Here is a 57120-nt window from a genome sequence, read left to right as displayed (position 1 = left end):
TATTCCACAACACCATCTCCCTCTGCATTGATCAATACCCTGGAATCGGTAGCCACTTGTCTTTCCAAACCGGTACCCACGATTGGGGATTCTGGACGCAACAATGGTACGGCCTGGCGCATCATGTTGGACCCCATCAAGGCACGGTTTGCATCATCATGCTCCAAGAATGGGATCAAGGAAGCGGAAATGGATGCAATCTGGTTCGGGGCAACGTCGGTGTAGTTGATCTCCACTGGATCTACCACTGGGAAATCCCCTTCATCACGGGCGATGACCTTCTCCCTGTCAATGGTCCCATCGTCTTTCAATGGAATATTGGCCTGGGCGATCTTCATACCTTCTTCTTCCTCTGCACTCAGGTAGATGTGTTCTTTCACATCGACCTTGCCATCAACAACTTTACGGTATGGGGTTTCCAAGAAGCCCATGCTGTTCACCTTGGCAAATACGGAAAGTGAGGAGATCAAACCAATGTTCGGTCCTTCAGGTGTCTCGATCGGACACAATCTTCCGTAGTGGGTATAGTGAACGTCACGCACCTCGAATCCTGCTCTTTCACGGGAAAGACCACCTGGTCCCAATGCGGACAATCTTCTCTTGTGCGTAATCTCTGCCAACGGGTTGGTCTGGTCCATGAACTGGGACAACTGGTTGGTACCGAAGAAAGAGTTGATCACGGATGACAGGGTCTTCGCGTTGATCAAATCGATCGGGGTGAACACTTCGTTGTCACGGACGTTCATACGCTCGCGGATGGTACGGGCCATACGGGCCAAACCTACACCAAACTGTTGGGACAATTGCTCTCCAACGGTACGTACACGACGGTTGGACAAGTGGTCGATATCATCGATCTCTGCCTTGGAGTTGATCAACTCGATCAAATACTTGATGATCGTGATGATATCTTCTTTGGTAAGGACTTCTTTGTCCATACCGATGTCCAAGCCCAATTTCTTGTTCATTCTGTAACGCCCTACTTCTCCCAAGGAGTAACGCTGGTCGGAGAAGAACAATTTCTCGATAATACCACGAGCGGTCTCCTCATCGGGCGGCTCGGCATTACGCAATTGTCTATAGATGTGCTCTACCGCTTCTTTTTCAGAGTTGGTAGGGTCTTTTTGCAATGTGTTGTGGATGATGGCATAATCCGACTGTGCATTATTCTCCTTGTGAAGCAGAATGGTCTTCACATCGGCGTCAATGATTTCATCGATATGCTCTTTTTCCAAAATGGTATCACGATCTAGGATGATCTCGTTACGCTCGATGGACACTACCTCTCCTGTATCTTCGTCCACGAAATCCTCATGCCATGTGTTCAGCACCCTAGCGGCCAATTTACGGCCCAATACCTTCTTCAATCCTGCTTTGGAAACTTTTACTTCCTCTGAAAGGTCGAAGATTTCAAGGATGTCCTTGTCCCTTTCAAAGCCAATGGCGCGGAAAAGGGTGGTCACCGGTAATTTTTTCTTACGGTCAATATAGGCGTACATTACACCATTGATGTCCGTAGCAAATTCGATCCAAGATCCTTTGAAAGGGATTACCCTGGCCGAATATAGTTTTGTGCCGTTCGCGTGGAACGACTGTCCAAAGAAGACCCCTGGGGATCGGTGCAACTGGGAAACCACCACACGTTCTGCCCCGTTGATCACAAACGTTCCGCTGGGAGTCATGTATGGGATGGTGCCCAAGTACACATCCTGAACTATGGTCTCGAAGTCCTCGTGCTCGGGATCGGTACAGTACAGTTTAAGGCGTGCCTTCAGGGGAACGCTATAGGTGAGTCCACGCTCGATGCATTCTTGGATGGAATATCTGGGTGGATCTATAAAGTAATCCAAAAATTCCAGCACGAACTGGTTTCTGGTATCGGTGATTGGAAAATTCTCCATGAAGGTGTTGTAGAGACCTTCGTTCCCTCTTTCGTCAGATTTGGTTTCAAGTTGGAAAAAGTCTTGAAATGATTTGATCTGAATGTCCAAGAAATCCGGGTATTCCGGTATGTTCTTAGCGGATGCGAAATTAACTCTTTCAATAGTGTTTGTGAACATCTATGGACAAATTTTGAACGTGAATACTATCTGGGTCGGTGTACGGCTTTATACACTCCTTATTAAAATAGGCTAAGGTCTAACCAAAAAATGGAAAGACCTTAACCAAACTTATATGGGAAAAGCTATTATTTAAGCTCAACTTCTGCTCCTGCTTCTTCCAATGATTTTTTGATGCCTTCGGCTTCGTCTTTAGAAATACCTTCCTTAACAGCTTTTGGTGCGCTGTCAACGATGTCCTTAGCTTCTTTCAATCCAAGACCAGTCAATTCTTTGACCAATTTAACCACTGCCAATTTAGAGGCACCGGCTGCCTTAAGGATCACGTCGAATTCGGTTTTTTCCTCAGCGGCCTCAGCATCACCACCAGCGGCACCGCCAGCAGCAACAGCTACTGCAGCAGCAGCAGGCTCGATACCGTATTCGTTCTTAAGGATGTCGGCCAATTCATTTACCTCTTTTACTGTAAGGTTTACCAACTGTTCTGCAAAATCTTTTAAATCTGCCATTTTTCTATCGTTTAATAAAATTTTAAAATATACTTAGTTTATTGTGCGCGAATTATTTCTCAGATAATGTCTTGAGGATTCCAGCCAGTTTGCCACCACCGGACTTAAGTCCAGAGATAACGTTCTTGGCAGGAGACTGCAACAATCCGATGATATCCCCGATGACCTCTTCTTTGGACTTGATGTTCACAAGTGCCTCGAGGTTCTCGTCACCAACGTAGATCGCTTCAGCTATAAAAGCTCCTTTCAACAAAGGTTTATCTGATTTTTTTCTAAAGTCCTTGATAAGTTTCGCAGGTGCGTTCCCTGTTTCGGACAACATCAAAGATGTATTGCCTTTCAACACGGTGGGAAGTTCACCAAATTCCTTATCGGAGGCTTCCATTGCTTTTGCAAGCAAGGTGTTCTTGACCACCGCGAGTTTAATGTTCGCCTTGAAACATGCCCTTCTTAGGTTGGAAGTGGCAACAGCGTCCAATCCGGAGATATCCGCCAAATAAATATTAGCGGCCTCGGCCAACTGTGCAGTCAAATCTTCTATTACGATTGCTTTTTCTTCTCTTGTCATAGTTAAAATATTGAACTACCAGTTAAATTAAACTGCTTTGGGATCCAATTGAACACTGGGACTCATGGTGCTGGACAAGTAGATGCTCTTCATGTACACTCCTTTTGCTGCGGAAGGCTTCAGTTTCACCAAAGTATCTATCAATTCCTTGGCGTTTCCTGCAATCTTGTCCGCAGAGAACGAAGCTTTACCGATAGCGGCATGCACAATTCCAGTTTTGTCCACTTTAAAGTCAATTTTACCGGCCTTCACATCGGATACGGCTTTACCGACCTCCATGGTCACGGTTCCGGTCTTTGGATTGGGCATCAATCCCCTAGGTCCCAATACGCGACCCAATGGACCCAATTTGCCCATAACGCTTGGCATGGTGATGATCACATCCACATCTGTCCAACCGCCTTTGATCTTATCCAAATAATCGTCCAACCCCACAAAGTCGGCTCCAGCTTCTTTAGCTTCTGCCTCTTTGTCCGGGGTCACCAATGCCAAAACTTTTACGTCCTTACCAGTTCCATGGGGAAGGGTAACCACGCCACGCACCATTTGGTTTGCTTTTCGTGGATCTACACCCAAACGAACTGCAATATCAATGGAAGCGTCAAATTTTACATTGGTTATTTCTTTTACCAAAGCTGATGCCTCTTGCAATGAATAGAGTTTGTTCTTCTCTATCTTGGCATGGGCTTCTTTTTGCTTTTTCGTCAATCTTGCCATTTATAAATTGCTTTGAGATTTTAAAAAGGTTTGGTGCCCGATACTTTTAGGCCCATTGATCTGGCAGTACCTGCTACCATGCTCATTGCAGATTCGATGGTGAATGCGTTCAAATCCACCATTTTGTCCTCTGCAATGGTCTTCACTTGGTCCCATGATACGGTACCGTTCTTGACCCTGTTAGGTTCGCCCGATCCTTTTTTAATCTTAGCTGCTTCCATCAATTGAACTGCCGCAGGTGGTGTTTTTACGACAAACTCGAAAGATTTGTCCATGTAGACGGTGATAACAACAGGCAATACCTTGCCCTGTTTGTCCTGCGTACGAGCATTGAACTGCTTGCAGAACTCCATAATGTTAACACCAGCAGCACCTAAGGCGGGTCCAACCGGTGGCGATGGGTTCGCAGCACCTCCCCTAACTTGTAATTTAACTACCTTACTTACTTCTTTTGCCATTGTTTCTAATTAAATTTAAAGTTGTGTCAATTGGAAGCAACACAGCTTTATCTATGTAACAGCTCTTGTTATACTTTTTCTACTTGCATATAGCTGAGCTCCAATGGTGTCTTTCTTCCGAAAATCTTCACCATCACTTCCAGCTTACGCTTTTCTTCATTGATTTTTTCAACGGTTCCATTGAATCCATTGAAAGGTCCATCAATAACCTTGACCGTTTCACCCAACACAAATGGAATGGATACATTGTCCGTGTTTACGGCCAGTTCATCCACTTTTCCTAGCATACGGTTCACCTCTGATTTTCTCAAAGGCACGGGATCACCTCCTTTGGTTTCTCCCAAAAAGCCGATCACATTGGTAATGGAACGGATAATGTGCACCATTTCACCACCCAAATTGGCCTTGATCATGATATAGCCCGGAAAGTAAACCCTCTCCTTGTTGATCTTCTTTCCGTTTCTGATCTGTACGACTTTTTCGGTAGGCACAAGAACTTCATCAAGGTAATCGCCAAAACCATTACGCTCTACCTCTGTTTCAATATAGCCCTTGATCTTGTTTTCCTGACCACTGACCGCTCTTACCACATACCATTTTTTCTCCAGAACCTCAGACATACCGATCGTTATCCTATTAATTTTTCAAAATACAATCTGATCAACTTACTGAACAGGGAATCCACTCCCCACGTTGCCAATGCGAACAAAATTGAAAAAACTGCCACGATGACCATTAGGTTGGAGGCTTTGCCTTTTTCCAACCAAGTAACGTTGTTCTTTAGCTCCTCGAAAGATTCTTTTATGTAAGTGATCATAATCTTCTTTGAATTATCTTGCATGTTTTGGCCTTGCTCAGCACAGACCAGAGAGAGACTTTCAATCCTCATCATGCTTTTTTCTTTGCACGGGAGGAGAGACTCGAACTCCCGACACCTGGTTTTGGAGACCAGTGCTCTACCAACTGAGCTACACCCGTTTATATTTACACTGAAAGGTATCCCGATGGCTCAGGACACCCTTTAGTGCAATATTTTTATATATGATTAATCTAGAATCTCGGTAACCTGACCAGCTCCTACTGTTCTACCACCCTCACGGATAGCGAAACGTAGACCTACGTTCAACGCGATTGGCTGGATCAAATCAACAGTGATTGTCAAGTTGTCACCTGGCATAACCATTTCAACTCCATCAGGAAGGTTGATGTTTCCTGTTACGTCAGTTGTACGAACGTAGAACTGAGGACGGTAGTTGTTATGGAATGGAGTGTGGCGACCACCTTCTTCTTTCTTAAGGATATAGACCTCAGCTTTGAATTTGGCGTGTGGCTTAACGGAACCTGGCTTACAGATTACCATACCTCTTTTGATATCGGATTTTTCGATACCTCTCAAAAGAAGACCAACGTTGTCACCAGCTTCACCTCTGTCCAAAATCTTACGGAACATCTCAACACCAGTGATAGTGGAAGTCAATTTCTCAGCTCCCATACCAATGATCTCTACTGGGTCACCTGTGTTGGCAACACCTGTTTCGATACGACCTGTTGCAACAGTACCACGACCTGTGATAGTGAACACGTCTTCGATAGGCATCAAGAAAGGCTTATCAACATCCCTTTCAGGAAGTTCAATCCAGCTGTCAACAGCATCCATCAACTGCATTACAGTATCCACCCATTTTTGCTCACCGTTCAAGGCACCAAGTGCAGAACCAGCGATAACGGGACCGTTGTCACCATCGTACTCGTAGAAAGAAAGCAATTCCCTTACTTCCATCTCAACAAGCTCCAAAAGCTCCTCATCGTCCACCATGTCAACTTTGTTCAAGAAAACAACGATACGTGGAATACCTACCTGACGACCCAAAAGGATGTGCTCACGGGTTTGTGGCATAGGACCATCGGTTGCAGCAACAACCAAGATGGCACCGTCCATCTGAGCAGCACCGGTAACCATGTTCTTTACGTAATCCGCGTGACCAGGACAGTCAACGTGGGCGTAGTGACGGTTAGCAGTTTGATACTCAACATGTGAAGTATTGATAGTAATACCTCTTTCTTTCTCCTCTGGCGCATTGTCGATGGAGTCAAAGCTTCTCATCTCAGAAAGACCTGCGTTCGCCAATACGGTTGTAATAGCGGCAGTCAATGTAGTTTTACCGTGATCCACGTGTCCAATGGTACCAATATTTAAGTGGGGTTTGGAACGATCGAAAGTTTCCTTTGCCATTTTAAAATAATTTAATTCTTAGTTTATATTAGTGTACAAATCGTTTTGAGCCAATGAGGGGATTTGAACCCCTGACCTCTTCCTTACCAAGGAAACGCTCTACCCCTGAGCTACACCGGCCTATGGGTTAATCAGGTTTAGAGTTTAAAGTCACAAGCAAGCTCGCAAAAACTTCAACCTTCTTCTTGAAACCAAAGTTTCAAATCTAGAGCGGGAGACCGGGTTCGAACCGGCGACATTCAGCTTGGAAGGCTGACGCTCTACCAACTGAGCTACTCCCGCATTTTTTTTGGGGCCTTCCCCAAAATTTTCAATATTTCAAAAAAGCGTCCCTTTCACCAATTGTTCCGGGAACAATTTCTGTGGGGAGAGCAGGATTCGAACCTGCGAAGGTGAAAACCAACAGATTTACAGTCTGTCCTCGTTGGCCGCTTGAGTATCTCCCCGCCTTATTTTCAGTAACTTACGAGCCGATAGAGGGATTCGAACCCACGACCCCGAGATTACAAATCACGTGCTCTAGCCAACTGAGCTATATCGGCATTTTGTACCTCTTTCGGTCACAAAAAAAGTCCGCTATTTCTAACGGACTGCAAATGTAGAGATATTTTTTTTTAATCAAAATAAAATTTTAAAAATTTTGATCAAGCCTTCGCCCTTAATTTCTCCTTTCGTTTCACCAATTGTCTTTCCAATGAACTGCAGGCCGAATCCACCGCTTCTTCAAAGGTCTTGCACTGTTTTTTCACCATAAATTTATCCCTGGGCACGGAAACCATGATTTCCACTATCTTATTCTCTTTCGTACTGGTGTTGTCCACTTTTAAGAAAACATCCGAATCAATGACCCTGTCATAGAACAATTCCATCTTATCCATTCTTTTTTGGATAAAGTCGATGAGCTTACCATCAGCTACAAAATTTACCGATTGTGCATTTACCTTCATAGGACTTAGTTTTTAGTGCTGCAAGTAGCAGCGGTGTTAAACAAATACAAGAAAAATCTATTTCTTGTTTCTGGGATGGGCCTTTTGATGAACTTTCTTAAGTTCGGCAATGCTATTGTGTGTGTACACCTGAGTGGATGCCAAACTTGAATGGCCCAATAATTCCTTGACCGAATTCAAATCAGCCCCCCTGTTGAGCAAGTGTGTTGCAAAGGTATGCCGCAGTATGTGCGGGCTCTTTTTTACCTTGGGGGACACTAAACTAAAATACTTATTTATAATGCGATAAACAAGTGTTTCATAAATTTTAAGACCGTTTTCTGTTAAAAAAAGATAAAGTGCCCCAGCCCCGTTTTCCACCTCGGAACGTCGCTCCAAATAGCCTTTGATGAGCTCTACAGAAGAAGGCAAAAGCGGAAGGATACGCTCCTTGTTCCTTTTGCCCAAAACTTTTAGGGTACCCCTGTTCAGGTCCACATCGCCCACCTTAAGATTCACCATTTCCGCCCTTCGCATTCCAGAGGTGTACAGTAGTTCTATGATGAGTTTGTCCCGTGTCCCCTCAAAGTCATCCGGAAAGGGTATTTCGGAAAGAATAGTGTCCATTTCGCGCTCGGAGAACGGCACCTCCACCTTCTTCTCGGTCTTGAGCGCCCTGTGCTTCGCCAAAGGTGAAACGGTAATCTGCCCTACCTTCATCAAAAATTTGTAGTAGGCTTGCAGGGAAGATATTTTTCTGTTGATGCTCCTATTGGACATTCCACCATTGGACAGGGAAACGATCCAGTTTCGGACCAGCGGGTATCCCACATTGGTTATGGAAGATATGTCGTGGTGTTCCTCACAAAAAGTGGAAAATTCCCCGATATCACGCTCATAGGCCTTTATGGTATGGGGCGAGTAGTTCTTCTCCAGTTTGAGATACGATATGAAAGCAGGTACGGACATATCCCAAAAATAGCGAAATCCGGCAGGCCTGGGATATAAAACAAAAAAATCCCGTTCCAATTATGGAACGGGATCGTATATATTGTTCAGCTGAACCCTATACTTCTTCTTGGTCCCTTAGACCTTGAATATACTGCGCTTTCTGAATTTGAGCTCTACGCTCTACAGAAGGCTTGGTGAACTGCTGCCTGCTTCGCAACTGGCGCATGGTTCCTGTCTTGTCAAACTTTCGCTTGAAACGCTTCAGGGCTCTATCGATGTTTTCTCCTTCTTTAACTGGTATTATCAACATGGGCTACAACCTCCTTTCTTTTAGAATTTTGGAGTGCAAATATACATTTATTAATTTTTCCCGTGCAAAAATTACTTGAGAATATTTCTTGAAATCACCAGTTTTTGGATCTCGGTGGTCCCTTCCCCTATGGTACAGAGTTTTGAATCGCGGTAAAACTTTTCAACGGGAAAGTCTTTGGTGTATCCGTATCCCCCATGGATCTGAACAGCCTCATTGGCCACTTTCACACAAACTTCCGAAGCATACATTTTGGACATGGCGCTCAATTTGGTCATGGGCCTTCCCTCGTTCTTAAGGAAAGCGGCCTTGTGCAACAGTAGCTCCGATGCCTCTATTTCTGTGGCCATATCCGCCAATTTGAAGGAAATACCTTGGAACTCACATATCGGCTTTCCAAACTGCACCCGTTCCTTGGAATATTTCAAGGCGGCTTCGTATGCCCCTTTGGCAATACCCAGCGAAAGGGCCCCTATCGAAATCCGGCCGCCGTCCAACACTTTCATGGACTGTACAAAGCCATCGCCCACTTCGCCCAAACGGTTGGCATCGGGAATCCTACAATCGGAAAAGATGAGTTCTGCTGTTTCACTGGCCCTCATGCCCAGTTTGTTTTCTTTTTTTCCGCTCGTAAAGCCCGGCGTACCTTTTTCCACGGCAAAGGCAGTCATTCCATGACTGTCCCCCTTCTCCCCTGTTCTGGCAATCACCACGGCGATATCCCCGCTCTTGCCATGGGTAATGAAGTTTTTGGCACCGTTCAGCACCCAATCATCCCCATCCTTCACCGCGGTGGTGTTCATCCCTCCTGCATCCGATCCCGTATTGTGTTCGGTAAGCCCCCAGGCACCGATCCATTCGGCAGTGGCCAATTTAGGGATCCAACGATGCTTTTGCTCCTCATTGCCAAACGATAGGATATGGTTGGTGCAAAGCGAATTGTGCGCCGCCACGGAAAGCCCAATGGAGGGGTCCACTTTTGAGATTTCCTCCAAAATGGCAATATATTCATGGTAGCCCAGTCCAGAACCTCCCAGTTCTTCAGGGACCAGGACACCCATAAAACCAAACTCCCCGGCCTTTTTGAAAACTTCAACAGGAAAGGTCTGTGCCTCGTCCCACTCCATCACATGGGGAAGAATGTATTGTTGGGCAAAATCCCGTGCAGATTCAGCTACCATTTTTTGGGTCTCTGAATAATCAAAGTTCATCATGGATATAGTTTCCGTAACCATTCGTGCAATTTTATAGGGTCAAATATAGCTTAATTCTATCAATCCTTTCCTTTGGAAACGTCTTAACGTTCGCTAATTCGTTCAATGTTGAAAAGGCTCCATTGGCCTCCCTATGCGATACAATTTCCCTTGCCAGGTCTCGATTGATGTACAGCAAAGTTGAAAGTTGCTGTGCTGATGCTGTATTGATATTGATTTTTGCAATATTTGGTGGATGGAGCACCCGAAAGCTGACCAATGCTCTTTTTACGACTTCCGAATCCAGCCCATACACATCGTAGAGTTGTTCGTTCACCAAAACCCCCCCAAGCTTGTCCCTAAAATTGATGATCCTGTCCGATAGTTTTTCCCCGATGCCGTTCACCCGCATCAATTCTTCCTTGGTGGCGAGGTTCAGGTCTTTCGGAACAACGCCCTCCTTAGTTTGCACAAATGGCCCTGATGGCTTTACAGCTTCCTTTTGTCGCCATACCGGAAATTTAAAATATGGGGAGATGGTTTCCAAAAGGGAATCGGAGATCTGGGTCACTTCCTGAAAGTCCGATACGGAATTCACATACTTTCCCTGTTTCCGGAAAGCGACCAATCTGTCCAGTTCGTCTGTGGAGAGTCCAAGCACATACCCTCTATAATCCGTAATGTAGTTAGGATTGAACTGGGCCAGTTTCAAAGTGTCACCTGAAGTGACTTTTTTCAAACTGTCCAATTTGGCCAAGGCCACGGTATCCTCGGTAAATTTTGGCCTGCCTCCAAAAGGTTTTGCCTGTACAACATAATAAACTCCCTGCAGTAGCACGACAAGGAGCAACAAAAAGAAAATCCCACTCCGTTCCTGTTTGTTGAACCTGAAGTGGGATGGTCTTATCATTATTCTAAACCAATGCTTAGCTCTTCGCTTTTTTGAAAAGCTGGTTGGATTTCAATTTTTGCAAATAACCGTCGAGATCTTTTCTCACCTCACCGGACATGATGTACAATCCTATGATATTCGGAAAGGACATGGCCAAGATCATCATATCGGAAAAATCCAATACGGCCCCCAAACTTACAGAAGCTCCCACGACCACAAATACCAAGAACAGCATTTTGTATAGCATTTCAGAGCGCTTGCTCTTCCCAAAAAGATAGGTCCATGCCCTCATTCCGTAGTAGGACCAGGAAATCATGGTAGAGAAGGCAAAAAGGAAAACTGCCAAGGCCAATATATATGGGAACCAAGAAATCTGGCTTCCAAAGGCATCGGATGTCAACTGGGCCCCTGCCATTCCCTCAACTTCATGCATACCGGTAAAGATCAATACCAATGCCGTTAGCGTACACACGACAACAGTATCTATAAAAGGCTCCAACAAGGCCACAAAACCTTCTGAAGGCGGGTTGTTGGTCTTGGCCGTACTGTGGGCGATGGCAGCGGAACCGACCCCTGCCTCATTGGAAAAGGCCGCCCTTTGGAAACCGATGACCAATACCCCCAAAATACCACCTTTTAGCGCAGAAGGACTGAACGCCCCATCAAAAATGGCGGAAAAGGCCGGGCCAATGTTCTGTATGTTCATGATGATAACGGCAAGGGCCGCCACAATGTATATCGATGCCATGATAGGCACTATCTTGCCCGTTACCTTGGCAATGCTGCTGATCCCACCGATGATGACCACTCCGACCAAAATTGCGGTGACCACCCCAAACCAGAATCCGTTGCCCGCCAACATGGGGAACTGTCCTGCCAATTGCTCAAAGGATTGGTTGGCCTGGAACATGTTCCCTCCCCCAAAGGAGGCACCGATGGCCAGCACGGCAAAAACACCTGCCAACACCTTTCCAAAGCCTTTCATGTTTCTTTTTTCGAGACCGTAACGCAAATAGTTCATCGGGCCACCGAACACACGACCATCGGGCAATATGTCACGGTACTTGACCCCAAGCGTACACTCCACAAACTTGGAGGACATACCCAGCAATCCACAAACGATCATCCAAAAAGTGGCCCCTGCACCCCCTAGTGAGACTGCAACGGCAACCCCTGCGATGTTTCCAAGACCCACGGTGCCAGAAACGGCAGTGGCCAAAGCTTGGAAGTGGGTCACTTGCCCAGGTGCATCCGGGTCATCATATTTTCCTTTGGCCAAATCAATGGAGTGCCTAAACCCACGAATGTTGATAAAGCCCATACGAATGGTGAAGAACAAAGCTCCCAACACCAACCAGATCACAATAAATGGGATACCTTTTATAATAGGATCTCCATTGGGATGAACCATGGCGATAGGCTCATCATACTCCACTTCCGCAAAGTAGTGCGCGCCTTGCTCGATGACATGCTCTTGGTTCTCGGAATTGTATATCACTTTTCCCTCCTTCACTTTGTGACGGAGTTTTCCTTTCGCTGTTGCCTTGATGGTAATATCGCCGTTCTTGTCACTGGTGATGATGGCAATATCGTCCCCGACCGCAACATTTTGCCCATCGGTCTTCAGCCATTGCTTCATCACAAACTTGTCCTGGGTCTCATTGCTCCAATCGGGGACCCCGATCAACTTGACATCTGCATAAGCCACGGGATCATAGACTCCGATGGCCGCAAAAGGGTCCCAAAAAAGAACAGACCCCAAAGCGCTTACTGCCGGGGTCATGGTTCCATTAAAAATTTCTGTGATTGACTCTGTCTTGATCTCAAATTCCTTTGTCACGGAATTTCCGGCCGCATCGGTCACCACAACACTATATGGTATTCCTTCCACAAGGCCCTGCGCCCTTTTTGAGGTCAGCGGTGTACTTTGGTTGCTCCATTTATAGGTGTAGGGCTCAACCCCTCCGCTCACTTCAAGTTCAATGGCCCCATCATTAATGTTCGGGGATACGTTGTAGGTTTTGCCATCAACGGTCAACTCCTGTGAAAAGCCCATGGATAGGGCAAAAAATGACATTAGAGTAAGAAAATACTTCATATGTTGGTATTAGTTAGTTTTTGGTATGGTAAAGGCAGCAATATCCAAAAAAAAATCAACGCTATCAAATTTTATGTTTTTTTAACTACGCTATGTGGAAAATTTTGTATTGGCACCAAAAATGAGATGTCATTTCCATTCAACATAGCCACATATGATGCAATCACCTTGATTCATTCAAGAAGTTACATTGGTTTTCAATAGCGTTACAGATCAAAAACAGAAGTGCGCTTTGTATAGATCAAATCCTTGATGCGGAGCCAAAAGGCGATGAAAAGATAGAGTGCAAAACCAAAGCCCAGGGTCACAAAGGTCAGATAGATGAAACTGGTACGCACTACCCTGGCGCGGATTCCCAATCGCTCGGCTATGCGCCTGCAGACCTCGAAGCCCCTTTTCTGGAAATAATAGAGGGTGTTATAGAACAAAGACATACTCAAAATTAGACATTTCTGTTCAATAATTGGGTGCCCAAACTGCACTGCAGGCATTTATTCTTTGCACAATAGTTCGTGTATAGTTCCAATTGGGCCTGGCTTTCCAGAGCATTTTTGGCTTTTGTCCCCAATCGCTCAAAATTTGCAATGATGGAATTGCTCTCTTTTTCCACTTCCGATACCAAGGAGAGCAACTCTTCGTTCCAGTCTTTACCCAATTGTTTGCCATAGCAGAACTTGAGCGGCACAAGGGTATTGATGACCAAAAGGTCGATGAACTTTTTCGAAAGCTTCTTTGCGCTTTTCCGCGAGGTCTTGCCAAAGGTAAAGTGGTCATGCCAATAGGGACTGGCCCCCACATCAAAAATATGGTAGATATCCTTTAGGGAGCGATTGGCCATCAACTCCGAGAATAGGCCCTGCCTGCCATGGTACAGATTGGTCAATTGTGAAATTCTAAGGGTCGGAAAATTGTGCGGCCGGAGACCAAAAAACTCGGGTTTCCCAGTACGTATGGGCAGATCGTACTTTCTGGAGAGATAATCGTATTCCTTTTTGAGCTGCAGGTAATATACATCCGTACAATCCTTTTCATCCAGAAGCCCAAAATGCCCGAACAACAAGCTTTCCAACTGAAAAGGTTCGTTGCTGGTCTTCCTTACAATGGAAAAATCCAATTGCTGTGCCCGTTCCAAAAAGTAGGATCCGTTCACCTTGGATCCAAAATTCTTGGCCAACAATACAAAAAGGACCGCTTCCCAGTCATTGTTCGACCTTTTCAACAGGTCGAGTATGAGACCTGATTTGTGCTCCAACCGTTCGATGTACAATCGGTGAAACCAACTCTCGACCAAAAAAGGGTCGATTGCCCCAAAGTCCTTTTCACAATTGATGAAGCTGGGTTTGGAGTTTTCCAAAAGGCCCTTGTAAGCCACCAAAAGTTGCTCCGGCACATATTGCTTCACCTCCAAGGCTGGAATCTGGGAACCGTCCTTCCTAAAAATAGCAACGTCATCTTCCCAAACTACATGGAGGATGACGCTGTCATAATTTTCATCCGTCTCATGGTGGTGCGCATACCAATCGGATGATTTGATGTGCATTTCCACATTGCCTGCCCAGAGTTGGCCATTGATCTCCACTTGGGCATTGAAAAAGTCGGGGCCTGCGTAGGGATTTTGGGTTCCTGCGGCCTTTATCACCACATTCCCATTGCTCCCAGCGCATAGCCCATTCTTTGGAAGCTTGTTGTGCCTCCAAATAAAATGTAGTAGGTCTTCTCGCATCGATTTGGGATGAATGGAGGTCTACTCTGCCACTTCGCCTTCCCAGTTCATAAAGCCGCCTTCCAGGTTATATGCATTTTCTATTCCTATACTGTTCATGATGGCACAGGCCTGCCCACTTCGGTTACCCGATCTGCAATACACATAATAGTTCTTGGTCTTGTCCAGTTTTTCCAGTTCGTCCAGAAACTCCTGCCCCAAATAGATATCTATATTGGTAGCTCCGGGGATATACCCTTCTTCCACTTCCTCTGGGGTACGCACATCCAATATGAAGGCGTTATCATCATTTTCGAGCTGCTCCGCCCATTCTTCTTGTGATAGATCTGACATAGTATTCTGTTTTTATCTCCTGCAAAAATAAAAATCCGGAGCGTTACTCCGGATTTCCATGTGTTTTATTTTAGCACAGTCTCCTTACTTGATTCCACATCCGATGGCCTTCGTGGTACTTGGATCTATTTCTTTTCCCGCCAACATGGCATCCACCGCGTTTTCCACAAACTTGTCCTTGACCTGCGATGCATCTTGGTAATTGTCATCAATGGCCCCGATGTAACGCACCACATTTCCTTTTGCGGTTTTTTCCAGCAAGAATACGTGAGGGGTCCTGGTGGCCCCGTATTGCGGATATACTTTTTGTCCTTCATCATAAAGGTAGGGGTAAGTAAATCCCTTTTCCTTGGCCCTTTCCTTCATTTCCGCAAATCCATCTCCTGATTTACTATTTGGGTTAATGGCAATGACCGGAACACCTCGGGACTTGTATTTGCGGTCCAATGCTATGATACGATCTTCATAGGCCTTCGCATATGGGCAGGTATTGCAAGTGAAAATGACCAAAAATCCCTTGGCATTGGCATAGTCGGACAAAGACACCATTTTGCCATCCACATTTTTAAGCGAAAAATCGGAAGCAACATCTCCGATTTCATACCCATCACCCACAAGATCTTCTTTTGCGACACTGATTCCCATGGCAAAAGATGCTCCAAAAATGAGCAGTAATACCAAAAAACCTAGTATTCGTTTTGTTTTCATAGTCTTTATTTTGTGAATTTGTTCAACGCTTCGTTCAGTTCCTCATACGTAAAGCCCTTTTCAAAAAACTGCCGCTTATCCTTATTATATATTAAGGTAGCGGGAATACCCCCTCCCCACTCTTTGTCCACTTTGGGGATCCATTCATTTTGTTTGGGATTGTCCAAGATCACCACTTCCGATTGTATCTTTTTATTCTTTACATAAGGTTCCAATCGGGATTTCCACATATGCGGCATATCAAGGCTTACGAGTATCACTTTGACCTTATTTTCCTTTTGCTCCTCCCTGATGCGCTCAAAATGGGGAAGTTCCTCCAAGCAAGGCTTACACCATGTCGCCCAAAAATTGATGATGTAGGTCTGGTCATCTTCTTTGTGGAGGAGCGGTTCCAGGCCCTCAAAATCATAGATGGGAAAAGCGACTTTTTCTTCATTTTGGGATTCCACGGCAACTTCTTGGTTGTCAGCCATATCTTTTGGCTTTTTACCATCACCACAACCCAATGCCAAGGAAGCCATCAAAAACAAAATCAATAACCTATTCATTTACTGCGATTTACACCCATAAAGTTAACCAATGGACTATCCCTTTGATTCCTTTTAACAAAATTTTATCTGTTAAAAGCTAGGTTGAAATCAAAAGATCGACATACATTTGTATATACAAATATTGTTTGTACATGAAAGTGGAGGAAATTATTAAGACGAGTCAAAAGTTGCCTTTGGAAAGCCGGACCCTAATTCATATGACCTTGGTCCAAAACAAAAACAACGAAGCCTTTGCCAATGCCTTGAAGCCTTATGGGATTTCAATGCAACAGTTCAATGTGCTCCGAATCCTAAGAGGACAACAGGGGAAACCTGCCAACTTGAGCACCCTTAACGAACGTATGGTGACCAAAATGAGCAATACGACACGTTTGGTGGACAAACTTTTGGCCAAAGGATATGTGGACCGGTCGGTTTGCCCATCGAACCGGCGAAAGGTGGAAATCATCATCACGCAATCCGGTCTGGAGTCACTTTCAAAAATGGACAAGGCTGTTGCTGAAGCCGAAAAGAATGTTGTAAAAAATTTCAGCAAAGAGGAATTGGAACAATTAAATCACCTATTGGATAAATTTTAAATATAATGAACAGCGTAATTGAACATAGAACCTGGCGCTATGCCACCAAACAATTCGATCCGTCTAAAAAAGTATCGGACCAAGACTTGGAAACCCTGTTGGAAGCCACTCGATTGAGCGCTTCTTCCTACGGATTGCAACCCTATCACATTTTTGTGATCTCCGATCAGGAGACCAAGGAAAAATTGAAACCTGTTTCTTGGAACCAATCCCAGATCACTGATGCATCTCACCTGATTGTTTTTGCCAATGCATCAGATTTTGGCGAGGAATTGGTGGATGATTTTATCGAAAACACCAGCACCACCAGAAGTATTCCCTCTGAAAACCTTAAGGGATACTCCGATTTCATGAAATCCAAATTGGTGTCGCTCCCCAGCGAGACCAAAAGCAATTGGACTGCCAAGCAGGCCTATCTTGCCTTTGGCAATTTGATGCAGGCGGCCGCAGAATTAAAAATTGACACATGCCCCATGGAAGGTTTTGAAGCGGATAAGTACAACGAAATTTTAGGCCTCACCGAGAAGAACTTGAATGCTACCGTGGTGCTTACTATTGGCTACCGTTCAGAGGAAGATGCCACCCAACATCTACCCAAAGTGAGAAAATCGACAGAAGAATTATTTACCCTTATATAAATCAATAACAATTAAAAACAGAAATTTTAAAACAATCATGAAAAAGACAATCTTAAGTTTAGCCCTAGTTACCCTTTTTGGAGCTTCTGCAGTTGCAAACCCGATCAAAAAAGAAACCAAAGAAGTGAAGACTTCCGAAAGCAACGTAACCTGGAAGGGCTACAAAGTTGGGGGTTCCCACACAGGAACTATTTCCCTAAAATCAGGTGCCCTAGAGTTTGATGGTGAAAAATTGGTAGGTGGTGAATTCGTGGTGGATATGACCAGCATCAACACTACTGACTTGGAAGGCGATTACAAAAACAAGTTGGATGGCCACTTGGGTTCTGACGACTTTTTTGGCATCGAAAAACACCCCACTGCCAAATTGGTGTTCACTAAAGTGAAAGCTACCGGCAAAAACTCGTATGCAGTTACCGGCGACCTTACCATTAAAGGCACAACCAAACCTGTAACTTTTGATGTATCCGTTTACGGTGACAAGGCCACAGCCTCTTTGAAAGTGGACAGGACCAACTATGATGTAAAATACGGTTCCGGAATCATTGGTACCGCCAAGGACAAATTGATCTATGACGAGTTTGATTTGGTAGTTGACCTACAGATGTAGCCAGCCCATGTTTAGTGTGTGAAAATCCCGTTCAGGAAATTCTTGGGCGGGATTTTTGATTTTACACAAAACAATGTTTGCCCGTTAAAAATTCCTCCCTATATTTGAGGCAATGAATACTAGAACAGCAAATAATTGGTGGTGGAACAACTTACTTCAAACGTCGTGAGCTAAGTCCCCATTATAACCATACAAGAGGCTTGTCATCACGACAAGCCTTTTTCTTTTTTAGGACAAAATGAAATATACTTTAGAAACACATTACAAAAAAATCTTGGCGGACACCATCACCCCGGTGAGTGTCTACCTTAAGGTAAGGGACAAGTTCCCGAACAGCATTTTGCTGGAAAGTAGCGATTATCATGCCAATGACAACAGTTTCTCGTACATCTGCTGCAATCCCATTGCCTATATCAAAGTGGAGAACGAGACCATTACCCAACAATTTCCCGATGGTAAAAAAGTAGAGACCCCCATTGGTTCTGAAACGGATGTGACCGAAGTCATCCACAACTTTGCCAAACAGTTTTCGGTGACCCAAAACGGTTTCAAGTTCATCAACAATGGCCTGTTTGGCTATATGGCCTATGATGCGGTACGGTATTTTGAAGACATCGAGATTTCAAAAAAAGACGATTCCGTAAGCATACCCGATATCTATTATGCAGTGTACAAGAACATCATTGCCATCAACCATTTTAAGAACGAAGCCTATCTTTTTGCCCATTGCTATGATTCAGAAAGTAATGTGGATGAAATTGAGCAGCTTTTCAACATACGCACCTTTTCCTCTTACAATTTTAACAAGGATGGGGAGCCCAAATCCAATCTAAAGGATGAAGAGTATATGGACCATGTGGAACTCGCCAAAAAACATTGCCAACGTGGGGATGTATTTCAATTGGTTTTATCAAGGAGGTTCACGCAAAAATTCAAGGGGGATGAATTCAATGTATACCGTGCCCTACGTTCCATCAACCCCTCCCCTTACCTCTTCTATTTTGATTATGGCAACTTTAAAATATTTGGTAGCTCGCCCGAGGCACAATTGATCGTGAAGAATGGCAAAGCCGAGATCCATCCCATTGCCGGCACCTACAAACGTACCGGGAATGATGAAAAGGATGCCGAGCTCGCCAAACAATTGGCCCAAGACGATAAGGAGAACAGCGAACATGTGATGCTGGTAGATCTGGCCCGAAACGACCTCAGCCGAAATGGAAATACCGTCAATGTGGAAACCTATCGTGAAGTGCAATACTTCTCGCACGTCATCCATTTGGTATCCAAGGTCACCGGGCAAAAAAAGAAGGACATCAGCACCATGAAAGTGGTGGCCGATACTTTCCCGGCAGGAACTTTGAGCGGCGCACCCAAGCACATGGCCATGCAACTCATTGAAAAATATGAAAAAACCAGTAGATCCTATTATGGTGGGGCCATCGGGTTCATGGATTTTGAAGGCAACTTTAACCACGCCATCATGATCCGTACCTTTTTGAGTAAAAACCATGAACTGCACTATCAGGCAGGAGCCGGGTTGGTTGCCGCATCTAACGCCGAAGACGAGCTACAAGAAACCTATAACAAACTGGGCGCTTTGAACAAAGCCCTTGAAATTGCCGAAACAATCTAACCATGGGAAGGAAGATTTTAATGATAGACAATTACGATAGCTTCACCTACAATTTGGTGCACTATCTGGAGGATTTGGATTGCGAGGTCACCGTAAAACGGAACGATCAGCTTACGTTGGATGAAGTGGAACCGTTCCAATACATTGTGTTGTCCCCCGGCCCAGGTATTCCAGATGAGGCAGGTCTTTTGAAGGACATCATCAGAACCTATGCCCCTACCAAAAGAATTTTTGGCGTCTGCCTAGGACTGCAGGCCATCGGTGAAGTGTTTGGTGGCACCTTGATAAACCTGGACAAAGTATATCACGGTGTTTCAACTACCATCACGGTGACGAAAGACGACCCCATTTTCAAGGGAATGCCAAAAAACCTTCAGGTGGGAAGATACCATTCCTGGGTGGTAGATCCCAACGTTCCCGAAGTACTGGAAATCACCTCGGTGGATGAAAACGGGCAGATCATGTCGCTTCGACATAAGGAATATGATGTGACCGCAGTACAGTTTCACCCTGAATCTGTTTTGACCCCAGAAGGAAAACAAATGCTTAAAAATTGGTTGAATAGCTAGTAATATGTGATTCCTGCAGTACCCTGAGCGTAGCCGAAGGGAAAGCAGGAATCCAAATAAACCTAATTGAATAAAAGACTCCACATCATGCTTCGACTCCGGTCAGCATCCATGTGGAATGACAAAATACTGAAATGAAAGAGACTTTAAACAAACTGATCAATCACGAAATATTGCCCAAGGAAGAGGCCAAACAGGTATTGGTAAACATTGCCAAAGGGGATTACAATACCTCCCAGATTGCTGCATTCCTTACCGTGTATATGATGCGGAGCATCACCATTGAAGAGTTGGAAGGATTCCGCGACGCCCTTTTGGACCTTTGCTTGGCTGTGAACCTATCGGATTACGACCCCATCGATCTCTGCGGAACCGGGGGTGATGGCAAAGATACCTTCAACATTTCCACTTTGGCCTCTTTTGTAACGGCCGGAGCAGGAATTCCCGTCACCAAACACGGCAACTACGGAGTTTCTTCCAAATGTGGAAGTAGCAATGTCATGGAATTTTTGGGCATCAAATTTAGTAATGATGCCGATTTCCTGAAAAAGTCCATCGAGGAAGCAGGTATTTGTGTGCTGCACGCACCCCTCTTCCACCCTGCCATGAAGAACGTAGGCCCTATAAGAAAGGAACTGGCGGTAAAGACCTTTTTTAATATGTTGGGGCCCATGGTGAACCCCGCTTTTCCAAAAAACCAGATGGTAGGTGTTTTCAATCTGGAATTGGCACGGATGTATGGCTACCTTTATCAAAATACCGATAAAAAATTCACAGTACTCCATGCCTTGGATGGTTATGATGAAATTTCCTTGACGGGAGACACGAAGACCATCTCCAATAATTCAGAGGCCATGTTGACCCCAGCGGATTTTGGGGTAGAAAAAGTAACCCAAGAAGAGATTACAGGTGGAGAGGACATTTCCGAATCTGCCCAAATCTTTATGAACGTACTACAAGGAAGAGGCACCGAGGCCCAGAACAATGTGGTCTGTGCCAATGCAGGCATTGCCATTGCCACCGTGAAGGGGATTACGCCAAAAGAAGGATTTGAAAAGGCCAAAGAATCACTATTGGGCGGAAAAGGATTGGAGGCGTTGAAAAAGTTGCAAAAATTGAGTGAAAATTAGTGCCATCTCGAGCGCAGTCGAGAGAATTTAATAGATTCTTCACTTCGTTCAGAATGACTAAAATATGATGCTGAAGTTTCCTGAGCAGAGTTGAAGGAAGACAATAATCCAAAAAGAGATTCTTCACTTCGTTCAGAATGACAAAGTAAAAAAAGACGTCATGCTGAACTCGTTTCAGCATCTCATTATCATAAAAAATAAATGAACATATTAGATAAAATAGTTGCCGACAAACGCAAAGAGGTCGATTTGAAAAAATCCTTGATCACCCTTCCCCAATTGGAAGCTTCGGTGATGATGGAACGTACTTCAGTTTCCTTGGCTGCCTCCCTGCGGAAAAGTAATACGGGCATTATTGCCGAGCACAAAAGGCGTTCCCCATCCAAATCGGTCATAAACCAAAACCTGAACGTGCAGGATGTGGCCAAGGGCTATGCCGACGCTGGCGTTTGTGGCATTTCTGTATTAACGGATGGAAAATATTTCGGTGGTTCGTTGGATGATTTGGTTCTGGCGCGGGCATCCGTGAACATTCCACTTTTGCGGAAAGAATTCATCATAGATGAGTACCAGATTGTGGAAGCCAGGGCTTATGGAGCCGATGTGATTTTGTTGATTGCGGCCATTTTATCTCGAGAGGAGATTAAAACGTTTTCTGAAACCGCCAAAAGTATGGGATTGGATGTTTTGTTGGAAGTCCACAACGAAGAGGAACTCCATAAATCCATCATGCCCAGTCTGGATATGTTGGGCGTGAACAACAGAAACCTGAAAACCTTCGAGGTAAGTTTGGATACCAGTAAAACCCTATCGGAACAGATTCCAGATGACTTTGTAAAAGTGTCCGAAAGTGGTATCAGTTCCATTGAAGCCATTCAGGGGTTAAGAGAATTTGGGTACAAAGGCTTTTTGATCGGCGAGAATTTCATGAAAACAGATAATCCTGGCGTCGGTGCCAAAGCATTTATTAATGAATTAAATAAATGATGTCATTTCGAAATGAGCGAAGCGATTGAGAAATCTAAATGAAGATTTCTCACATTCGTTCGAAATGACCAGCAAGGAAAAATAATGTTATTTCGAAATGTAAGATTGAGCGCAGTCGAAATCTAAGTGAGAAATAACCAAGAAGAATAAAATGAAACTAAAAGTTTGTGGCATGAACCAAAACCCCATAGAGGTGGCACAACTGCACCCCGACTACCTGGGTTTCATTTTCTGGGAGCCTTCCTCACGGTATTTTGGGGGAGACATGCCCACGTTCCCGAAATCCATTAAAAAAGTAGGGGTGTTCGTGGATGCTTCCGTGGAAGAGGTTATGGTAAAAGTTGCACATCATCATTTAGATGCGGTTCAACTTCATGGCAAGGAAAGTGTTGAATATTGCAGCAATCTTCGTCATGCTGAACTCGTTTCAGCATCTCAAAAGGATGGGACCCCGAAACAAGTTCGGGGTGACGGGTTGGAAATCATCAAAGTCTTTTCCATTAAGGATGATTTTGATTTTTCAATATTGAAGAATTACGAATCCGTTTGCGATTATTTTCTTTTCGACACCAAGGGAAGACTGCCCGGTGGCAACGGATACACTTTTGATTGGTCCGTTTTGGAACGCTATCCCTCCACCAAACCTTTTTTTTTAAGTGGGGGAATCGGATTGGATTCTGTGGATAAATTGAAAGCATTTTTGAACAGTCCGGCTTCACAATATTGCTTCGCCATAGATGTGAACAGCAAATTAGAAATCGAGCCCGGACTAAAAGACATACCGTCATTGAAAACATTCATCAATGAACTCACTGACGACTTACAACTTAAAACTGACAACTGATTATGAGCTATCACGCTGATGAAAGAGGCTATTACGGGGAATTTGGAGGGGCATTCATCCCTGAAATGTTGTATCCCAATTGTGAGGAACTACGGCAAAACTATCTCCAGATTATGGCCGAACCTTCCTTTCAGGAAGAATTCCATCAATTGCTGAAGGATTATGTGGGCCGGCCAACGCCCTTATATTTTGCGGAACGCCTATCCAGAAAGTATAACACCAAGATTTACCTGAAACGGGAAGATCTTTGCCATACCGGTGCGCACAAAGTCAACAATACCATCGGACAGATCTTAATGGCAAAAAGGTTGGGCAAACACCGTATCATTGCCGAGACCGGTGCAGGTCAGCATGGGGTGGCCACAGCAACCGTTTGTGCCCTCATGGGTATTGAGTGCGTGGTGTATATGGGTGAAATAGACATTGCCCGTCAGGCCCCCAATGTGGCCCGAATGAAAATGTTGGGCGCTGAGGTACGGCCTGCCACTTCGGGCAGTAAAACACTTAAGGATGCCACCAACGAGGCCATCCGTGATTGGATCAATAACCCTGTAGATACCCATTACATTATCGGTTCGGTCGTGGGGCCACACCCGTATCCTGATATGGTGGCCCGATTTCAATCGGTCATTTCTGAAGAGGTAAAATCCCAATTGTTGGAAAAAGAGGGCCGTGAAAACCCGGATTTTGTGGTGGCTTGTGTAGGGGGTGGCAGTAATGCCGCCGGAGCTTTCTATCATTTTCTGGATACTCCCGAAGTGGGCATCATTGCCGTGGAAGCGGCAGGAAAAGGCATCCATTCCGGGGAAAGTGCCGCTACTTCTGCCTTGGGCAAAGTAGGCATCATCCACGGGAGCAAAACGCTGTTGATGCAGACCCCGGACGGACAGATCACGGAACCCTACTCCATTTCCGCGGGATTGGATTACCCCGGTGTAGGACCCTTGCATGCCCATTTATACACTTCGGGTCGCGGGGAATTCATTTCCATTACGGATGATGAAGCCATGAAAGCCGGATTGGATCTGTGTAAATTGGAGGGTATCATTCCAGCTATTGAGTCCTCACACGCCTTGGCCATTTTTAAAGATCGGAAGTTTAAGGAAAATGATGTGGTGGTGGTGAACCTTTCAGGCCGTGGGGATAAGGATTTACAGAATTATATCGATTATTTTAATTTATAACTGTCCCCTTGAGGGGACTTCAGGGGTGTTTTCACATCCCCCGTACCCCCTTCAAAGGGGGATTAGACACAACATATCATGATGAATAGAATCAAACAAAAACTACAGGAGGACAAAAAAATCCTATCCATATATTTTACCGCAGGTTACCCTGCTTTGAACGATACGGTAAAAATCATCCAAGATCTGGAAAAGAGCGGTGTTGATCTAATCGAGATCGGATTGCCCTTCAGTGATCCCTTGGCCGATGGTCCTACCATCCAAGCAAGTTCTACCGCAGCACTTAAAAATGGGATGACCACAACTTTGCTCTTTGAGCAATTAAAGGATATCCGTAAATCGGTTTCCATTCCGCTGATTTTGATGGGCTATTTCAATCCTGTGTTGCAATATGGTGTTGAGACCTTTTGCCAAAAGTGTGAGGAAATAGGCATCGATGGGCTCATTCTTCCTGATTTGCCCCTTGACGTGTATCAAGAAGAATATGAAACCATTTTCAAAAGACACGGTTTGATCAATGTATTTTTGATTACCCCACAGACCAGTGATACTCGTATCAAAGCAATCGATGATGCTTCTGAAGGCTTCATTTACATGGTGAGTTCCGCTAGCACTACCGGGGCCAAGGAAGGTTTCGGTACGGAGCAAGCTTCTTATTTTGAACGCATTGCAGGAATGAATTTAAAAAATCCGCAAATTGTCGGGTTCGGGATCAGTAATGCACAGACCTTCCAACAGGCCACCGCCAAGACAAAGGGAGCTATCATTGGTTCGGCCTTCATCAAACATTTAACACAAAATGGGGTGGACGGAATCAGTGATTTTGTGGGTCAAATTCGTTAAATTTCAACTTTTATAATGAACCCTATTTTGTCCCATGAGAAAAATCATTTCGTTCCTTTCCCTTATACTTTCATTTTCCCTTTTTGCCCAAGATGATGTTGCCGTAAAATCCCAAGTGGCCGATGCCATCAACGAGCTTCAGGAGTTCATTGCCATCCCCAACGATGCCTTGAACCCTGATGATATTGACAGGAATATCATGTGGTTGAAACGAAAGTTCGGGGAGCGCGGATTCAACACTGCTGTTTTGGATACGGATGGACTTCCATTGTTCTTTGCTGCCACCCCGGTGGACAATGAAAAACCCACGGTCTTGATCTACATGCACTTGGATGGGCAGTCGGTGGACCCTAGCAAATGGGACCAACCCGACCCTTATAAAATGGTGCTGAAAATGCCTGAAGGCGATAGCTTCACCACAGTCCCTTTTGATGAACTGGGGGAGGATATCAATTACGATTGGCGCTTGTTCGGTCGCTCCACTTCGGATGATAAATCACCCATTGTGACCTTGTTGAACACTTTCGACCTATTAAAAAATGATGGAAAGGATATCCCGTTCAATGTAAAGGTCATCTTGGACAGTGAGGAGGAGAAGAGCAGTAAACCCTTGCCCAAAGCCGTAAAACAGTACCGCGAACTGTTGGAGGCCGACTTTCTGATGATCGTGGACGGTCCCGTGCATGCCACTGGCGTACCGACCATCGTATATGGCTGCAGGGGCATCACTACACTTTCCCTGACCACCTATGGTCCCATTAAACCGCAACACAGTGGCCATTATGGAAACTACGCCCCTAACCCTGGCTTCCAATTGGCCCAATTGTTGGCCAGCATGAAGGATGCCGATGGCAAAGTGACCATTCCCGGGTACTATGATGGGATTACCCTTGACGAGGCCACCAAGGAAATCTTGAAAAGTGTTCCTGACAGCGATGAAGAGATTGCTGAAAAACTACAGTTCCGATCAGCGGAAAAAGTAGGCGGTTTTTACCAGGAAGCATTGCAGTATCCCTCTTTGAACATCCGTGGGCTGGGTTCCGGATGGATCGGGGAAAAGGCCAGGACCATTGTTCCCGAGAGTGCCACCGCCGAACTGGACCTTCGTCTGGTAGTTGAAACCGACGGAAACCGCTTGAAAAAATTGGTGAAGGACCATATTGCCCAACAAGGCTTCAAAGTGTTGGACCACGAACCCTCCAAAGAAGAACGCATGCAGTATGACAAAATAGTCACCGTCAAAGAAGGGAGCGTCACCGATGCGTTCCGCACAGAACTGGACAACCCTTATGGTCTATTCTTGACAGAGACCTTAAAAAACACCTTCGGTTCCAATGTGGTACAGATACGCACCATGGGCGGAACAGTCCCTATTGCCCCTTTTATCAATGAACTGAAGATTCCCGCCTTTATCGTCCCGATGGTCAACCCCGACAACAACCAACACAGTCCGAACGAAAATGTAAAGATTGGCCAGTTGGCCTATGGCATCAAGATGTTCTATGGTATTCTATCGACTCCAAAAAGCTAAAAATGGTAACTTGAAAAAACAAAAAGGCCCATATATATGGGCCTTTTTTATTTGAATCTGTCCAAACACTAGTTTTTCTTTTGCTGACCAGGAGCATATGCCTTTGCACTCTTTGCCCCGGTTATTTTTTTGGCCTGTCCTGGAGGAATACCATTCTTGTTGGCATGGATGTGCGCAGAACATGAAGCCATAAGCATAACAACGAAAATGATTCCGATCAATTTATGGATTGATTTCATTTTTTTGAATTTTAGGTTTTGTGATTTAAGTATATACGTAGAAAGGGATTTAAAATTGTCTTAACCAAATCGTAAAAGTTCTAAAAAATCGGGTTTATTGGTCATTTTCAAAAAAAGCACGGTACTGCATCACTCTGAAATCCAACGTATTGAATTCAGGATTTATAGCCTTGAGGTCTTTGTAGGCCTGTAAACTTCCCACTGCACGATTGGCAGTACCCGAAGGAGCGGTCAGGGATACGGTTTTTATGGTTCTCGACTGCGCTCGAACCGACATTGGACTTAAATCCGTTGGCAATTCAAATTGATGGACCCGCGGCACTTCATCATTCACCACATCCAATTTCAGGTCATGTTCCTTCAGTTGTCTTCGAAAGAAATATTCCGGGCCGTTCTTGCTGTTGCCTCCCATAAAGAGAATCGTATGGATGTTCGCATATTTCTTGAGGTATCCGACCAAATCCCGAAGTTCCACATTTTGCATCCCAAGATCGGAGGCATCAATTTTGGTCCGTTCGGCACTTGCAACAATATCACAGACCCCAATTTTGTGCTTACGGAGGAATGTTTCCCGCTGCGAAATGGCCTCAAACGTGGTCTCATACTTTAACCCTAGTTCAAAGATTCGATCCAAAATGGGCCAAAGCATCCCATTGCAGCTCCCATAACAGAAATCGACATCTTCTTTTTTGAGATCACCCGTAGTGAAGCGGGGCGGCGGCAAGGTTCCCACAATCAATTTGGTGACCTCTGGGAATAAAAAAGGTTCGTAGGGGTGTGTATGTTTGAATGGTTTATCCACCAGCCTTTTTTGCCCTACGCCGAGTTCCTACTAGCGTTGATGTTCCCGTAGAGAGAACGTGTCACTATCTTTTCGTACAGTTCCTTGAATTCCGAATCCTGTGTAATGTGATACAGGGCATTCTGCTGGATCACCAAAAGGGGCAGCACTATTTTTTCCCTGATCTTTACCGATTCCCTTGATACCTCCTCATCTTCCATCAAGATCTTGAGCCCGGAAATCTGGAGGAGCATTTTCTTGGAAAGTTGGAACTCTTGATGGAGTATGTGCCAAAACTCCCCAAATTCGGGATCGTCCTTCATGTAACTGGTCAGGTTAAAGTTGGTCTTGGCCAAGGACATCATACTGTTGTGCATCAATGCCCTGAAAAAGGGGACTTCCTTGTACAACTTCTTGACCTCGTTGAGCCTTCCTTCGTTCTTGAGTTGCTGAATGGCCGTTCCAAGACCGAAATATCCGGGCACGTTCTGTTTCAACTGGCTCCAGGATCCCACAAAGGAGATGGCCCTAAGGTCCGACAGGGTCAGTTTTGCCTTGTTGCCCCTCTTGCCCGGCCTACTGCCAATGTTCGCTTTGGTGTAATATTTCAAGGTACTGCGGTGCTCCAAATATGGAATGAACTTTTCATGCTGCTTCAGTGCATCGTATTTATCAAAACTCAAATCCGAGAGTTCCTCGATCAGTTTACGCTGCGCAGCGGTTATGACAAGCTCCTTTCCAAAAATATTGTTGCTGAGCCCTGCGGTGAGCAACTGTTCAGAGTTGTGCTTGAATTGTTCCTTGGTGCCATAGGTACTGGTTATGGTCTGCCCTTGGATGGTCAATTGGATCTCATGGTTGGCCACATCTTTGGTCTGAGCGGCATAGAACCTGTGGGTCTTGCCCCCTCCCCTTGCTGGTGGTCCTCCCCTTCCGTCAAAGAAAATGGCCTTGATCCCGTTCTTCTTACAGACCTTGCTCAGTGTTTCCTTGGTCTTCAATATGGACCAGTTGGCCTTCAAATAGCCCCCATCCTTGGTACCATCGGAAAATCCGAGCATGATGGTATGCATTTCGTTTCGTTTCTCCAGATGCTTTCGATACTGCGGAATGTCAAAAAGGGTCTGCATGACTTCTTCGGACACTTCCATCCCTTTCATGGTCTCAAAAAGGGGAACAATGTCAAAGGTGATGTCCTTCTCGTCCCAACCGCACCATCTGAACAATCCGAAGACGAACAATACGGCAAAAATATCCTCAGAATTGCTGATGATGTACCGATTGCATCCATCTTCCCCGTTCGTTTTCTGTATTTCCTTCAGCTGTTGGATATTGGCAATGGTATCTTTCACGATTTCATCATCAAAATCAGCGGCATCCAACTTTAGGTTTTTTTGGAGCAACCACTTCACTAGGTCCTTTTCCTTCAGTTCTTCCAAATTTTCTTTGATGGCTCCTTCCTTTTTTAACACCGTTTCCACCACCAATTTATGTTTGCTATGGTCCTGACGGATATCCAAAGTGGCAAAATGGGTCTTGAAGATATGTACCTTGTCCGTGAAACTATCCAAAAGGTCCAGGTACAATCCGTGGTAATCCGCTATCAGTTTTTCCCTGATGTCCTCCAGATGCCCAATGATCTCCGCATAGGTTATGGGAACCGTGGGATCGAACATTGCCTTGTAGAGTTTGTCGCTCAGTTTAGTGAGGTCGTCCTGCATGCCCTTGAAAGTGAGTTTTTTTCGGAGTTCCTTCAATTCGTTATAATAACATTTCATCAAGGTGAGCCTTAGTTCATCGGCCACTTTTCGGGTAATGTCCGCCGTAACATAAGGGTTCCCGTCACGGTCCCCACCTGGCCAAAAGCCCAGTTTGATGATGTTGTAGTTCTCAAAGTCCTCGTCCTTGATATTACTTTTCACATATTGGTACAGCTCACCAACGGCATTGTAATAGGTATTTCGGAGGATGTAGATGATGTTCTTGGCCTCGTCCAAAGGGGTCGGCTTTTTGGCATTGATCAACGAGGTGAGCCCCAACTGCTGAAGGGTCACATCGATGTCATAGATCCTGTCCTCGTCTATGAGCGAACGCAGCTCGGCGATAATGTCCAAAACAGCGGGGGTATAGAACTGTGTGGGGTGTGCCGTCAAAACGATCCGTGCACTGAAGGTGGACAGTTTTTTGGAAACCTTGTCCCAATTCTTGGTGCGGTTCACCAATTCAAAGTAATCCTTAATGGTGAGCGAGTTGCTGTATTTTTGGAGCTGGGGAAAGGCAGAATCTTCCACACTATCATAGAGCACCACCTGACGTTCCACGTATTGGATGATGCGGAACATAAAATCCAGGCGTTCCCTTTCGTCCTTGATATTGGCGAAGTTGGTGAAAAAGACCTCCAAAATCTCTTTGGGGTCCTTGCCTTCCCTGAGTCCCCTTTCGCACTGATCGAGCAAAACGGGAATGAGGATCCCCACATTTTCAATATTCTTATACGGCAAGCTCAAGAAAAGGCTGTTGTATATATTGAACTTGTTGGTGACCGACTTTTTGAACTCTTCTAACCGTCTGGACTGCTGCATGGATTTTTCGGTGTTAGTGTTTGTATGTTGAACGATGTCCCCAAAGATCGTGATTATAGCATAATCTTTGGGTCAAATTTGAATGTATCACAATTTAGGGCATGTGTCCCATAAACGTAACAGCACACCCCATTTTTCCAAAACATAGGAAATCTGGCAGTTTTTCCCAAAAAATTACCGCACAAAAACCGGCTCGTTGGGTTTTTGGGTATGCTCCTGGCTGAACGTATAGTCATCACGATCAAAACCTTTGATGTCCTCCAAGGTCTTGGCATCGGTGTCCAGGATATAGCGCACCATGGACCCCCTGGCTTTCTTGGCGAAGAAACTGATGACCTTTAGCTTGTCGTCCTTCCAATCCTTAAAAATGGGTGTGATCACGGGCACCTTCAGTTTTTTCTCATCGACTGCCCCAAAATATTCGTTGCTCGCCAGATTGATGAATAGTTCGCCATCCTCCAACTCGGCGTTCAGGTGGTCGGTGAGCTGTTTTTTCCAAAACTCGTGCAGGTTTTTTTTGCGGCCCACCTTCAATTGAGTCCCCATTTCCAATCGATAGGGCTGGATCAGGTCCAAAGGCTTCAAAACTCCATAAAGACCGGACAAAATCCGGAGTGTGTCCTGTAATTGGTCCAATTTTTTCTCCGGAATGGTATAGGCATCAAGGCCTTGGTACACATCGCCATTGAAGGCATATACGGCCGGTCTGGCATTTTCTGGGGTGAAAGGGGGCTCGAACTGTTGGTTGCGCTCCCAGTTCAGTTGGGCCAGATTATCGGAAATGGACATCAACTGGGAGAGTGCCTTTGGTTTTTTATTTTTCAGGACCCCGTTCAACTTTTGGGCTTCCTCCAAAAACTGTGGCTGGCTATATTTCGATGTGGGCAATGCCGTTTCAAAATCGAGCGACTTGGCCGGGGATACAACAATTTTCATGTGTTCTAATTTTACTGTTTTTAAAACTCGCCTGAACATTTTGATGGGCATCAAGAATGGTCATGGCTCATTCCATATACCTCAATTTTTGGTAAAAATAATGAAGGATTGGATTTAATGGAAAGATACGCAAAAGGTGTTTTCAATCTTAAGATTGAAAGAAACTATGATTCGTGGTGTTTGGCATATCCGCGCCATTTTTCGATACAGTTGACCATGTCTTCCGGCAATTCGGTGTTGAACCGCATGAACTCTCCCGTCACGGGATGTTCAAAGCCCAGGGTCTTGGCGTGCAATGCCTGTCTGGGCAATACCTTGAAGGCGTTTTCCACAAACTGCTTGTACTTGGTAAAAGTGGTCCCTTTCAATATCTTTTCCCCACCGTAGCGTTCATCATTGAAAAGCGTATGCCCAATATATTTCATGTGTACCCGTATCTGGTGGGTCCTGCCCGTTTCCAATCGACACGAGATCAGGGTAACATAGCCAAACCGCTCCAGCACCTTGTAATGGGTCACGGCTTCCTTGCCATCCTCCCCATTGGGATAGACCATCATCTGCAAACGGTTCTTGGGGTTTCGCCCAATGTGCCCCTCAACAGTTCCTTCGTCTTCTTCCACATTGCCCCAGACCAGTGCCACGTATTCCCGTTCGCTGCTCTTGTCAAAAAATTGCTGTGCCAAATGGGTCATGGCCCTTTCCGTTTTGGCGATGACCAACAATCCCGAAGTGTCCTTATCGATACGGTGGACCAATCCCGGCCTTTCCGAGCTATTGTTGGGCAGGTTTTCAAAATGGTACACCAATGCATTGATAAGTGTACCTGAATAATTGCCATGCCCCGGATGGACCACCATACCTGCCGGCTTGTTCACCACCAAAAGGGAATCGTCCTCATAGACAATATCCAATGGAATGTTCTCTGGGGTCAACAGAAATTCATAGGGAGGGTGCTCGAACATGACCTTTACCTCATCCCCGGCTTTTACCTTATAGTTTTGCTTTACTGTGGTGCCGTTGACCCAGATATGGCCCTGCTTGGCCGCCTGTTGGATCTTGTTACGGGTGGCATTCTCTATAAAGTTCATCAAGAATTTGTCCACACGGAGTGGTTCCTGCCCTTTGGAGGCCACGAACCTGTAATGCTCAAAAAGTTCGTCTTGGGAGAGTTCTTGGTTGTCCTCGATATCCATGATTATTGGGAATCTGCCTGTACACGTGCACTTTCGGGTATGGTCCCGTTCCCACAGATCAGTTCGATCCTGGAAGTCTTGGGCAACTTGTCACCTGGCTTTACGTATTTCCCTTTGAACTTCATATTGTAGACCATGTCCTTGCCCAGTTGGTCTATGTAGGTCACCCGTTCCACGTCCAATCCCACGGCTCTGAGCATAGCCGTTGCGTTGCGTTGGGTGACTTGGATGATATCGGGTACGCTCACTTTTTTGTACCCGGATGGGTTCACCGTAAAATAAATTTTCCTATTGGACTTTACCTTGTTGCCCGCGGGTGGGTTCTGGTCCAAAATGGAAAATCTCGGATAATCGGGATTGTATTCGGACGAGTCTAGCACCTGATAGCGCAACCCTGCTTCCTCAACTGCTTTTCGCATTTCTGCGACCGACATTTTTGAAAAATCCGGAACCTCTACAAACTCACCGTGGTTGGTCGTGCCTTTGAGCCATTGCAAGGTGGCAAAAACAATCACAACTATGGCCACCACGGCCAGTCCCAACTGGATGAGGAACGTTTTACTTTTCAAGAACTCCAAAAAATTTTTCATGCAGAAAACCTTATCGGAACAAATATAGGAAAGCCTTCCCTTTTTTCTTTACTTTGGCAAAGCGATATTTTGAAAAGCAGATGAAAAAGAACATTGCCATTATTATGGGCGGCCACTCCAGTGAATACAATATTTCCATCAAGAGCGGCAACGTGGTGCACAAATTTTTGGATGCCCAAAAATACAATACCTACCGAATCGTGATCAGTAGGGAAAAATGGGTCTATCTTGACGCTTCCAACGAAGAGTTCCCAGTGGACAAGGCAGATTTCAGCATCCGACCCAATGGCACTAAAATCCATTTTGACTGTGTTTTCAATGCCATCCACGGCACTCCAGGTGAGGATGGATTGTTGCAGGCCTATTTTGAACTGCTGGGCATTCCCCATACCTCCTGCAACCATTACGAATCGGCCCTCACCTTTAACAAAAGGGACTTGCTGAGCACGTTGAAACCCTATGGTGTGCCCTGCGCCACTTCCTATTACCTGAACAAGGGGCAGGCCGTGGACGAGGCGGCCATTGTGGAAAAAGTGGGACTCCCTTGTTTTGTAAAGGCCAATCGGTCCGGCAGCAGCTACGGGATTTCCAAAGTGTACCAAAAGGATGAACTGGCGGGGGCCATAGACGCGGCTTTCAAAGAGGACAGCCAAGTGATCATTGAATCTTTTTTGGATGGTACCGAAGTATCCGTGGGCGTGATCACCTACAAGGGCGAAGTGACCGTATTGCCCATTACCGAAATAGTCTCCGAGAACGATTTTTTTGATTTTGAGGCCAAGTACATGGGAAAATCACAGGAAATCACACCAGCCCGCATATCGGCCGCACAGGAGACCAACGTGAGGAAATTGGCAGAGTTCATCTATAGGACCTTGGGACTGAAAGGCTTTACGCGAAGTGAATTCATCTTTATCGGGGATGTGCCCCATCTTTTGGAGGTCAACACCACACCGGGACTTACTGAAGAGAGCTTACTGCCCCAACAGGCCGGCGTGTCAGGGATTTCCTTGGAAACCTTGTTTGATAGTGCCATTGAAGAGGCCTTACGATAGAAAACCGTATTTTTGGATAAAACCTTTCAACCATGAGACGTGCAGTGTTCCCCGGTTCCTTTGACCCCCTTACCCTAGGGCATTACGACATCATAAAAAGGGGTGTTACGCTCTTTGATGAGTTGGTGATCGCCATTGGAATCAATGCCGACAAAAAATACATGTTCTCTTTGGAGGAACGCACGAAGTTCATAGAGGAAGCCTTCAAGGACGAACCCAAGATCAAGGTGATGACCTATGAGGGCATGACCGTGGATTTCTGTAAAAAAATAGGGGCGACCTTTATTCTGAGGGGGCTTCGCAACCCTGCCGATTTTGAGTTTGAGAAGGCCATAGCGCACACTAATCGAAAACTGTCCGAAATAGAGACCGTGTTCTTGTTGACATCATCAGGAAAATCCTACATAAGCTCCTCCATAGTAAGGGACGTTATTCGCAACGGGGGAGATTACACAGGTTTGGTTCCCGACACTGTTGTGGCCAATTTCTGATATTTCCATCCCGCACTTTCTTTCTTTTCATATTGTTGTCCGGAAAATTTGCCACAATTATTGACATTTGTCAAGAAAACAACATTTTTCGACCCTTTCACAACAATAAATGAGTAAGCTGATGCAATACACTTACATTGGTCAGAAATTTCTTAATAGCATAAAGTTTCCCTAACACCCCCGAGTTTTGAAAGCAGTCGAGAGAATTGCCCAACATTACTTATTGAAACAGTTACCCAAAGCCACGGCCCTTGTGGCATTGGATGGCACGGTAGTGGATGCCTCCGATTCATGGCTGGATGTTTTTGGGGTCAATCCAAAAGACTGTTCGGAGGTCAATATCTTTCACCTCTACGGAGAAAGTGGTCTACTGAAACAAAAGTTGCAAGAGAGCAAATCATTTTCCTTCAGGCACGGTATCGAAAATAAAATGGAGGAGAATTGGTTCGAGAGCACCTTTGCCCCATGGTTCGATGAAAAGGAAAATGTGATTGGGTCCATTATACAGACCGATGATATTTCCCGTGAGGTGGAAAAGGAAATGGAGCTTGAAAAGACCAACAACATACTAAAGATCAAATCCGAGGTGTCCCAAGTAGGTTGTTGGGAGTATACCCTAGCCACAGAGGAGCTTTTCTGGTGCGACGAGACCAAAAAAATCCACAATGTGCCCCTATCCTATAAACCAAATGTGGCAGATGCCATTGCCTTTTACAAACAGGGGTACAGCCGCAACAAAATATCGATGCTGTTCCACAGTGCCATCAATGAAGGGACACCCTTCAATAAAAAATTGACCATCATTACCCAAAACGGGCAAGAAAAATGGGTGAGTGCCACTGGAAAACCTATTCGCGAGAACGGAAAGATCGTTAAATTGCTCGGGACCTTTCAGGACATCAACGAACAAGTCACTTCAGAAACCCGGATAAAGCACCACCAACAATTACTGACCGCCCTCATTGATAACCTACCGTTGAACGTGTTCGTCAAGGATTTGGATTCCAGAAAGATATTGGTGAACAAGGCCGAATGCGACTATTTGGGAAAAAGTACCAAGGAACTCATTGGCAAAACCGATTTTGACCTGTACGAAAAGGAAGTCGCAAAAATATCACGGGAAGAAGACCTTGAGGTCATCAGAACCTTAAAGCCAATGTTGGGAAAGGAGACCATCAACATCAAGAAAGATGGAAAAATCACTAATTTCCTTACATCCAAGATACCCCTCTTCGACCTGGAAGGAAAGATCAGTGGTCTTATAGGCATAGGCATGGACATTACCGCCATGAAGAAAAAGGAGGATCAGTTGAGAAATTTGATCAACATCACCTCTGTCCAGAACAAAAAACTCATCAATTTTGCCCATATCGTATCGCACAACCTGCGCTCGCACTCGGCAAACTTTTCCATGTTGTTGAAATTTTTGTCCGAAGAACAGAACGAAGCAGAAAAGGCCCATATCATGAACATGCTCAACCAGGCATCCGACAGTTTGTTGGAGACCTTGGAAAACCTCAACCAAGTAGTGGACATCAACACCAATGTGACCCTGAGCAAACAACCGCTCAACTTGAACGAAAGCATTGATAAAGTGCGAAAAAACCTTTCCGCTTTCCTGGAGAAGAACAAAGTGAAGATCATCAACAACATCCCACAGGATATGATCGTGTGGAGCGTTCCCGCCTACTTGGACAGCATCATCCTGAACTTGGTGACCAATGCGGTAAAATACAGCAGCCCCGAAAGAAGCCCTGTCATCACCATGGATGCAAAAAAAAGGGACAAAACATTAATTTTCAGCGTATCGGACAATGGTCTGGGAATAGACCTTGAGAGATACGGCGATAAAATATTTGGGATGTACAAAACGTTCCATAATAGGAAGGACGCCAAAGGCATCGGCCTTTACATCATAAAGAACCAGATAGAGGCCATGGGCGGAAGTATAACAGTTAACAGTGAAGTGGACAAAGGCGCTACCTTCAACGTATATTTCAATGAAGAAAGTAAGTAGTATTTTTATTGTGGACGATGACCCTATAACCGTATTTGGCATCAAAAAGGTATTGAAACCTGTGGCCATTTGCGATGATGTGCAAATTTTCCAGAACGGCAAGGAAGCCTTTGATGCCCTTAAGGAAAGGACAGAGCACGAACAGAGCATCCCCGAGGTGATTTTTTTGGACATCAACATGCCCATCATGGACGGTTGGGACTTTCTGGAAGAATTGATAGGCCTGGACATCAAGGAGCGCATTATCATCAACATGATCACCTCTTCCATTGATCCCCTTGACTACCAAAAGTGGAACGAGTTCAAGGACAAGTGTCCACATACCCTCAATTTTAAGAACAAGCCCATATTCAAAATTGAGACCAGCGATTTGGACAACATCGATATGGCCTCATAAGCAGATAATTCGTTATTTTTGGGACTGCAAAAAGGTCAATTTCTTTTTGGCTCTACTTATAACAAATACGTGGCACCTTGAAACACATCCTCTTTTTTACAGTCCTGCTCCTATTCTTATCCTGTGAGACCAAAACACAGAACAAGGAAACCTCATACCAGACCATTTACGAAGCATCGGGTGAGAAAGAGACCGCCACCTATGCAGAAACCATCGATTTCTACATAAGATTGGCGCGTGACTTTCCACAGATAAACATACATACCATTGGAAAAACGGACAGTGGGCAACCTTTGCACATGGTGACCTTCAATCCGGATGGGGACTTCAATTTTGAGAATATCAGAAAAGAAAAATCGATCATCCTCATCAACAACGGCATACACCCTGGGGAAAGCGATGGCATCGATGCCACCATGATGCTCTACAGGGACCTGGCCACCAAGAATGTACCGGCACCGGAAAAAACGGTATTGGTCACCATACCCATCTACAACATTGGAGGGGCACTCAATAGGAACTCGACCACCAGGGCCAACCAAAATGGGCCTTTGGAATATGGCTTCCGGGGAAATGCCCTCAACTATGACCTGAACAGGGACTTCATCAAAATGGACTCCAAGAACGCCAAGACCTTCGCGGACATCTTCCATTTGGTAAAGCCCGATGTATTCATAGACAACCATGTGAGCAATGGTGCCGATTACCAATACATACTGACCCATTTGTTCACCCAGCACAACAAATTGGGCGGAGATCTTGGGGAATATCTCTACAATTCTTTCATGCCCGGTATAGAAAAATCGTTGGCGGAAAAAGATTGGGACATTACGCCCTATGTCAACGTTTTCAACATGCCTCCAGAATTCGGGTTTAGCCAATTTATAGACCATCCCAGATATTCCACTGGCTATACCACACTTTGGAGCACCTTGGGACTGATGGTGGAAACCCACATGCTGAAACCTTACAAACAAAGGGTGGATGGCACATACGAGATCATGGAAAGCTTGATCGCCGTGGTGGAAAAAGAACATGAAAACATAAAGAACCTGCGCAAGGAGACCTTGGAAAAAAACTTGGACCTTGCCGAATATTACCTGAACTGGCAGGTGGACACCACGCAAAGTTCCACACTCCAGTTTAAAGGATACGAAGCAGAACGGTTTACGAGCGAGGTGACCGGACTTCCACGGTTAAAATATGACCGAACAAGACCCTTCACCAAAGAAGTGGTATATCAGGACCAATATTACCCCACCGACACTGTTCCCGTTCCCGATGCCTACATCATAAGGCAAAGCCAACAAAAGGTGATGGAGAGATTGGATGCCAACAAGATCCAATATTTCAAATTGGACAAGGACACTACGCTCACCGTGGAGACCTACACCATATTGGAATACGATACCCGAAACACTCCATATGAGGGCCATTACCTGCACTACAATACCAAAGTTGAAAAAACGACCAAAAAAGTCACTTTTAAACCAGGAGATTTTGTAGTCCCCACCCGTCAACCGGGCATAAGGTACCTTTTGGAAACCTTGGAACCACATGCCGTGGACTCCTTTTTCAACTGGAACTTCTTTGACACCTTCCTTCAGCAGAAAGAAGGTTTTTCGCCCTATGTCTTTGAAGATGTTGCCTTGGAGATGCTACAGAAAGATTCCATTCTGCGCCAAAATTTTGAGACCAAAAAGAAACTGGACCTCAATTTTGCGAACAACTGGTACGCACAACTGGATTGGATTTTCCAACGTTCCGTGCATCTGGAGGAAGCCTATCTCTCCTACCCCGTGTACAGGGTGGCAAAGGGCAGTGAGGCTTCTGGCATATTGGCTAGGAAATAAATGGATCGTCAAACAATATCCTGATATTGTTGTATGAATTTTTAAGGGCCTTCGCTGCTTTTTCAGGGCCTTTCCATTTCACCTTTTTGATACCTTCGGCCTTCTCGGCGACCAATTTCCCATTGTAGTCAGTGGACATCAAAAACCAATGGGTCTGTTTCAATTGGTATTCCCCATTCCGTTTGAAAACATGGTAGGTGGTGCGCAGAAATTTTTCAATCACCAAGCCTTTCACCCCGGTCTCCTCTTCTACTTCACGGATAGCGGCATTTTCAATGGATTCCCCTTTGTCCACCTTTCCCTTGGGCAGGTCCCATTTTCCATTTCGATGGATGAAAAGCACCTTTCCCTTTGGGTTCACCACGAAACCACCACCTGCGACCACCACAGGTATCTTGTGCATGAAAAGTTTGAGTATCCTATCCCCATCCGGATGGTACAGGTAGGCCTTTTTCAATTTTTTTTTGGACAAAAGCTCAATGGCCTCCATTATGGAATCCCCATCCATGGAGAACAGGTTGCCGTTGGACTTTTCTGGGCGCTCGTTTGTTAAGATCAGTGGGGACTCATTAACAAAAACTTCATACATTTGCGCAATGGTTTTAGATAAGGGAATTGCTAAAAAGACAGCAGAGCTGCTTTTACAAATTAATGCAATAAAGTTGGAACCCGAAAATCCCTTTACATGGGCATCTGGGTGGAAATCCCCAATTTATTGCGACAACAGGATTATGCTCTCCTACCCGGAAATCCGGAATTTTGTGAGAGAGGAAATGGCCAAACAAGTGGAAAACCTCTACGGAAAGCCCGACGTCATCGCCGGTGTGGCCACAGGTGCCATCGGAATAGGTATTTTGGTGGCCGAAGCCTTAGGACTTCCCTTCATCTATGTGAGGCCCGAACCCAAATCCCATGGGCGTCAAAACCAAATTGAAGGCCAATTTGAATCCGGCCAATCCGTTGTGGTCATCGAAGACCTCATCAGCACCGGAAAAAGTAGCCTCAATGCCGTTAAGGCCCTTAAAGACCAAAATGCCAAAGTGAAGGGCATGTTGGCCATATTCACTTATGGCTTCCCTGTGGCCACCACCAATTTTGAACAGGAAGGTGTGGAACTGCACACCCTCTCCGACTACGAACACTTGGTGGAACAGGCCTCCGAGACCCATTACATCAAAGAATCACAACTGAAGACCCTGTTGGAGTGGAGATCCAATCCACAGGAATGGAAATAAACGAACACCATGCACATAGAGACCTCCAAAAAGAAAGTATCCAAGAACGATAAGGACATATTTGACTTCCTCACGGACATCAAAAACTTTGAGACCCTGATGCCAGACAACATCGACAAGTTTGAGGTTCTGGATGAAAACACCTTCAAATTTGCCCTAAAGGGCATGCCGGAAATCGTTCTTAGGTTGAAGGAGCAAAGCCCCAACAACAAAGTGGTCTTGGGCGCTGCCAGTGATAAACTGCCCTTTACCCTGACTGCGGACATTACCTCTTTGGGTGAAAATGAAAGTGAGGTCGGATTGAGTTTCGAAGGTCAGTTCAATGCCATGATGGCCATGATGATCAAATCGCCCATCACCAATTTCATGGAGACCCTTTCCAAAAACTTGGGCAAAATGTAATAGAAGTTGAAGGCAGATCAGTGACATCTGACAGTGTTTCATTCAAGTTCAAACATCAAGTTCAAAAAAGGGAAGTGCCAAGTCCCTGAAACCAAACAACAATTCAGTAGAGCAAAGTCACCTCCTTCAGGTCAAATTCCTTGAAGATTCGATCTTCAAGTTCCACAACGAGCTTGCCCGTGGATGATACCCCACGGATGAATCCCATGAACAGTTCGCCATCGGCATCGGTAAAAGTGGAAGGTTTGTCCTTCCTGAACAGATGTTTTTCATAGCTTGGCAAAAGTTGGGCCATCGTTTTCCCTTCCATAACATCCAAATGCCCCTGTAATTTTTCCAGGATTTGGTTCAGAAGTCCGTCCAGATCATAAAAATGGCCAGTAATGGATTTTAGGGAGGCCGCCCTGTCCAGATTTTCAAAACGTTCTTGGTTCACGTTCAGCCCAATCCCAATGATCGAATGTTGCACCCACTGCCCTTTTAGGGCATTCTCGATCAAAATGCCGCAGATTTTAAAGGAACCTGACATAATGTCGTTGGGCCATTTCACCTTCAAATTGGGTATTTCATACGCCTCCAAAGCATCGCAGACCGCTAATGACACCCCTATGTTCAACAAAAACTGCTGCTCTGCCCGCAACGAATCAAAGCACTTTAAAACACTGAATGTCAAATTTTTACCTCCTTCAGATTCCCAAGCAGAACCCATCTGTCCCCTACCCTTAAGTTGTTTGGTGGCCACTATGGTAGTGTAATCTTCCAATGGGCCGGAAGACTGTAACAGTTCCTTTAAGAATACGTTCGTGGAATCCGTGGCATCAAGTTTGATTATCCGAGTATGTTCTCCCAATGTGGTACGCCTTATCGATTTGTTAAAAACTAAGGCTAAGAAAACAAAAAAAATATAACTTTGTAAAAACTAAAATTTTTGAATGCAGAAAACGAAAGCCAGCGCAGATGAACTGATTGCCTTGATTTTGCACGGGATAGAAGACGTAAAGGGGGTTGATATCAATCTACTGGACCTAAGGGAAATCGAAAACACAGTTTGTGACTACTTCATAATCTGCAACGGTACTTCCAACACGCATGTCAATGCAATTGTTTCCTCTATCCAAAAAACCGTAAGCAAGGCCATCCAAGACAAGCCTTGGCACATTGAAGGTTCCGAAAACGCAGAATGGGTATTGATGGACTATGTAAATGTGGTGGTTCATGTATTTCAAAAACACATCAGGGAATTCTACGACATTGAAGGACTTTGGGGAGATGCCAAGGTAACGATGGTGGAGAGCAGCTACAATTCTTAAAAAAAATGGCAAAAGAAAACAATCCAAATACCCCTAAGAAACCCCGTTTCAGTTCGTGGTGGATATACGGCGTGGTCATCGCCCTGATCATAGGCTTCCAGTTCTTTGGAGGAAGTAGTTTCTCCAGTACCGAGAAAACCACGACTTCAGAACTACAGGAATTTTTACGCAATGGTGACATCTCCAAGATCGTCATCATCACTAATACCCGACAGGCCAAGGTGTATCTCACCGAAGAGGCCCTCAACAAAGATGTGCACAAGGGTGTGGCCAAAAAACCCCTTTTCCCTTCCTCCAGTTTAATGCCACAGTATATCCTGGACTATGGGGACCTACAGATTTTCCAGAACGAGATCACGGAGATCAAGAAAGAGAACAACCTGGACACCATTGTGGAATTCGACACCGAATCCAATGTCCTGGGCGATCTATTGCTGTCCTTGTTACCTTTTGCGCTGATTATTGCCATTTGGATCTATTTGATGCGTAGGATGTCAGGAGGTGCCGGGGGAGGTGCCGGAGGACAGATCTTCAACATCGGAAAATCCAAGGCCAAACTATTTGATGAAAAGACCGATACCCGCACATCCTTTAAGGATGTGGCTGGATTGGAGGGTGCCAAGGAAGAAGTGCAAGAGATTGTGGAATTCCTTAAAAACCCTGATAAATACACCTCTCTCGGAGGAAAAATACCCAAGGGAGCCCTTTTGGTAGGACCTCCGGGAACAGGTAAGACCCTTTTGGCCAAGGCCGTGGCCGGAGAGGCCAAAGTGCCCTTCTTCTCACTGTCCGGTTCCGATTTCGTGGAAATGTTCGTGGGTGTTGGTGCCTCTAGGGTACGTGACCTCTTCAAACAGGCCAAGGACAAGTCACCTGCCATCATCTTCATTGATGAGATAGATGCCATTGGACGTGCCAGGGGCAAGAACAACTTTACAGGCTCCAACGATGAGCGCGAGAACACCTTGAACCAATTGCTCACCGAGATGGATGGTTTCGGAACCAATACCAACGTCATCGTATTGGCCGCCACCAACCGTGCCGATGTATTGGACAAAGCCTTGATGCGTGCCGGACGTTTTGACCGTCAGATTTATGTGGACCTTCCCGATCTAAACGAAAGAAAAGAGATTTTTGAGGTGCACTTGCGCCCCATCAAGACCGCGGAGACATTGGACTTGGACTTTTTGGCCAAACAGACCCCAGGTTTCTCAGGTGCTGACATCGCCAACGTATGTAACGAGGCTGCCCTTATTGCTGCCCGTAAAGAGAAAAAGGCGGTGACCAAGCAGGATTTCCTCGACGCCGTGGACAGGATTGTCGGTGGTTTGGAGAAAAAGAACAAAATCATTACCCCCGAAGAGAAAAAGACCATTGCATACCACGAAGCCGGTCACGCCACCGTAAGCTGGATGTTGGAGCATGCCGCACCTTTGGTGAAGGTCACCATAGTTCCACGCGGACAATCGTTGGGAGCAGCTTGGTACCTACCCGAAGAGCGCTTGATCGTTCGTCCGGAACAGATGTTGGACGAAATGTGTGCCACCATGGGAGGAAGGGCCGCTGAGAAGGTCATCTTCGATAAGATTTCCACAGGAGCTTTGAGCGATTTGGAAAAAGTGACCAAACAGGCCAGGGCCATGGTCACCATATATGGTCTCAACGACAAACTGGGGAACATTACCTATTACGATTCATCCGGCCAGAACGAATATGGGTTTACCAAGCCATATAGCGAGGAGACCGCCCAACGGATCGATCAGGAAATTTCCAAAATGATAGAAGAGCAATACCAAAGAGCCATTAAATTATTGGCCGACAATAAGGACAAACTTACCGAGCTTGCTGACAGGCTTTTGGAAAAAGAAGTTATCTTTAAGGACGATTTGGAAAAGATTTTTGGCAGAAGGCCTTTTGAAAAAGAGGAGGAGAAACTGGAACCTGCCGATAAGCTGGACGATCAATAGCGTTCAAACTGAAATAGGAAAAATGCACTCGATACGTTAAATGGGAGTTTTTAAGAAGATTTTCGGAGGAGGAAAAAAGGTTTCCAAGGAAACTTTGGAAACCCGTGGAGACCATATGCCCGATCTGAAAATTCCCATTGACGAAAAGTTTACGATCTATTTCAAGAAAAACGGGGGCAAGTTCATCTATTGCGAGGATTTTTCAGAAATATCCGAAGCGTTGAAAAATATCATTTCGGAGAACGACTGGCAAAACCATATGCTTTACTCCCTCAATCCCAGACTGGAGAGCCGCTTTGCCTCAGAAAAACTTGAATTTACCGACAAAAGGCAGGAAAGTGATATTTTCTTCACCACCTGCGAACACCTTGTCGCCCACAACGGCTCCATTTTGGTGTGCTCCAACCAGATCAAGGAAAAGAAATTGGACGAACTCCCCTCCAACTTGATCGTGTTTGCCACCACCAGTCAGTTGGTGGACTCCATCAGCGGGGCACTCAAGATCATCAAGGAAAAATATAGAAAAGATATTCCCAACAATATCACCACACTAAAGCATTTTCAACCCACACCGGAGAACAAGGACGATTTCCTTTCCTATGGAAGTGCCTCAAAAAATGTCTATCTTTTACTCCTGGAAGACTACTAGTACATGAAAGAAATTTTAAGGCGCTCCATAACGGGGGTCATCTATGTGGTGCTTCTCTTGGGAGCGGTTTTTTTAAGTTCGGATGCCTTTGACTTCCTCTTCATGGCTTTTGGACTGGCTTGCCTGTACGAATTCAAACGGATCGTAAAGCTTAAGGGATACTATATCTTTATAGCCTATCTGGCGTTGTGGTGGATATTCATTTATCTTGTTCGGGACGGTGCACTGGTTACCCTTCTCATGCTACTGACCATAACGGTGGACTTGGCGCTTCTCGCCTTTCTTTTCTCCAAAAGACCAAGAGAGTTCACTGAGCTCCAAAAATTCATCATTGCCGTTTTCTACATTGGTGGCGGATGTATCTTCCTGACTATGATCCCCTATAAGGATGATGCCTTTGCCCAATTTTTGATCATGGGTATCTTTATCCTGATCTGGGTCAACGATACTTTTGCCTATTTGGTGGGGAGGGCCTTGGGCAGAACAAAATTGTTCCCTGCAGTTTCCCCAAAAAAAACCATTGAAGGTTCTGTAGGAGGTCTTATTTTTGCACTGGTGGCCGCATACATCCTATCTTGGTACGAAACCAAACTTAGTTTAATGGAATGGATGGCAATGGCCACCCTGATCGTGGTTGCGGGAAGCCTTGGCGATTTATTGGAATCCAAATTCAAACGTATGGCGGGAGTGAAGGACAGTGGTGCCATCCTTCCCGGTCATGGTGGGGTTTGGGACCGATTGGACAGCTTGGTGTTTGCTTCACCATTTGCATATTTGATACTTAATATTTTCTCCTATGTTTCATAAAGAGGGTCAAAAAATAGTCATTTTTACTTTTTTTCTTGTGGTCGCCGCCATATTCGCCGCACAGTATTTGATAGATGTGGAATGGGCCCGGTTCACCATACAGATTGCCGCCCTTTTTATCCTGATCGCCATCCTCCAGTTTTTCAGGAACCCCAAAAGACCCGTGACACCCAACTTTGATGAGATCTTGGCACCTGTGGACGGCAAGGTCGTGGTCATAGAGGAAGTGGACGAACCTGAATATTTTAAGGAACGGAGAAGACAGGTCTCCATTTTCATGTCACCCGTAAACGTGCATGTCACCCGATACCCAGCCAGCGGGACCGTAACCTATTCCAAATACCATCCTGGGAAATATTTGGTGGCCTGGCACCCCAAATCCAGTACCGAGAACGAACGTACCACTGTAGTTCTACATACCCCTAAATTCGGCGAGATCGGGTACCGACAGATTGCCGGTGCCATGGCGAGGCGTATTGTCAATTATGCGGAAGAGGGCGAACAAGTAACGCAGGGTGAAGATGCCGGCTTCATCAAGTTTGGATCAAGGGTAGATCTTTTATTGCCCTTGAATTGCAACATCACCGTAAAACTGAACCAAAAAGTGACCGGGGCCAAAACCTGTATTGCATCTGTAAGAAGAGAAGATGATTGACGAAGCTTTACATAAAAAATTTGATGAGGCAGTGGCCTTTGTAAACGACTACACCGAGCCCTTGCCCGCGGATCTTCTATTGAAACTGTATGCCTACTTCAAGATTGCCAACCGAAATTTTGACAATCCAGGCAGCAGGACACCATTGATCAATGCCTTTAAGGCCAATGCATTGTTTCAAGCAAAGAACATGGGCCGAAAAGAGGCCATGGAAAAATACATTGAACTTGTCAATTCGGAAATAAGGACACTTTAAGACGCCAAATTGGTCGCCTCATATGGCCTTTCAAAATAGGTGAAATAGACCCCACCAAAAATGGTGATCAAAAAATAGATTGCCACTGAATAACTGGCCATTGGCAAAAAAGAATCGATCCCGAACCAATCCTTGGTGAAGAAAATCAAGGCCAGCCCCGCCACTCCCCGGAACACTTCGATCCAGACAGCATATTTTTTTCGGTCCATCAAGGTCGTGTACCCATAGACCCCGACAAAAACAAAGCCCCCGAACAGCAAAAGTCCATCAAAACCTATATTGGAATAGTTGTAGAACATAAAGAGCATCAGAACTGTGGTCAATATTAATTGGAACAATGCATATGCCTTGAGCGAGTTGGATGCTTCAGGCCTGTATTTCTCGAAATTATAGACATCCTCAATGATTTCCACCGGATGGGATTCCTTCACATCCGCAGGTCGCCACCCAGTGGGCATGAACCAAATCCTCAGTTTGTCCCAATAACTCTTGGTCCGCCATGCATCCTTCATAAGTCGCCACAAATGCTGAAAATTGATGATGATGGGATTCCACGTGTTGGCAGGTTTCAAGACACCATATTGGGGCGGTACCTCATCCAACTCCTCCTGGAATGTTCCGAACATCCTGTCCCAAATGCAAAATATCTGCCCTAGGTTCTTGTCGATGTATTCCTTGTTGATGGCATGATGAACCCGATGCTGCGAAGGGGTAACGATCACGTACTCCAACCATCCCATTTTTCCGATATGTTGGGTATGGTACCAAAACTGGGCAAAAAGATGGATGGGCGCCAAAACAGCGATGACCTCATGCGGAACTCCAAGAAGAGCAGCAGGGATCAACAGCAGCGCATAATAGCCCAAAAGATTGGAAATGGGCTGCCGAAGGGCACAGGCCAGATTGAATTCTTCACTGCTGTGGTGAATGACATGCTGGTTCCAGAAAAAATTGATGTGGTGGCTGAGCCGATGGTTCCAATACCCCGCAAAATCAAGCACTATGAAGGCCACCACCCAGACCAGCCAACTTGCCTTGATCTCGGTAAGCGCCAAATGTTCCAATAAAAATGGATAGCTGACCAAGACGAGTACAAGCCCCAAAGAATCTTTTACCACATTGGTCAATCCAGAGCTGAGGCTGCTCACGGTATCCATCAAGTTGTGCTTCTGGTTTTTCACAAAACGGCCGTAGAGCACTTCGAAAAGTACCAGACCTATAAAAAAGGGAGTGGCATATAACAATGCCGTTGCATACGATTCCATTCCAAAAGTTTAAAATTTTACTCGCTGCAAGTATGGGGCTGTGCACCATGAAGTTACTCCAAATTTTTGAATAATTGGATATCGTTGGCATCGGTCAGGTCCGGAATGTGTTCCAAACGTGGAATACAGAGCACACTTTGTGGGTCGTCCACCACCAAATTGCCTACAGCCTTGGGCAACTCCTTCTCGTCCCGGACCGGATCTAGGGGACAATTTTGCAAATAGGGATAGATGTCCGTGCCGTAAAAACTGAAAATGTTCATACTCACCCTGAGTTCCCCTGTATCATCCATATAATTGGGAATCTCCTGTGCGGACGGTTTTTCAATAATTTTCTTCAAAAAACCATCTTCGGAAATATCCATGACCGCAAATTTCGAGATACGCTCGTCCGTAAACTCAAATCCGGAACTGGCATAGCTGATAAGTGCATTGGCTGCTTTTCTTTCACCCCTCAAATCTTTGAGGGCCCCTACGGAATACAAATTGTCCCCGTTGCAGACCGTGAAAGTGGAATTTTTGAGCACTGGATATTGGTCCAAACATTGCTGAAGTGCATCCGCCGTGCCCAAGGGCTTTTCCCTTTCCCCGGGGACTTGTTGAATGGCTATGAACACCTGCAGTCCAGATGGCAAACCACCTTCGTCCACTAGGTTTTTGAAAGCCTTATTCCCAGGACTGGTGATCAAATAGAGGTTTTCATAACCCGCCTCCTTGGCATTCCTGACCAGATAAAACAAAAAAGGCTTTCCGTTTTTTCCAACGGGAATAAGGCTTTTATGCGGAATGTGATCCATCACACCCTTGTTTTCCCGATCTGATGACAGACTTCTTTTCATTCGGGACGAAGCCCCTCCTACCATGATCACCAAACTATTGTTTTCCATCTTCGTTATGCTGTTATTTCAACTTCGTACACTGCTTTGGCACCGGCATTCAGAAACGCTTCCCGTACTTTTTCCTTGACATCGCCAGTGACCATGGCCACCATACAGCCACCACCGCCAGAACCTATGGTTTTTGCCCCAATGGCCCCTGCCCTTCTGGCTGCTTCCATCATCCGCACCATTTCAGCGGGAGTATTCTGGATCTGTTCCTGAAGGATTTTTTGGTGACTGTTCATCAAATCCCCCAATTTTTGAAGGTCGGGCAGTTCCTTTTGCAACTCCTCCTTGGCTTCGAGGGTGATTTGATAGTTATGGATGGCCGCATACCAATGGTCCTGAAATTCATTGGGAACCGATTCCAGGTATTTTTGATAATCGCCCAACACAGATTCCTTCAAAACAAATTCGGGATGGCTCCTTTTCACGGCATCGACCGCGTTTTGGGCATAGACACGGGCATTCTTGAGCACTTCGAGGGTCTTTTTGGCCAAGCCCGATTCCGCCACCAGCAATTGTCCCATGTTCCCCACCAACCGTTCACTTTTTCCACTTTCTGTATCGATGTAGAGCAAACCGCGCTGCGCAATGGTATATTGGTCCATCAATCCGCCTGGGGAATCGAAGAAAACTACTTCGGCTTCATAGGCCCATCTACCTACTTGAAAATCGGTTGTTTCATCCAATTTAACATTGATGGCCACCAAAAAACGAATCCAGGCCACCAACAAGGCCGAGGAACTGGAAAGACCTGCATTTACCGGAATATTCCCCGAGATTTCGACGGTATAGCCTTGCCTGTAACGAAACCCTTCATTCTTCAAAACGGCCATGGCCGAACGGAAAAAATCACCGGGCCGGACATTTTTTAGGTCATCGTCCAAGGCAATGAAGTCTTCTTCTCCCAGATCAAGGAGTTTCAGAACAAATTTTCCTTCGGCATTGGGCCGGGCCGTTATGTTGATATATCGATCTATGGCACCTGCAATTACCGGAAGTCCCAAATAATCTTGATGGTCCCCATAAAAGCAGATACGTGCCGGAACTTGTATTTGAATCATGTGATGGTCAGCTTATAATGTCCAAGGGCACGGTTTCTTTCCAGCTGCCCCTTGTAAAATCAGGAAAGGGTTGTGGAGCGCCCCCACTGGCCACGGAGCGTTCACTCAATGGCGAAACGGCACTCCAGAGACAACCTTCATAGACGTTTTGGTCCAAGGGAAGTCCTTTTTGGAGGCATTCCACGATACGATAGACCATAATCCCATCCATTCCGCCATGTCCACTGCCCTTGGCAGCTTCATTCAACCTTTTGTATAGTGGGTGATCGTATTTCTCATATAATTTTTCCAATTGCTCGCCCTGCACCCAAGAATGATGGTCCTTGGTCAACCCCTCAACGCCTCCTTCAAGTGCGACACGGGTCGGAAATCCGGCCAATGTACCTTTGGTACCCTGGATCAAGTTCAATCTGGAATAGGGTCTGGGACTGGTTTCGTCCCATTGCACCATAATGGTCCTTCCCAAATTCGTTTTGATGATGGAAGTGTTCAAATCCCCACCCTTGAACTCCAATTGGTTCCATTTATGGTCTTTTGGATAGTTCTTTTCCGCATAGAGCTCCCGGCCCCTTGATGGGGTGGAGAAGGAAACTAGACTGCCAAAGGTATCCTCTCCTCGGGCCAAATTCATGTATTGGGCAACAGGTCCCAAGCCGTGGGTCGGATATAGGTTCCCATTTCTTTTGGCATAATGATGGGTGCGCCAAGAACCGGTTCCCCTTTCCTGTTCTTCCATCTGCCACCGCAATTCATGGATATAGGCGGCCTCACCATGTAAAATCTCACCGATCACCCCTTGCCGGCACATGTTCAAAAACATGAGTTCATCACGACTGTAGTTCACGTTTTCCAACATCATACAATGTTTTTGGGTACGCTCACTGGTGTCCACAATGTCCCACATTTCCTGGATGGTCAATGCGATGGGAACCTCCACAAAGGCATGGGCACCCTGCTCCATGGCTCCGATGGCCATAGGGGCATGGTTCACCCAGTTGGTGGCAATGAAGACCACATCTGGCCGTACCTCCTGCAACATTTTTCGCCATTGGTTTTCATCCCCCCAATATTGCGCTATGTTTTTATGCTTGTTTGACCCGCCTGCTTCTTTTACCCACTGCGTCTTTTCCTTTACTAAATCTTCGTAGAGGTCACAAATGGCAACAACTTCCGTACCTTCCAAGGCTGCAAAGAACTTGGCGTGAGTACCTCCCCTGGCCCCTACCCCTATGAAGGCGGCACGGACCTTGGCAATCTTTGGAGCGGAAAAACCGCCCATATAGGCTGATGAAATGGGTCTTTCGGATGCTGCACGCAAATAATTGGGTGCAATCGCCACAGCTGCAGCCGTTAAGGAAGTTTTTTGAATAAAACTTCTTCTATTGAGGTTTTTCATGGGCAATAAAGGGTGTTGGTTCTAATCCATTCCAAAGTAAAAAAAATAAAAAGGGAAGCTGGCTTCCCTTTTCAAAAATCGTACAAATAACCAAAGGTTATTGTAAACTGGCCAAGCTTTTTTCCAAAGTCTCTATCTTGGCCTCGGCATCGGCAGCTTTTTTTCGTTCGATGGCCACCACCTGTTCAGGCGCATTGTTCACAAAGCGTTCGTTGCTCAATTTCCCTTGCACCGATTTCAAAAAGCCTTTAGTATAATTAAGTTCTTCCTTGATTTTTGCAATCTCCGCCTCCACATCGATGGCCCCACTGATGGGAATGAAATACTCGTTGCTCTTCACCCTAAAGGTCAGTGCACCATCCAAACTGGCGTTTGCAACCTCAAATTTGGACAGGTTCCCCAACTTCCGAATAATGGCATCCATTTGATTGTCCACTCCTTCCGTGTTCATCATGAAAAGTTCCAAGGCATCTTTTTGGGGAATGCTCTTTTCCTTTCGGATGGTCCTTATACCAGAGATCACCTCGGCAGCGAAATCAAATCCGTTGATGAGTGTTATATCCACTTTACCAGGTTTTGGCCATTGGGACACAATCAACGCTTCTTCCGGGGTTCGCTCCGCAATGTGTTGCCAGACTTCTTCGGTCAAAAATGGCATGAATGGGTGCAGCAGCTTCAAATTTTCTTCAAATAGCTGTATGACCGCATCAAATGTTGCCCTATCGATGGGCTTCTGGTAATCCGGTTTCACAATTTCCAACAACCAGGAACAGAAATCGTCCCATACCAATTTATAGATGGCCATCAGGGCATCGGAAATGCGATATTTGGAAAAATGGTCCTCTATTTCCACCAACGTTTGGTCAAACTTGGCCCTGTACCAATCCACTCCTACTTTTGCTGCTTCAGGTTGTGGAATATCGGCAACCTCCCATCCTCTTATCAACCGGAAAGCGTTCCAAATCTTGTTGGCAAAGTTGGAACCTTGTTGGCAAAGTGCCTCATCGAACAACAGATCGTTGCCCGCGGCTGAGCTCAAGAGCAGTCCCACACGAACGCCGTCGGCCCCAAAATCCTCGATTAATTTTAACGCATCGGGCGAATTTCCCAACGATTTGGACATTTTCCTGCGTTGTTTGTCCCGAACCAATCCGGTCAGGTATACATTTTCAAATGGTCGTTTTCCGCGGTACTCATATCCGGCCATGATCATACGGGCCACCCAGAAAAACAAGATATCGGGGCCAGTGACCAGATCGTTGGTCGGGTAATAATAGTCCACCTCTTCATTGTCCGGTTCCAAAATGCCACCAAACACGCTGATGGGCCACAGCCATGAGGAAAACCAAGTGTCGAGTACGTCTGGGTCCTGGCGTAGGTCCGATTGTTGGACTGCTGGATTTTTGGATTGCGCTAGTTTAAGTGCTTCTTCAGGCGTTTCAGCAACCACAAAATCATCCTTCCCATCGCCATAATAGTAAGCCGGAATCTGCTGTCCCCACCACAACTGGCGCGAAATGTTCCAATCACGGATATTTTCCATCCAATGGCGATAAGTGTTGTCAAATTTGGATGGATATAGTTTGATATCATTCGTTTCCAGCACACCTTCGAGGGCCGGTTTGGCCAATTCTTCCATTTTCAGGAACCATTGATCGGATAGTCGGGGCTCAATGACCGCTTTGGTCCGTTCCGAAGTGCCCACTTTGTTCATGTGCTGCTCCACTTTGACCAAATAGCCTTTTTCTTCCAACTCCTTCGCAATTTCCTTTCGGACCACAAAACGATCCTTTCCTTCGTAGTGAAGTCCAAAGGAGTTGAGGCTCGCATCTTCATTGAAAATATCGATGACCTCCAAATTGTGTTTGTCCCCAAGGTTTTTATCATTCTCATCGTGGGCCGGGGTCACTTTAAGGCACCCGGTCCCGAATTCCATATCCACATAGTCATCCTCAATGATGGGAATCACACGACCACAGATGGGCACAATGGCCTTTTTGCCGCGGAGGTGATGATATCTTTCGTCATTGGGGTTGATGCATATCGCGGTATCACCCAAAATGGTCTCCGGGCGGGTGGTCGCAATGGTCACTTTTTCGTCGGAACCTTCTATGGTATAGGCCAAATAATACAGATTTCCCTGTCTTTCCTCATAGATGACCTCTTCATCGGACAAGGTGGTCTTGGCCTCTGGATCCCAATTCACCATTCGGTACCCCCTGTAAACCAACCCTTTATTGTACAAATCCACAAAAACTTTGATTACCGAGGCTGACATATCGTCATCCATGGTGAACTTGGTTCGGTCCCAATCACAAGAACAACCTAACTTTTTCAACTGCTGAAGAATAACACCACCATACTGGTTTGTCCAGTCCCAGGCATGTTTTAGGAATTCATCCCTGGATAGGTTGGCTTTGTTGATGCCCTCATCCTTTAATTTGGCGACCACTTTGGCCTCCGTGGCAATGGAAGCGTGGTCCATTCCTGGCACCCAACAGGCATTTTTGCCCAAAAGTCTTGCTCTTCGTATCAAAACATCTTGGATGGTATTGTTGAGCATATGTCCCATGTGCAGTACCCCGGTCACGTTTGGTGGGGGAATCACGATGGTATAGGGCTCCCTTTCATCTGGTTTTGAACTAAAATATCCATGCTCCGTCCAGTAGGCATACCAGTGCCCTTCAACCCTTTGGGGTTCATATTTTGATGGAATCTCCATTTTTCGGTACAGTTTTTGTTAAATGGCTATGGATTGGTCTTTATTGAAGGGAAACACAATGTTAATTTAATGCAATTCTCCTGATGGAAGCCAATCCAGAAATACGAAACAAAAATAAGTAACGTTATTACATAACAAAAGAATTTTGGATGCAGGTGACAAAACATCTACATTTGAAATTCACCCAAAAACCAAAAATGATGAAAAAAACTGTACTCATGCTGTTTGTCGGGCTTCTATCTTTAGGGATATATGCCCAGGAAACTGCTAAGATTGAATTTAAGAGCGAGACCATCGATTACGGTGAAATTGAAAAGGGAAGCGACGGTGTCCGGGTATTTGAATTTACCAATACCGGGAATGTTCCATTGGTGATCAGCAGCGTAAAATCAAGCTGTGGTTGCACCATCCCCAAAAAGCCTGAAGAACCTATCATGCCTGGAAAAACTGGGAAGATAGAGGTGAAATATGATACCAACAGGGTAGGCCCCATCAGAAAGGCCATTACGGTGACCTCGAATGCGGACACTCCTACCAAGGTTCTAAAAATAAAAGGGAATGTAAACGGCCCAGGAGCTAAGTAAGTAAAAAGAAAATTATGACCCTATCCCCGGAAAGCGATTGTTTTTCGGGGATTTTTTTAGTCATCATCGAAGACCTTCTTGAGCACAAAGGAGAACATGAGGTCCTTGTTGTATCTCTCGATATGAACTTTGATGCGCTTACCTTCTTTTTCGTTCATCATTTTGAGGATTTCCTGTAGCTTATATCGGTGGATGCTCTTTCCATTGACGGCCAAAATAACATCCCCCTCACGCAGTCCGGCCTCTGCAGCTGGGCTTCCGGCCCTAATACCAGACACAATGATCTCCGGCACCAAACTGAGCCTGGTCTTGTTCTCCAATAGGATTTGGACATTCCCAAAGGTAGAGTCGTCATCTTTTACAATTCCGCCGGACCCGGCAATACTTTCGGCAATGTACCGCAGTCCGTTGTGCTGGAGTTGAATTCCTGCCAGATTGTATTGAAAAGGCTCTTTAAAGTTACCGTTCTTTTTTAGGGTGACCAATCCGCGAGTATAATCAAAGATAATGTTGAACCGTTTTAGGATTTCCCCTCCCACACTGCCATTACGGTCGCCCAGATTTTCCAATGCGGCAAAGGATTCCCAATACGGAAAGGCCACTTTGGCTTCCTTCAATTCAAACCCTCCTATTTTGACCCCATTTATTTTGCTCCGTTTTCCAAAAATATCCCCGCTGAGTCCCCTACCCAGATGATCCTCATAGTTTTTTTCCGGTATATCCAGTCCCTTCTCTGGTTCTTGGAACAGCCACAGGGCATCACTACTACCTGTGTCCACGAGCAGTTTGACGGGAATATTGGCCGTGTCCTTCATCAGTACCGTTCCTTCCATATAGGCCTTGTTGCCCTGAATGATAATGGGAAGTGTCTGTGAATTCTTTTTTTCTTTGTGTTTGTACAGCTGAGGGTTGTGGAGTTTTATGGTGCGCGAACCATAATTCACCTCCATGATAAAATCCTTGAAGAGGTCATAGCCCATTATTCCATGGACCGGTATCCCCAAAGAGGTGGAAAAATTGATTTCCCTGTCCAATACCACATAAAGGTCTTGAGAAAAATTCCGCACATCCCCAAGTCGAAAGATGTTGGATTTTGAACTAAGTGCTTTCATAGGTTCCCCAGTCCCAAGGCCTCTGATGGTGACTTCGGACACATTGTTGATGGGTATGGAATCGGATTGGGAAAGGTTGAACAGGATAGGTTTGCTGACCCCAGAGTCCAAAATGAAGGTAAGCTCGGCCCCATTGATCTCCACAGGGATGATGATGAGATTGTTGATCAGCTCAAACTTGATTTTCTCGAACTTTTGTCCTTTGGGCAAGAAATATCCCTGCGCCAAAACCAACAAGGGCACCATCACAAGAAACACAAAAAAAGCAAGTTTTTTTCCCAACATTCTTAATTCTAGTCGATTGTACATATTAAATATACAAAATAAGACGATTCGTTTACCTTATTTTAACATTTTGGACAACAGATAAATAAACCTGCAATGTGTTGTTTTCAAATGCTGGTTTTCCCATTTTTGCCTAAAATTTAGCACATGCCAAGTATCTCCGAAAAAGGAAGGCAAATGCCTGCCTCCCCGATCCGAAAATTGGTCCCCTATGCCGAAGCTGCAAAGAAGAGAGGGATCCACGTCATCCACCTGAATATAGGTCAACCTGACATCAAGACCCCGAAAGTGGCTTTGGATGCTGTCCGGAACCATAAAATTGAGGTTTTGGCCTACAGCATGACCGAAGGTTCGGAAACCTATCGGGAAAAGATAGCGGCCTATTATGAAAAAAAGGACATCCGCGTCACCGCCAAGGACATTATCGTGACCACGGGAGGCTCGGAAGCCCTTTCCTTTGCCATGGGAACCATCATGGATGCCGAGGACGAGATCATCATCCCGGAACCCTTTTATGCCAACTACAATGGTTTTGCCACTGCAGCAGGAGTAAAGGTGGTGCCCATTGCCTCTTCCATCGATACCAATTTTGCCCTCCCCCCCATCGCTGAATTCGAAAAACTCATCACCCCACAGACGAAGGCCATCCTGATCTGTAATCCAGGGAACCCTACAGGATACCTTTATAGTAAGGAAGAAATAGAACAACTGGCCACCTTGGTGAAGAAGCACGACCTTTTCCTTATTGCGGACGAGGTCTATCGCGAGTTCACCTATGAAGGAAGACAACACTATTCCATTTTGCAGGTCAATGGCCTAGAAGAACACGCCATTGTGGTGGATTCCGTTTCCAAAAGGTACAGCATGTGCGGGGCACGCATCGGATGTATCGTTTCCAAGAACAGGGAAGTCATCCAGACCGCATTGAAATTTGCCCAAGCGAGGTTGTCCCCCCCTACTTTTGCCCAGATAGCCAGCGAGGCCGCATTGGAAACCCCCCAAGACTACTTTGATGATGTCATTGAAGAATATGTTTCCCGTAGAAACGTACTCATCTCCGAGCTCCAACAATTGGAAGGTGTAAAAGTGGCCGTGCCGCAAGGCGCTTTTTATTGTGTGGTGGAATTGCCCATTGCCGATGCCGATGATTTTGCGCAGTGGTTGTTGGAAAAATTTGAACTGGACGGAAACACGGTCATGGTAGCCCCGGCAGCAGGCTTTTACGCCACTCCCGGATTGGGAAAAAACCAGATCAGGATTGCCTATGTCCTGAAAAAAGAGCAACTTGTAAAGGCCGTCCACATTTTGGGCAGGGCCTTAAAGGAGTACAACACCAAGTGACCATACAGGAGAACATATCCCTCAAGAGCTACAATACCTTTGGTATTGATGTAAAGGCACGCTTTTTTGTGGAGATAACCGGATTGGCACAGCTACAAAAGGTACTGGAGCTGACGGCATATCCCAAAAGGTTCATCATCAGTGGAGGAAGCAATATGTTGCTCACCAAGGACATTGATGCCCTTGTGATGCACATCGCCCTGAAGGGCATCTCCATCACCGAAGAAAATGGGGAAACCGTTGAAATCAAGGCCATGGCCGGTGAAAATTGGCAC

The 57120-nt window shown here is 45.5% G+C and carries 60 protein-coding genes and 5 tRNA genes (2 of these 65 cut by a window edge); 27 read left to right on the top strand and 38 right to left on the bottom strand.

Annotated elements, in window-relative coordinates; all coding sequences use genetic code 11:
- The 24 genes from rpoB to D2V93_RS13310 form a co-directional block, all read right to left on the bottom strand.
- Positions 1-2060 carry the 5' portion of a DNA-directed RNA polymerase subunit beta gene (gene rpoB / locus D2V93_RS13430; RefSeq protein ID WP_072879630.1) on the bottom strand. 1750 nt of this gene lie to the left of the window's left edge, so 2060 of the gene's 3810 nt are visible here — the first part of the coding sequence; the start codon lies at positions 2058-2060; its stop codon lies beyond the left edge, outside the window.
- Positions 2061-2188: 128 nt separating this feature from the next.
- Positions 2189-2569 (bottom strand): 50S ribosomal protein L7/L12, encoded by a 381-nt coding sequence (gene rplL, locus D2V93_RS13425; protein ID WP_072879628.1) that lies wholly within the window; start codon positions 2567-2569, stop codon positions 2189-2191.
- A gap of 52 nt (positions 2570-2621) precedes the next feature.
- Entirely contained in the window at positions 2622-3137 is a 516-nt protein-coding gene (rplJ, locus tag D2V93_RS13420) for a 50S ribosomal protein L10 (protein ID WP_119618004.1), read from the bottom strand.
- 27 nt (positions 3138-3164) lie between these two features.
- Positions 3165-3854: a 50S ribosomal protein L1 gene (rplA, locus tag D2V93_RS13415; protein ID WP_119618003.1), complete on the bottom strand. Its 690-nt coding sequence runs from the start codon at positions 3852-3854 to the stop codon at positions 3165-3167.
- A 20-nt stretch (positions 3855-3874) separates the two neighbouring features.
- The gene (rplK, locus tag D2V93_RS13410) at positions 3875-4312 is read right to left on the bottom strand and encodes a 50S ribosomal protein L11 (RefSeq protein ID WP_072879621.1); all 438 of its coding nucleotides are present in this window, start codon (positions 4310-4312) and stop codon (positions 3875-3877) included.
- Positions 4313-4380: 68 nt separating this feature from the next.
- Positions 4381-4932 (bottom strand): transcription termination/antitermination protein NusG, encoded by a 552-nt coding sequence (gene nusG / locus D2V93_RS13405; protein WP_072879619.1) that lies wholly within the window; start codon positions 4930-4932, stop codon positions 4381-4383.
- Positions 4933-4940: 8 nt separating this feature from the next.
- Complete coding sequence (gene secE / locus D2V93_RS13400) at positions 4941-5129, bottom strand: preprotein translocase subunit SecE (RefSeq protein ID WP_151891081.1); 189 nt, start codon at positions 5127-5129, stop codon at positions 4941-4943.
- A gap of 88 nt (positions 5130-5217) precedes the next feature.
- Positions 5218-5290: transfer RNA gene (locus tag D2V93_RS13395), tRNA-Trp, on the bottom strand.
- A gap of 67 nt (positions 5291-5357) precedes the next feature.
- Positions 5358-6545 (bottom strand): elongation factor Tu, encoded by a 1188-nt coding sequence (gene tuf / locus D2V93_RS13390; RefSeq protein ID WP_072879615.1) that lies wholly within the window; start codon positions 6543-6545, stop codon positions 5358-5360.
- 48 nt (positions 6546-6593) lie between these two features.
- Positions 6594-6665 (bottom strand) — tRNA-Thr (locus tag D2V93_RS13385).
- A gap of 89 nt (positions 6666-6754) precedes the next feature.
- Positions 6755-6827 (bottom strand) — tRNA-Gly (locus tag D2V93_RS13380).
- An 81-nt stretch (positions 6828-6908) separates the two neighbouring features.
- Positions 6909-6991 (bottom strand) — tRNA-Tyr (locus D2V93_RS13375).
- 22 nt (positions 6992-7013) lie between these two features.
- Positions 7014-7087 (bottom strand) — tRNA-Thr (locus D2V93_RS13370).
- A gap of 102 nt (positions 7088-7189) precedes the next feature.
- Positions 7190-7492 (bottom strand): ribosome hibernation-promoting factor, HPF/YfiA family, encoded by a 303-nt coding sequence (gene hpf, locus D2V93_RS13365; RefSeq protein ID WP_072879613.1) that lies wholly within the window; start codon positions 7490-7492, stop codon positions 7190-7192.
- A gap of 57 nt (positions 7493-7549) precedes the next feature.
- Positions 7550-8440, bottom strand: a complete 891-nt coding sequence (locus D2V93_RS13360) for a tyrosine-type recombinase/integrase (protein WP_072879611.1) — start codon at positions 8438-8440, stop codon at positions 7550-7552.
- A gap of 97 nt (positions 8441-8537) precedes the next feature.
- Positions 8538-8732, bottom strand: a complete 195-nt coding sequence (gene rpsU / locus D2V93_RS13355) for a 30S ribosomal protein S21 (protein WP_072879609.1) — start codon at positions 8730-8732, stop codon at positions 8538-8540.
- A gap of 71 nt (positions 8733-8803) precedes the next feature.
- On the bottom strand, positions 8804-9943 hold the full coding sequence (locus tag D2V93_RS13350; RefSeq protein ID WP_119618013.1) for an acyl-CoA dehydrogenase family protein: 1140 nt from the start codon (positions 9941-9943) through the stop codon (positions 8804-8806).
- A gap of 34 nt (positions 9944-9977) precedes the next feature.
- On the bottom strand, positions 9978-10835 hold the full coding sequence (locus tag D2V93_RS13345; protein WP_119618001.1) for a ComEA family DNA-binding protein: 858 nt from the start codon (positions 10833-10835) through the stop codon (positions 9978-9980).
- A gap of 16 nt (positions 10836-10851) precedes the next feature.
- Positions 10852-12915 (bottom strand): amino acid carrier protein, encoded by a 2064-nt coding sequence (locus D2V93_RS13340; protein ID WP_072879604.1) that lies wholly within the window; start codon positions 12913-12915, stop codon positions 10852-10854.
- 206 nt (positions 12916-13121) lie between these two features.
- Positions 13122-13349 carry a PspC domain-containing protein gene (locus D2V93_RS13330; protein ID WP_014033469.1) on the bottom strand — a complete coding sequence of 76 codons (228 nt, stop codon included), beginning with the start codon at positions 13347-13349 and terminating at the stop codon, positions 13122-13124.
- Between the two features lie 8 nt (positions 13350-13357).
- Entirely contained in the window at positions 13358-14638 is a 1281-nt protein-coding gene (locus tag D2V93_RS13325; protein WP_119617999.1) for a DUF2851 family protein, read from the bottom strand.
- A gap of 21 nt (positions 14639-14659) precedes the next feature.
- Positions 14660-14971, bottom strand: a complete 312-nt coding sequence (locus tag D2V93_RS13320; RefSeq protein ID WP_119617998.1) for a rhodanese-like domain-containing protein — start codon at positions 14969-14971, stop codon at positions 14660-14662.
- An 84-nt stretch (positions 14972-15055) separates the two neighbouring features.
- Entirely contained in the window at positions 15056-15679 is a 624-nt protein-coding gene (locus D2V93_RS13315; protein ID WP_119617997.1) for a thioredoxin family protein, read from the bottom strand.
- A 5-nt stretch (positions 15680-15684) separates the two neighbouring features.
- A complete protein-coding gene (locus D2V93_RS13310) occupies positions 15685-16227 on the bottom strand; it encodes a TlpA disulfide reductase family protein (protein ID WP_119617996.1) in 543 nt (180 codons plus the stop codon).
- 134 nt (positions 16228-16361) lie between these two features.
- On the opposite strand from D2V93_RS13310, the gene D2V93_RS13305 reads away from it, so the two are divergent.
- The 11 genes from D2V93_RS13305 (at position 16362) to D2V93_RS13255 (ending at position 26780) form a co-directional block, all read left to right on the top strand.
- On the top strand, positions 16362-16808 hold the full coding sequence (locus D2V93_RS13305) for a MarR family winged helix-turn-helix transcriptional regulator (RefSeq protein ID WP_072879593.1): 447 nt from the start codon (positions 16362-16364) through the stop codon (positions 16806-16808).
- Positions 16809-16813: 5 nt separating this feature from the next.
- Positions 16814-17446 carry an NAD(P)H-dependent oxidoreductase gene (locus D2V93_RS13300; protein ID WP_119617995.1) on the top strand — a complete coding sequence of 211 codons (633 nt, stop codon included), beginning with the start codon at positions 16814-16816 and terminating at the stop codon, positions 17444-17446.
- Positions 17447-17483: 37 nt separating this feature from the next.
- On the top strand, positions 17484-18056 hold the full coding sequence (locus D2V93_RS13295; RefSeq protein WP_119617994.1) for a YceI family protein: 573 nt from the start codon (positions 17484-17486) through the stop codon (positions 18054-18056).
- Between the two features lie 238 nt (positions 18057-18294).
- Positions 18295-19692, top strand: coding sequence for an anthranilate synthase component I family protein (locus tag D2V93_RS13290; RefSeq protein WP_119617993.1), 1398 nt, complete (start codon positions 18295-18297; stop codon positions 19690-19692).
- Between the two features lie 2 nt (positions 19693-19694).
- Positions 19695-20261 carry an anthranilate synthase component II gene (locus tag D2V93_RS13285; protein ID WP_119617992.1) on the top strand — a complete coding sequence of 189 codons (567 nt, stop codon included), beginning with the start codon at positions 19695-19697 and terminating at the stop codon, positions 20259-20261.
- Positions 20262-20395: 134 nt separating this feature from the next.
- The gene (gene trpD, locus D2V93_RS13280) at positions 20396-21391 is read left to right on the top strand and encodes an anthranilate phosphoribosyltransferase (protein ID WP_119617991.1); all 996 of its coding nucleotides are present in this window, start codon (positions 20396-20398) and stop codon (positions 21389-21391) included.
- A 201-nt stretch (positions 21392-21592) separates the two neighbouring features.
- Positions 21593-22378, top strand: coding sequence for an indole-3-glycerol phosphate synthase TrpC (trpC, locus tag D2V93_RS13275; protein ID WP_119617990.1), 786 nt, complete (start codon positions 21593-21595; stop codon positions 22376-22378).
- Between the two features lie 151 nt (positions 22379-22529).
- Entirely contained in the window at positions 22530-23222 is a 693-nt protein-coding gene (locus D2V93_RS13270; protein ID WP_119617989.1) for a phosphoribosylanthranilate isomerase, read from the top strand.
- 2 nt (positions 23223-23224) lie between these two features.
- Positions 23225-24406 (top strand): tryptophan synthase subunit beta, encoded by a 1182-nt coding sequence (gene trpB / locus D2V93_RS13265; RefSeq protein ID WP_119617988.1) that lies wholly within the window; start codon positions 23225-23227, stop codon positions 24404-24406.
- An 81-nt stretch (positions 24407-24487) separates the two neighbouring features.
- On the top strand, positions 24488-25249 hold the full coding sequence (gene trpA, locus D2V93_RS13260; protein ID WP_119617987.1) for a tryptophan synthase subunit alpha: 762 nt from the start codon (positions 24488-24490) through the stop codon (positions 25247-25249).
- Between the two features lie 34 nt (positions 25250-25283).
- On the top strand, positions 25284-26780 hold the full coding sequence (locus D2V93_RS13255; RefSeq protein ID WP_119617986.1) for a M20/M25/M40 family metallo-hydrolase: 1497 nt from the start codon (positions 25284-25286) through the stop codon (positions 26778-26780).
- A gap of 68 nt (positions 26781-26848) precedes the next feature.
- Here the strand turns inward: D2V93_RS13255 and D2V93_RS18680 are convergent, their stop codons facing one another.
- From D2V93_RS18680 to D2V93_RS13230, 6 genes are all read right to left on the bottom strand, one after another.
- Positions 26849-27019 (bottom strand): hypothetical protein, encoded by a 171-nt coding sequence (locus D2V93_RS18680; RefSeq protein ID WP_177190117.1) that lies wholly within the window; start codon positions 27017-27019, stop codon positions 26849-26851.
- Between the two features lie 94 nt (positions 27020-27113).
- Positions 27114-27824: a uracil-DNA glycosylase family protein gene (locus D2V93_RS13250; protein WP_090336667.1), complete on the bottom strand. Its 711-nt coding sequence runs from the start codon at positions 27822-27824 to the stop codon at positions 27114-27116.
- 11 nt (positions 27825-27835) lie between these two features.
- Positions 27836-30382, bottom strand: a complete 2547-nt coding sequence (locus tag D2V93_RS13245) for a phosphoenolpyruvate carboxylase (protein WP_119617985.1) — start codon at positions 30380-30382, stop codon at positions 27836-27838.
- 174 nt (positions 30383-30556) lie between these two features.
- Positions 30557-31318 carry a peroxide stress protein YaaA gene (gene yaaA, locus D2V93_RS13240; protein ID WP_119617984.1) on the bottom strand — a complete coding sequence of 254 codons (762 nt, stop codon included), beginning with the start codon at positions 31316-31318 and terminating at the stop codon, positions 30557-30559.
- Positions 31319-31482: 164 nt separating this feature from the next.
- Positions 31483-32511 carry an RluA family pseudouridine synthase gene (locus D2V93_RS13235; protein ID WP_072879563.1) on the bottom strand — a complete coding sequence of 343 codons (1029 nt, stop codon included), beginning with the start codon at positions 32509-32511 and terminating at the stop codon, positions 31483-31485.
- A 2-nt stretch (positions 32512-32513) separates the two neighbouring features.
- A complete protein-coding gene (locus D2V93_RS13230) occupies positions 32514-33101 on the bottom strand; it encodes a PASTA domain-containing protein (protein ID WP_072879561.1) in 588 nt (195 codons plus the stop codon).
- 80 nt (positions 33102-33181) lie between these two features.
- Here D2V93_RS13230 and D2V93_RS13225 point away from each other — a divergent pair, with 80 nt between their 5' ends.
- The 5 genes from D2V93_RS13225 to D2V93_RS13205 all read left to right on the top strand — a co-directional run bounded on the left by D2V93_RS13225 (position 33182) and on the right by D2V93_RS13205 (position 38914).
- Entirely contained in the window at positions 33182-34156 is a 975-nt protein-coding gene (locus D2V93_RS13225) for a D-alanine--D-alanine ligase (RefSeq protein WP_119617983.1), read from the top strand.
- A 32-nt stretch (positions 34157-34188) separates the two neighbouring features.
- Positions 34189-34647 (top strand): pantetheine-phosphate adenylyltransferase, encoded by a 459-nt coding sequence (gene coaD, locus D2V93_RS13220; RefSeq protein ID WP_119617982.1) that lies wholly within the window; start codon positions 34189-34191, stop codon positions 34645-34647.
- Between the two features lie 223 nt (positions 34648-34870).
- Positions 34871-36664 carry a PAS domain-containing sensor histidine kinase gene (locus D2V93_RS13215; protein ID WP_245978026.1) on the top strand — a complete coding sequence of 598 codons (1794 nt, stop codon included), beginning with the start codon at positions 34871-34873 and terminating at the stop codon, positions 36662-36664.
- Positions 36648-37061 carry a response regulator gene (locus tag D2V93_RS13210; RefSeq protein ID WP_072879553.1) on the top strand — a complete coding sequence of 138 codons (414 nt, stop codon included), beginning with the start codon at positions 36648-36650 and terminating at the stop codon, positions 37059-37061. Before D2V93_RS13215 ends, D2V93_RS13210 begins: the two co-directional genes overlap by 17 nt.
- Before the next feature lie 77 nt (positions 37062-37138).
- A complete protein-coding gene (locus tag D2V93_RS13205) occupies positions 37139-38914 on the top strand; it encodes a M14 family metallopeptidase (RefSeq protein ID WP_119617980.1) in 1776 nt (591 codons plus the stop codon).
- On the opposite strand, the gene D2V93_RS13200 is transcribed toward D2V93_RS13205, so the two are convergent.
- Positions 38904-39503, bottom strand: a complete 600-nt coding sequence (locus D2V93_RS13200; protein WP_119617979.1) for an NUDIX hydrolase — start codon at positions 39501-39503, stop codon at positions 38904-38906. The genes D2V93_RS13205 and D2V93_RS13200 overlap by 11 nt on opposite strands.
- A 7-nt stretch (positions 39504-39510) precedes the next feature.
- Between D2V93_RS13200 and pyrE the strand changes: the two genes are divergently transcribed.
- Positions 39511-40149: an orotate phosphoribosyltransferase gene (gene pyrE, locus D2V93_RS13195; RefSeq protein WP_072879547.1), complete on the top strand. Its 639-nt coding sequence runs from the start codon at positions 39511-39513 to the stop codon at positions 40147-40149.
- Positions 40150-40158: 9 nt separating this feature from the next.
- Positions 40159-40551: an SRPBCC family protein gene (locus D2V93_RS13190; RefSeq protein ID WP_119617978.1), complete on the top strand. Its 393-nt coding sequence runs from the start codon at positions 40159-40161 to the stop codon at positions 40549-40551.
- 103 nt (positions 40552-40654) lie between these two features.
- Here D2V93_RS13190 and D2V93_RS13185 read toward each other — a convergent pair whose 3' ends face one another.
- Positions 40655-41401 carry a biotin--[acetyl-CoA-carboxylase] ligase gene (locus D2V93_RS13185; protein WP_119617977.1) on the bottom strand — a complete coding sequence of 249 codons (747 nt, stop codon included), beginning with the start codon at positions 41399-41401 and terminating at the stop codon, positions 40655-40657.
- Between the two features lie 82 nt (positions 41402-41483).
- On the opposite strand from D2V93_RS13185, the gene rsfS reads away from it, so the two are divergent.
- Genes rsfS through D2V93_RS13155 form a run of 6 tightly spaced genes read left to right on the top strand, consistent with a single transcriptional unit; the run spans position 41484 to position 46195 of the window.
- Positions 41484-41861 (top strand): ribosome silencing factor, encoded by a 378-nt coding sequence (rsfS, locus tag D2V93_RS13180; RefSeq protein ID WP_072879541.1) that lies wholly within the window; start codon positions 41484-41486, stop codon positions 41859-41861.
- 5 nt (positions 41862-41866) lie between these two features.
- Entirely contained in the window at positions 41867-43828 is a 1962-nt protein-coding gene (gene ftsH / locus D2V93_RS13175; protein WP_119617976.1) for an ATP-dependent zinc metalloprotease FtsH, read from the top strand.
- 40 nt (positions 43829-43868) lie between these two features.
- Complete coding sequence (locus tag D2V93_RS13170) at positions 43869-44477, top strand: LUD domain-containing protein (RefSeq protein ID WP_119617975.1); 609 nt, start codon at positions 43869-43871, stop codon at positions 44475-44477.
- Positions 44478-44480: 3 nt separating this feature from the next.
- A complete protein-coding gene (locus tag D2V93_RS13165; protein ID WP_072879535.1) occupies positions 44481-45284 on the top strand; it encodes a phosphatidate cytidylyltransferase in 804 nt (267 codons plus the stop codon).
- A complete protein-coding gene (locus D2V93_RS13160) occupies positions 45274-45939 on the top strand; it encodes a phosphatidylserine decarboxylase family protein (protein WP_119617974.1) in 666 nt (221 codons plus the stop codon). The genes D2V93_RS13165 and D2V93_RS13160 overlap by 11 nt, the downstream gene beginning before the upstream one ends.
- On the top strand, positions 45932-46195 hold the full coding sequence (locus D2V93_RS13155; RefSeq protein ID WP_072879533.1) for an acyl-CoA-binding protein: 264 nt from the start codon (positions 45932-45934) through the stop codon (positions 46193-46195). Before D2V93_RS13160 ends, D2V93_RS13155 begins: the two co-directional genes overlap by 8 nt.
- Here D2V93_RS13155 and D2V93_RS13150 read toward each other — a convergent pair.
- The 5 genes from D2V93_RS13150 to D2V93_RS13130 all read right to left on the bottom strand — a co-directional run bounded on the left by D2V93_RS13150 (position 46192) and on the right by D2V93_RS13130 (position 53523).
- A complete protein-coding gene (locus tag D2V93_RS13150) occupies positions 46192-47460 on the bottom strand; it encodes a sterol desaturase family protein (protein ID WP_119617973.1) in 1269 nt (422 codons plus the stop codon). The two genes, D2V93_RS13155 and D2V93_RS13150, sit on opposite strands and share 4 nt — an antisense overlap.
- 53 nt (positions 47461-47513) lie before the next feature.
- A complete protein-coding gene (locus D2V93_RS13145; protein WP_119617972.1) occupies positions 47514-48347 on the bottom strand; it encodes a sugar phosphate nucleotidyltransferase in 834 nt (277 codons plus the stop codon).
- A gap of 5 nt (positions 48348-48352) precedes the next feature.
- Complete coding sequence (locus D2V93_RS13140; protein WP_119617971.1) at positions 48353-49405, bottom strand: GHMP family kinase ATP-binding protein; 1053 nt, start codon at positions 49403-49405, stop codon at positions 48353-48355.
- Positions 49406-49412: 7 nt separating this feature from the next.
- On the bottom strand, positions 49413-50801 hold the full coding sequence (locus D2V93_RS13135) for a Gfo/Idh/MocA family protein (protein ID WP_119617970.1): 1389 nt from the start codon (positions 50799-50801) through the stop codon (positions 49413-49415).
- A gap of 97 nt (positions 50802-50898) precedes the next feature.
- Positions 50899-53523, bottom strand: a complete 2625-nt coding sequence (locus D2V93_RS13130; protein ID WP_119617969.1) for a valine--tRNA ligase — start codon at positions 53521-53523, stop codon at positions 50899-50901.
- A 197-nt stretch (positions 53524-53720) separates the two neighbouring features.
- Here D2V93_RS13130 and D2V93_RS13125 point away from each other — a divergent pair, with 197 nt between their 5' ends.
- Positions 53721-54107, top strand: coding sequence for a DUF1573 domain-containing protein (locus D2V93_RS13125; protein ID WP_409557881.1), 387 nt, complete (start codon positions 53721-53723; stop codon positions 54105-54107).
- Positions 54108-54163: 56 nt separating this feature from the next.
- Here D2V93_RS13125 and D2V93_RS13120 read toward each other — a convergent pair whose 3' ends face one another.
- Positions 54164-55504, bottom strand: a complete 1341-nt coding sequence (locus tag D2V93_RS13120) for an aspartyl protease family protein (protein WP_119617968.1) — start codon at positions 55502-55504, stop codon at positions 54164-54166.
- A 147-nt stretch (positions 55505-55651) separates the two neighbouring features.
- Here D2V93_RS13120 and D2V93_RS13115 point away from each other — a divergent pair, with 147 nt between their 5' ends.
- Positions 55652-56845 carry a pyridoxal phosphate-dependent aminotransferase gene (locus D2V93_RS13115; protein ID WP_119617967.1) on the top strand — a complete coding sequence of 398 codons (1194 nt, stop codon included), beginning with the start codon at positions 55652-55654 and terminating at the stop codon, positions 56843-56845.
- Positions 56842-57120: the beginning of a UDP-N-acetylmuramate dehydrogenase gene (gene murB / locus D2V93_RS13110; RefSeq protein WP_119617966.1), read on the top strand. The gene runs 738 nt beyond the window's last position; the window shows 279 of its 1017 coding nt (coding positions 1-279); its start codon is at positions 56842-56844; its stop codon lies beyond the right edge, outside the window. The genes D2V93_RS13115 and murB overlap by 4 nt, the downstream gene beginning before the upstream one ends.

The organism is Flagellimonas taeanensis (assembly GCF_003584105.1).
GTDB lineage: Bacteria > Bacteroidota > Bacteroidia > Flavobacteriales > Flavobacteriaceae > Flagellimonas > Flagellimonas taeanensis.
Note: the sequence above shows the minus strand (reverse complement) of the source record. Positions and strands in the feature narration are given on the sequence as shown.

Coding starts and splice junctions, on each gene's coding strand:
- rplL (WP_072879628.1), bottom strand. CDS start 2,569: ATGGCAGATTTAAAAGATTTTGCAGAACAGTTGGTAAACCTTACAGTA.
- rplJ (WP_119618004.1), bottom strand. CDS start 3,137: ATGACAAGAGAAGAAAAAGCAATCGTAATAGAAGATTTGACTGCACAG.
- rplA (WP_119618003.1), bottom strand. CDS start 3,854: ATGGCAAGATTGACGAAAAAGCAAAAAGAAGCCCATGCCAAGATAGAG.
- rplK (WP_072879621.1), bottom strand. CDS start 4,312: ATGGCAAAAGAAGTAAGTAAGGTAGTTAAATTACAAGTTAGGGGAGGT.
- nusG (WP_072879619.1), bottom strand. CDS start 4,932: ATGTCTGAGGTTCTGGAGAAAAAATGGTATGTGGTAAGAGCGGTCAGT.
- secE (WP_151891081.1), bottom strand. CDS start 5,129: ATGATCACTTACATAAAAGAATCTTTCGAGGAGCTAAAGAACAACGTT.
- tuf (WP_072879615.1), bottom strand. CDS start 6,545: ATGGCAAAGGAAACTTTCGATCGTTCCAAACCCCACTTAAATATTGGT.
- hpf (WP_072879613.1), bottom strand. CDS start 7,492: ATGAAGGTAAATGCACAATCGGTAAATTTTGTAGCTGATGGTAAGCTC.
- D2V93_RS13360 (WP_072879611.1), bottom strand. CDS start 8,440: ATGTCCGTACCTGCTTTCATATCGTATCTCAAACTGGAGAAGAACTAC.
- rpsU (WP_072879609.1), bottom strand. CDS start 8,732: ATGTTGATAATACCAGTTAAAGAAGGAGAAAACATCGATAGAGCCCTG.
- D2V93_RS13350 (WP_119618013.1), bottom strand. CDS start 9,943: ATGAACTTTGATTATTCAGAGACCCAAAAAATGGTAGCTGAATCTGCA.
- D2V93_RS13345 (WP_119618001.1), bottom strand. CDS start 10,835: ATGATAAGACCATCCCACTTCAGGTTCAACAAACAGGAACGGAGTGGG.
- D2V93_RS13340 (WP_072879604.1), bottom strand. CDS start 12,915: ATGAAGTATTTTCTTACTCTAATGTCATTTTTTGCCCTATCCATGGGC.
- D2V93_RS13330 (WP_014033469.1), bottom strand. CDS start 13,349: ATGTCTTTGTTCTATAACACCCTCTATTATTTCCAGAAAAGGGGCTTC.
- D2V93_RS13325 (WP_119617999.1), bottom strand. CDS start 14,638: ATGCGAGAAGACCTACTACATTTTATTTGGAGGCACAACAAGCTTCCA.
- D2V93_RS13320 (WP_119617998.1), bottom strand. CDS start 14,971: ATGTCAGATCTATCACAAGAAGAATGGGCGGAGCAGCTCGAAAATGAT.
- D2V93_RS13315 (WP_119617997.1), bottom strand. CDS start 15,679: ATGAAAACAAAACGAATACTAGGTTTTTTGGTATTACTGCTCATTTTT.
- D2V93_RS13310 (WP_119617996.1), bottom strand. CDS start 16,227: ATGAATAGGTTATTGATTTTGTTTTTGATGGCTTCCTTGGCATTGGGT.
- D2V93_RS13305 (WP_072879593.1), top strand. CDS start 16,362: ATGAAAGTGGAGGAAATTATTAAGACGAGTCAAAAGTTGCCTTTGGAA.
- D2V93_RS13300 (WP_119617995.1), top strand. CDS start 16,814: ATGAACAGCGTAATTGAACATAGAACCTGGCGCTATGCCACCAAACAA.
- D2V93_RS13295 (WP_119617994.1), top strand. CDS start 17,484: ATGAAAAAGACAATCTTAAGTTTAGCCCTAGTTACCCTTTTTGGAGCT.
- D2V93_RS13290 (WP_119617993.1), top strand. CDS start 18,295: ATGAAATATACTTTAGAAACACATTACAAAAAAATCTTGGCGGACACC.
- D2V93_RS13285 (WP_119617992.1), top strand. CDS start 19,695: ATGGGAAGGAAGATTTTAATGATAGACAATTACGATAGCTTCACCTAC.
- trpD (WP_119617991.1), top strand. CDS start 20,396: ATGAAAGAGACTTTAAACAAACTGATCAATCACGAAATATTGCCCAAG.
- trpC (WP_119617990.1), top strand. CDS start 21,593: ATGAACATATTAGATAAAATAGTTGCCGACAAACGCAAAGAGGTCGAT.
- D2V93_RS13270 (WP_119617989.1), top strand. CDS start 22,530: ATGAAACTAAAAGTTTGTGGCATGAACCAAAACCCCATAGAGGTGGCA.
- trpB (WP_119617988.1), top strand. CDS start 23,225: ATGAGCTATCACGCTGATGAAAGAGGCTATTACGGGGAATTTGGAGGG.
- trpA (WP_119617987.1), top strand. CDS start 24,488: ATGAATAGAATCAAACAAAAACTACAGGAGGACAAAAAAATCCTATCC.
- D2V93_RS13255 (WP_119617986.1), top strand. CDS start 25,284: ATGAGAAAAATCATTTCGTTCCTTTCCCTTATACTTTCATTTTCCCTT.
- D2V93_RS18680 (WP_177190117.1), bottom strand. CDS start 27,019: ATGAAATCAATCCATAAATTGATCGGAATCATTTTCGTTGTTATGCTT.
- D2V93_RS13245 (WP_119617985.1), bottom strand. CDS start 30,382: ATGCAGCAGTCCAGACGGTTAGAAGAGTTCAAAAAGTCGGTCACCAAC.
- yaaA (WP_119617984.1), bottom strand. CDS start 31,318: ATGAAAATTGTTGTATCCCCGGCCAAGTCGCTCGATTTTGAAACGGCA.
- D2V93_RS13235 (WP_072879563.1), bottom strand. CDS start 32,511: ATGGATATCGAGGACAACCAAGAACTCTCCCAAGACGAACTTTTTGAG.
- D2V93_RS13230 (WP_072879561.1), bottom strand. CDS start 33,101: ATGAAAAATTTTTTGGAGTTCTTGAAAAGTAAAACGTTCCTCATCCAG.
- D2V93_RS13225 (WP_119617983.1), top strand. CDS start 33,182: ATGAAAAAGAACATTGCCATTATTATGGGCGGCCACTCCAGTGAATAC.
- coaD (WP_119617982.1), top strand. CDS start 34,189: ATGAGACGTGCAGTGTTCCCCGGTTCCTTTGACCCCCTTACCCTAGGG.
- D2V93_RS13210 (WP_072879553.1), top strand. CDS start 36,648: ATGAAGAAAGTAAGTAGTATTTTTATTGTGGACGATGACCCTATAACC.
- D2V93_RS13200 (WP_119617979.1), bottom strand. CDS start 39,503: ATGTATGAAGTTTTTGTTAATGAGTCCCCACTGATCTTAACAAACGAG.
- pyrE (WP_072879547.1), top strand. CDS start 39,511: ATGGTTTTAGATAAGGGAATTGCTAAAAAGACAGCAGAGCTGCTTTTA.
- D2V93_RS13190 (WP_119617978.1), top strand. CDS start 40,159: ATGCACATAGAGACCTCCAAAAAGAAAGTATCCAAGAACGATAAGGAC.
- rsfS (WP_072879541.1), top strand. CDS start 41,484: ATGCAGAAAACGAAAGCCAGCGCAGATGAACTGATTGCCTTGATTTTG.
- ftsH (WP_119617976.1), top strand. CDS start 41,867: ATGGCAAAAGAAAACAATCCAAATACCCCTAAGAAACCCCGTTTCAGT.
- D2V93_RS13170 (WP_119617975.1), top strand. CDS start 43,869: ATGGGAGTTTTTAAGAAGATTTTCGGAGGAGGAAAAAAGGTTTCCAAG.
- D2V93_RS13165 (WP_072879535.1), top strand. CDS start 44,481: ATGAAAGAAATTTTAAGGCGCTCCATAACGGGGGTCATCTATGTGGTG.
- D2V93_RS13160 (WP_119617974.1), top strand. CDS start 45,274: ATGTTTCATAAAGAGGGTCAAAAAATAGTCATTTTTACTTTTTTTCTT.
- D2V93_RS13155 (WP_072879533.1), top strand. CDS start 45,932: ATGATTGACGAAGCTTTACATAAAAAATTTGATGAGGCAGTGGCCTTT.
- D2V93_RS13150 (WP_119617973.1), bottom strand. CDS start 47,460: ATGGAATCGTATGCAACGGCATTGTTATATGCCACTCCCTTTTTTATA.
- D2V93_RS13145 (WP_119617972.1), bottom strand. CDS start 48,347: ATGGAAAACAATAGTTTGGTGATCATGGTAGGAGGGGCTTCGTCCCGA.
- D2V93_RS13140 (WP_119617971.1), bottom strand. CDS start 49,405: ATGATTCAAATACAAGTTCCGGCACGTATCTGCTTTTATGGGGACCAT.
- D2V93_RS13135 (WP_119617970.1), bottom strand. CDS start 50,801: ATGAAAAACCTCAATAGAAGAAGTTTTATTCAAAAAACTTCCTTAACG.
- D2V93_RS13130 (WP_119617969.1), bottom strand. CDS start 53,523: ATGGAGATTCCATCAAAATATGAACCCCAAAGGGTTGAAGGGCACTGG.
- D2V93_RS13125 (WP_409557881.1), top strand. CDS start 53,721: ATGATGAAAAAAACTGTACTCATGCTGTTTGTCGGGCTTCTATCTTTA.
- D2V93_RS13120 (WP_119617968.1), bottom strand. CDS start 55,504: ATGTTGGGAAAAAAACTTGCTTTTTTTGTGTTTCTTGTGATGGTGCCC.
- D2V93_RS13115 (WP_119617967.1), top strand. CDS start 55,652: ATGCCAAGTATCTCCGAAAAAGGAAGGCAAATGCCTGCCTCCCCGATC.